Source organism: Amycolatopsis sp. NPDC051128, assembly GCF_040682715.1.
In the GTDB taxonomy this organism is placed as follows: Bacteria; Actinomycetota; Actinomycetes; order Mycobacteriales; family Pseudonocardiaceae; genus Amycolatopsis.
In genome coordinates, this window is record NZ_JBFBBN010000022.1 from 56,449 (window position 1) to 112,652 (window position 56,204).

Genomic DNA, 56,204 nt, shown 5'->3' on the forward strand with positions numbered 1-56,204 from the left:
GACGGGCCCCGTTTCGCTACGCCATTAGCGGGACGAATCGACGCGGTTTTGCTACAGAGAGTCGAAGTGCGCCGTCCGATCCCGCCAGACCGGGGCATACCACCCCAACCGGACATCGCAGAACTGTCGGTGGCCGCTGCCATGATGGGCCGCATGCGAACAGTGGTCCACGGCGACGTCCACGTCCACTATGGACAGATCTACGTGCACAGCGAGGCCGGTGAGCCGTTCGAGGGCGACCTGAGCGCCTGCTTCGCCGGGCAGCGCAACGGGCTCTGCGGCGCCGCCGTGCGCGGGCACCTCTTCCTCATCACCGGGCTGCACACCGGCGAAGTCGGCTTCACCGCCGAGGTGCACGAGACCGAACCGCCGGACGCCGGCGGGGAGGACGTCGTCGAGGCGTCCTTCCGCGCCGATGGCGCGGCGAGGCTGGTCACCTGGGGCGGCGAGGACTGGTGGGACCTCGAGCTGGCGCCGGGCGACTACCGCGTCCGCTACAGCGGCACCGGGATGGACGCGGGCCGCGAGCGCGACACCCGGCCCGGCGACGAGCCCCGGCAGGACACCTACCTGCTGCAGTTCTGGCCCGCGCCGCCGGCACCCGACACCGTCGTCCGCGAAAGCAGCGCGATCGCCGCGTACTGGCACGGGCTCACCAGCCGAACAGACCGCCCATGATCCGGGCGCAGCGGGCCGTCATCGCCGCCGCGTCCTCGTCCGGACGGTCGATCCACCAGCTGATCAGCGAGTCGACCACGCCGGTCCAGACCTGTGCCACGGCCTCGATGTCCACCGGGTCGGCCAGGCCGCGCGACGTCAGCAGCTGTGTCGCGCCGAGCAGGGCGAAGGTGTCCAGGCGGCGCCGGTAGTCCGCGGCCGCGGCGGCGATGTCGCCCCTGGCCGGCACCGTCGTGTCGCGCAGCAGCCGCCACGCGTAGCGGTCGTGGTCGAAGGTCGTGAAGATCGCCGCGAGGACCTTCAGCGGCATCTGGTCGGGCTCGCCACCGGCCGCCATGGTCGTCGCGACGCCTTCGGTGAGCCGGTCGCCCGCCCGGTGCAGGCAGGCGAGATAGAGCCCGTCCTTGGAGCCGAAGTACTGGTACAGCAACGGCTTCGTGACCCCGACCCGGCGCGCGATCTCGGCCATCGACGCCCCGGAGTACCCGGCGCGGCCGAACTCCTCGGTGCCGGCCACGACGAGCTGCGCCTCGCGCTCTTCGCGGGGCATCCCCTTGGTCCCGACCGCCCTTGACTCCGTCACGCCCCAGAGCCTACCGTCGGTTAAGTGACCCGAGAGTAAGTTACCAGGTGGTCAGATCGAGGAGGCGACGTGGCCGAGTTCCTGGCGCACCTGCGCGACCCCGTGCTGTTCGCGATTCCGGTGTTCCTGCTGTTCGTGACCATCGAAATCGTCGCGGTGCACGTGCTCGGCCACGACGACGACGTGATCGGCTACAGCCTCGCCGACACCCGCACGAGCATGCTGATGGGCACCGTCTCGGTCGGGGTCAACGCGCTGTTCCGGCTGGTCATGCTGGTCGCGTTCGCCGCGCTGTTCGAGCTCGCGCCGGTGAAGTTCGACCCGCACGACTGGTGGACGTGGGTGCTCATGCTGCTCGGCCAAGAGCTGGTGTTCTACGCCTACCACCGCGCCAGCCACCGCGTGCGGCTGCTGTGGGCCGGGCACCAGGTGCACCACTCCAGCGAGCACTACAACTTCTCGACGGCGCTGCGCCAGAAGTGGACGCCCTACTTCCAGCTGCCGTTCTGGTCGGTGCTGGCGCTGTGCGGGATCCCGCCGTGGATGATCCTGACCGGCCTGTCGATCGACCTCGTCTACCAGTTCTTCGTGCACACCGAAAAGGTCGGCAAGCTGCCGCGCTGGTTCGAATACGTCTTCAACACCCCGTCGCACCACCGGGTCCACCACGGCAGCGACGCCGAATACCTCGACGCGAACTACGGCGGCATCCTGATCATTTGGGACCGGATGTTCGGCAGCTTCGTCCCGGAAGGCAAGCGGCCGACCTACGGGCTGACGAAGAACATCGGCACCCACAACCTGCTCGAGGTCGGCTTCCACGAGTACGGCTCGATCCTGCGCGACCTGCGCGGCGCCCGGACGTGGCGCGAGCGCGCGGGGTACGTGTTCGGCCCGCCGGGCTGGCGGCCCGAACACGTACCCGCCTGACCTACGCCGTTTCCTGCAGCGCGTTCTCGGGCCGGATCGCCGCCGGGAGGCTGTCCAGCGGCGGCCGCTGCGGGGACGACAGGTCGGTCAGGACCAGTTCGCGCTCGACGCCGTCCGCGGAGGCGCCGCGCTGGAACTGAGCGAGCATCGTGGCCGGCGGGATCGCCGTGACCAGGCGGCCGTGGCGTTCCAGGCGGTCGAAGAGCGTCTGCATGATCTGCCCGGACATCCGGCCCAGTGCCTGCGTGCTCTGGTGCCGGTGCACGCGGTGGCCGAGGTCGACCTGCGCCAGCGCGTCGAGGCCGCGCAGCTCCAGCAGGTCGATGAGGTGCCCGATCTCGACGCCGTAGTTCACGACGAACGGGATGCTCTCCAGCACCTCGCGGCGCCCCGCGTACTCGCCGGCCAAGGGCTGGACGAAGCCGGACAGCTCCGGCCAGAACATGTTGAGCAGCGGCCGCGCGACGAGTTCGGTGACCCGGCCGCCGCCTTCCGGCTCGCTGCCCGCCGCGCCGTTCAGCGGGCGGTGGTAGAAGCCCTTCACGTAGGCCACCGACGGGTCGGAGAGCAGCGGGCCGAGCAGCCCGGTCACGTAGTCCGTGGTGAAGTCGTAGAGGTCGCCGTCGACGAAGACGACGAGGTCGCCGGTCGTCGCCGCGACACCCTTCCACAGCGCTTCGCCCTTGCCCGCCAGTCCTTCGAGGGCGGGGAAGACGGCGTCCTGCGCGACGACATCCGCCCCCGCGGCCGCGGCGACCTCGGCGGTGGCGTCGGTCGAGTGGCTGTCGACGACGAGGATCTCGTCGACCAGGCGCCCCTGCAGCTCTTCGCGGATCGCGGTCACGATCGCGCCGACCGTGGCTTCCTCGTTCCGGGCCGGGATGACGACGGAGACCGTGGTGCCGCGCTTGGCCGCGACGAGGTCTTCGATGGTCCAGTCGCCGGCTTTGCTGCTGCGCCGGGCGAGCCAGGTGCCGACCTCCGGCGATACCTGCAGCCGCGCGTGACTCTTGCGCATGCTTTCCCCTTCCCTCGTTCGGCGTATCCCTCCGACCGAGGTTCGAGGTGCCGCGTTTCGGCAACGACTTCGCTGTGCTACCGGAGTGTTACGGGTTCGGGCCGCGGGCACCGATCCCGTTAACCGGACAGGACCACGGGCCGGGTCTCAAGCGCCCCAATGTGGCGTTCGGTGCGTCCAGCGCACCCAATGTGGCGTTCGGTGCATCCAACGCACCCAATGTGGCGTTCGGTGCATCCAACGCACCCAATGCCACATTGGGGCGCATGCCGGCCGGCGGCTAAGCGTCCTCTTCTTCGAGCATCTCCGGCGTCACCGCGGACTCGGTGTCCGGGATCTTCAGGTCCTTGGCCCGCTTGTCCGCCATCGCGAGCAGCCGGCGGATGCGGCCCGCGACCGCGTCCTTCGTCATCTGCGGTTCCGACAGCTGGCCCAGCTCCTCCAGCGACGCCTGCCGGTTGGACAGCCGGAGCTTGCCCGCCGCCAGCAGGTGGTCCGGGGCCGTCTCGCCGAGGATCTCCAGCGCGCGCTCCACCCGGGCCGCCGCCGCGACCGCCGCGCGGGCCGACCGGCGCAGGTTCGCGTCGTCGAAGTTCGCCAGGCGGTTCGCCGTCGCGCGGACCTCTCGGCGCATCCGGCGTTCTTCCCACTGCAGCACGCTCGTGTGCGCGCCGAGGCGGGTCAGCAGCGCGCCGATCGCGTCGCCGTCGCGGACCACCACCCGGTCGGCGCCGCGGACCTCGCGGGACTTCGCCTGGATGCCCATCCGGCGGGCCGCGCCGACGAGCGCCAGCGCCGCCTCCGGGCCGGGGCAGGTCACCTCGAGCGACGACGAGCGGCCCGGTTCCGTCAGGGACCCGTGCGCGAGGAACGCGCCCCGCCACGCGGCTTCCGCGTCGGCCACGCCGCCGGACACCACGGCCGCGGGCAGCCCGCGCACCGGGCGGCCGCGCTGGTCGATCAGCCCGGTCTGCCGGGCCAGGCCCTCACCGTCCTTCACCACGCGCACCACGTAGCGGGTGCCCTTGCGCAGCCCGCCGGTGGCGGTGATGACGTGGACGTCCGAGTGGTGGCCGTACAGCTCGTGGATCTCCTTGCGCAGCCGTCGCGCGACCGAGCCCGTGTCCAGCTCCGCCTCCACGACCACCCGGCCGGCCACGATGTGCAGCCCGCCGGCGAAGCGAAGCAGCGACGCGACCTCCGCCCGGCGCGGCCCGATCTTCGTGATCTCCAGCCGGCTCAGCTCGTCCTTCACCGCGGCGGTCATCGCCATTACTGCCCCTCCCTGCCTTTCGCTCCTCCCCCGAGCTCCCCGCCCCTGCCGAGACCGAGAGCCTCCCGCATGCATCGCGCGAGCGCATCAGGATCATGCCGTCCCGCTACTTCCGGGTCGCCCACCGCCCCCAGGTGCGCGCGCCCGCCGAGCCGTTCCGCCGCGCGCCGGAGATTCGCCGGGTCGGGGACGGAATCGCGGTCCGCGATCACCGCGTCGACCCGCAGATCGGGCGCGTGCTCGAGGAGTACGTCCAGGTGCCGCTCCGGGGAGAAGCCCGCGGTTTCCCCCGGCTGGGGGACAAGGTTGAGCACGAGCACCTTCGTCGCGGCCGTCCGCACGAGCGCGTCGTGCAGCCCCGGCACCAGCAGGTGCGGCAGCACACTCGTGAACCACGAGCCGGGGCCGAGGAACACGACGTCGGCGGCCAGCACCGCGTCGACCGCCTCCGCGCACGCCTGCGGCGGCCGCCCCGAGCGGCCCGGGGTGTGCAGGCTCACCCGCCGCACCTGCCCGGGCGTCGAGGCCACCGCGACCTGACCGCGGATCGTGCGCAGCGCCGCCGGGTCCTCGCTGTCGAGGCCGCTGACCTCGCCTTCGATGTCCAGCGGCTCCGGCGACATCGGCAGCACGCGGCCCGAGACGCCCATCAGGCGGCAGGCCTCGTCGAGCGCGGCGACCGGGTCGCCGAGCACCTCGAACAGCCCGGCCAGCAGCAGGTTCCCCACCGCGTGCCCGGCCAGCGCGCCGTCACCGCCGAACCGGTGCTGGAAGACCTCGGCCCACAGCGTGCCGCCGTCCTCCGCGGCGAAGGCGGCGAACGCCTGCCGGAGGTCGCCGGGTGGCAGCAGCCCGAGTTCGCGCCGCAGCCTGCCGGACGATCCGCCGTCGTCGGCCACGGTCACGATCGCGGTGACGTCGGGGGTGACCCGCCGCACGGCGGACAGCGTGGCGTGCAGCCCGTGGCCGCCGCCGAGGGCGACCGCGCGCACGTTATTCACGACCAAGGTCGCGGTGCACCACCTTCACGGCCATTCCGTCCTCTTTGGACAGGCGCTGGGCGAGCTCCACGGACAGCGCCACGCTGCGGTGCTTGCCGCCGGTGCAGCCCACCGCCAGGGTCAGGTACCGCTTGCCCTCGCGCTTGTAGCCGGCCCCGATCAGCCGCAGCAGCTGGTGGTAGCGGTCGAGGAACTCCTCGGCCCCCTCCTGCGAGAGGACGTAGTTGCGGACCTCCCCGTCGAGCCCGGTGTGCTCGCGCAGCTCCGGGATCCAGAACGGGTTCGGCAGGAAGCGGACGTCCATCACCAGGTCGGCGTCCATCGGCAGACCGTACTTGTAGCCGAAGGACAGCACGGTGACCCGGGTCTGGGTGCTCGCCTCGGAGCCGAACGCGTCCTCGATCTTGGCGCGCAGGTCGTGCACCGACAGCGACGACGTGTCGAGCACCAGGTCGGCCTCTTCGCGCAGCGGCTCCAGCAGCGTCCGCTCCGCCGTGATGCCGTCGGCGAGCCGGCCGTCGCCCTGCATCGGGTGGCCCCGGCGCACGGCCTCGAAGCGCCGCACCAGCACGGCGTCGGTCGCCTCCAGGAACAGCACGCGCGGCTTGTAGCCCCGCGCGTCCAGGTCCTTGATCACGGAGGCGAGGTCGTCGGTGAACGCGCGTGAGCGCACGTCCATCACCACCGCCACCTTCGTGATCGCGCCACGCGCCTGCGCGCCCAGCTCCACCATGGTGGCGATCAGCTCCGGCGGCAGGTTGTCCACGACGAACCAGCCCAGATCCTCCAGGCACTTCGCCGCGGTGCTGCGGCCGGCCCCGGACAACCCGGACACCACCGCGACCTCCATGCCGGATCCGCGGATTTCCTCTTGCGCACTCACTGTCGTTCCCTACTCCCCTGCTCTGTGCCGTTGCTCGCACCGGACTCCCCGGCCAGCGCGGCGACCACGGCCTCCGCCGTGCGCCTGCCGAAGCCGGGCACCGCCTCGATCTCTTCGATCCTGGCCTGCTTGAGCTTCTTCACCGAGCCGAAATGCTTGATCAGCGCGGTGCGGCGAGCCTGCCCCAGCCCGGGCACACTGTCCAATTCGGACTTCTGCAACCGCTTGGAGCGCTTCTCGCGGTGGTAGGCGATGGCGAACCGGTGGGCCTCGTCGCGCAGCCGCTGCAGCAGGTAGAGGCCCTCCGACGTGCGGGGCAGGATCACCGGATCCGGGTCGGCGGGCAGCCACACCTCTTCGAGCCGCTTGGCCAGCCCCACCACGGAGATGTCGGTGATGCCGAGCTCGGCCAGCACGTCCGCGGCCGCGGTGGCCTGCGGGCCCGCGCCGTCGACCACCAGCAGGTTCGGCGGGTAGGCGAACTTCTTCGGCCGCCCGGTCTCCGGGTCCAGCCCCGGCTTCGAGGAATCCGCCTCCTCGGCGGTTTCCTTCAGGTAGCGGTAGAACCGCCTTCGCACGACCTCGGCGATCGAGGCGACGTCACCCTCCGTGGCCGCCTCGCGCAGCGCGAAGCGGCGGTACTCGGACTTGCGCGCGAGCCCGTCCTCGAAGACCACGAGCGACGCCACGACGTCGCTGCCCTGGATGTGGCTGATGTCGACGCACTCGATGCGCAGCGGCGCGGTGTCGAGGCCGAGGAATTCCTGCAGCTCGGTGAGCGCCGCGGAACGCGCCGTCAAGTCACCAGCCCGCCGCAGCTTGTGCTGGGTGAACGCCTCCCCCGCGTTGCGCTGCACCGTCTCCGCGAGGGCCTTCTTGTCGCCGCGCTGCGGCACCCGCAGCTGCACCCTCGACCCGCGCAGCCCGGTCAGCCACTCGGCGAGCGCGTCCGCGTCCGCGGGCAGCTCGGGCACCAGGATCTCGCGCGGAACCACCGGCCCCGCGTCGACGTCGTCGCGGGCGTCCAGCTCGGCCTCGTCGCCGTAGAACTGGGTGAGGAAGTGGTCGACCAGCGCCGGGACGTCCATCTCCTCGGCCTTGTCGATCACCCAGCCGCGCTGGCCGCGGACCCGGCCGCCGCGCACGTGGAAGACCTGGACCGCGGCTTCGAGGTCGTCGTGCGCGAACGCGACGACGTCGGCGTCCGTGCCGTCGCCGAACACCACGGCCTGCTTCTCCATCGCCCGCCGCAGCGCGCCGAGGTCGTCGCGCAGCCGGGCGGCGCGCTCGAACTCCAGCTCCGCCGACGCGGCGGCCATCTCGTTCTCCAGGCGCCGGATCATCGCGTCGGTCTTGCCGGCCAGAAAATCGCAGAAGTCCTCGACGATCGCGCGGTGCTCGTCGGCCGAGACCCGGCTCACGCACGGCGCCGAGCACTTGTCGATGTAGCCGAGCAGGCAGGGCCTGCCGATCTGGCCGTGCCGCCGGAACACCCCGGCCGAGCAGGTGCGCGCCGGGAACACCCGCAGCAGCAGGTCGAGCGTCTCGCGGATGGCCCACGCGTGCGCGTACGGGCCGAAGTACCGGACGCCCTTCTTGCGCGCGCCGCGGTAGACGTGCAGGCGCGGGAACTCCTCGCTCAGCGTCACCGCGAGCATCGGGTAGCTCTTGTCGTCCCGGTAGCGGACGTTGAACCGCGGGTCGAACTCCTTGATCCAGTTGTACTCGAGCTGGAGGGCCTCGACCTCGGTGCTCACGACCGTCCACTCGACGCTCGCGGCCGTGGTGACCATCTGCCGGGTGCGCGGGTGCAGGCCGGCGAGGTCGGCGAAGTACGAGTTCAGCCTCCCGCGCAGGCTTTTCGCCTTGCCGACGTAGATGACCCGCTTGGTCGCGTCGCGGAACTTGTACACGCCAGGGGCATCCGGGATGCTCCCCGGCGAGGGACGGTAGGTGGTCGGGTCAGCCACGTCCCCAGCCTATGGCCCGCCACCGACAGTTCTCGGTGGCCCCCCGCTGTCCGATCCGCCGGAAGTCGGGTCTTCGTTCCGCTTCCGACTTTGGTCGGTGTCCGTATCTGTGAACCGGTGGTTACTTTCCGACCGGCCGATCCGGTCCCCTCCGAAAGGATCACCACCTTGAGCTCTCTCCGTCTTCTCGGCGCCGCCTCGGCGGCCGCCGTCGCGCTGACCCTCGCCGGTGGCGCGGTCGCCACCGCGGGCGTGCAGCCGAACATCGTCGGCGGCACCACCGCGTCCGCGGTCTCCTGGGGCGCCCAGGTGTACGTCAACACGCCCGGCCGCGACTACCAGGGCTTCAACTGCTCCGGCACGGTCGTCGCCGCGCGCTGGGTGCTGACCGCGGTGCACTGCCTCGACCAGGACGGCTCGGGCATGTACGTCCGGGTCGGCAGCAACACGCTGCTGTCGGGCACGAAGATCGCCGTCGACCGCGAGTACGAGTCCCCGAACGGCGACATCGCGCTGCTGCACCTGGCGTCGGCGACCAGCACCTCGCCGATCTCGCTGGGGAGCTCGGACCCGGCCACCGGCAGCACCAACCAGATCTACGGCTGGGGCCGCACCACCCCGACCGGCCCGCCGGCGTCGTCGCTGAAGACGGCGAACGTCCAGGTGACCGGCCGGTCCACGGACGCCTACGGCGGCCGCGCGATCCAGAGCGTCGGCGTCAACGGCTCGGCGTGGAAGGGCGACTCGGGCGGGCCGCAGGTGTCGGGTGGGGTGCAGGTCGGCGTCGCGTCGACGGTCCAGAACCAGAGCGGGTCGAACACGCGCGGCACGAACAACTACGCGAGCGTGGCGGCCAGCCGGTCCTGGATCCGGACGACCGCCGGCGTCTGAGGTCGCTTCTCCGGGGCGGCGCGGTCACCCGCGCCGCCCCGTTCCTGTCGGTGCTTTGTGGGATGCTCGCGGGCATGCGGATCGCCACCTGGAACGTGAACTCCATCGTCCCCCGCCTGCCGCGGGTGCTGGACTGGCTGGAGAAGACCGCACCGGACGTGCTGTGCCTGCAGGAGCTGAAGAACACGACCGAGGCGTTCCCGGCAGGCGAGATCCGGGCGCTGGGGTACGAGGTCGCCGCGCACGGGCTGGGCCAGTGGAACGGCGTGGGGATCGTGTCCCGCGTGGGGCTGGCCGACGTCGTGCGCGGGCTGCCGGACGAGCCGCGGTTCGGCGGGGCCTCGGAAGCCCGCGCGATCGGAGCCACGTGCGGCGGCGTCCGGGTGTGGTCGGTGTACGTGCCGAACGGGCGCGAGCCCGGCAACCCGCACTACGCGTACAAGCTCGAGTGGCTGGAGTCGCTGCGGTCGCTGGCGGAGTCGGAGCTGAAGTCCGACGGGCCGTTCGCGGTGCTGGGCGACTTCAACGTCGCCCCGACCGACGCCGACGTCTGGGACATCGCGTTGTTCGCGGAGTCGACGCACGTGACGGAGCCGGAGCGGGCGGCGCTGGCCCGCCTGCGCGACCTGGGCCTGTCGGACGTCTTCCCGCGGCCGCTGAAGTACGACCACCCGTTCACGTACTGGGACTACCGCGCGGGCAATTTCCCGAACAACAGGGGCATGCGGATCGACCTGGTGTACGGCAACACGACCTTCACGGACGCGGTGACGGATTCCTATGTGGACCGTGAGGCCCGGAAGGGCAAGGGCCCGTCCGACCACGCGCCGATCGTCGTCGACCTGGACCTCTGACCCGCTCAGCCGCCGGTGGCCGCGCGGTGCAGCTTCCGCAAGGCCCGCACCGCCTCCACCGCGCGGTCCCGGTCGACGGCCTGCACCGCCATCACCGCGTGGTACTCGTCGTCGGGCAGCTCCAGCCGTGCCCACGACGCGCCGTCGGGAAAGCTCACCGACAGCACGTCGCTCCACGCGAACCGCCGGGTCATCAGCACGTTCCGGACCTCGATGCCGTCCTCGTCGGCCCGCACCCTGGCGATCGCGAACAGCATCACCCCCGCCGCCAGCAGGATCCCGATGCCGACCATCGCCGCCTGGTCGGAACGCTGGAAGCGGACGCCGGTGTCGCCGTTGCGCAGCAGCACCGCCACCACCACGAACACCGCCAGCAGCGCCACCGCCAGCACGCTGCACATGATCAGCGCACGGCGTGGGCGGACCACCAGGACAGTACTCACGTTCACACGAATCCCCGCTCGGTCCACGGCTGGCGCAGGCTCCGCAGCACGTGCGCCGAATCGAGGGCCGCGACCGTCGCCTCGTAGCCCTTGTCCTCCTTCGAGCCCGGCCGCCCCGACCGGTCGACCGCCTGCTCCTGCGTGTCGCACGTCAGGACGCCGTTGCCGACCGGGGTGCTCTCGTCGAGCGCCACCCGGGTCAGGCCCGCCGTCACCGCGTCGCAGACGTACTCGAAGTGCGGGGTGCCGCCGCGGACCACCACGCCGAGCGCGACGACCGCGTCGTGGTTGCGGGCCAGCGCCTGCGCCACCACCGGGAGCTCGATCGCGCCGGCCACCCGGACGACGGTCGGCTCCTCTTCCAGCTCCGCCGCCTTGGCCGCGGCCAGCGCGCGCTCCAGCAGGACGTCGGTGATGTCCGCGTTCCACCGGGTGGCCACGATGCCGAGCTTCAGCGCCTTGCAACCGGACAGGTCCAGCTGGACGTCCGGCCGGCCTTCACCGCTCACAGTGCTCCTCCGTCGGGGTGCTCGGTCCCGGCGCCGACCTGGTCGTAGTGCTCCAGCTGGGCCAGGTCGTGGCCCATCCGGTCGCGCTTGGTCCGCAGGTAGCGCAGGTTCTCCGGGTTCGGCGAGATCGGCAGCGGCACCCGCCCGGTGACGCGCAGGCCGTAGCCCTCGAGGCCGATCCGCTTGGCCGGGTTGTTCGACAGCAGCCGCATGGTGCGGACACCGAGGTCGCAGAGGATCTGCGCGCCGGTGCCGTAGTCGCGGGCGTCGGCCGGGACGCCGAGCGCCAGGTTGGCGTCGACGGTGTCCGCGCCGTCGTCCTGCAGCTGGTAGGCCTGCAGCTTGTGCAGCAGGCCGATGCCGCGGCCTTCGTGGCCGCGGATGTAGAGCACGACGCCGCGCCCCTCGGTGGCCACCGCTTCCAGCGCCGCCTCCAGCTGCGGGCCGCAGTCGCAGCGCAGGGAGCCGAAGACGTCGCCGGTGAGGCACTCGGAGTGGACGCGGACGAGGATGTCCTGGCCGTCGCCGATCTCGCCGTAGACGAACGCGACGTGCTCGATGCCGTCCAGGAGCGAGTCGTAGCCGACCGCGCGGAACGTGCCCGCGGCCAGCGGGATGCGCGCCTCGGCGACCCGCTCGACCTGCTTCTCGGTGCGGCGGCGGTAGGCGATCAGGTCGGCGATGGTGATGATGGCGAGGTCGTGGTCGGCGGCGAACACCTCGAGCTCGTCGCGGCGCGCCATGTCGCCTTCGTCCTTCTGCGACACGATCTCGCACAGCACGCCGGCCGGAGCGAGCCCGGCCATCCGGGCCAGGTCGACCGACGCCTCGGTGTGCCCGGGACGGCGCAGCACGCCGCCCTCCTTCGCGCGCAGCGGCACGACGTGCCCGGGACGGCGGAAGTCCTTCGCGGTGGACTTCGGGTCGGCCAGCAGCCGGATCGTGTGCGCGCGGTCGGCGGCGGAGATGCCGGTGCTGATGCCGGCGGCGGCGTCGACCGTGACGCTGTACGCGGTGCCCCGCGCGTCCTGGTTGGTGTGGTACATCGGCGGCAGGTCCAGCCGGTCGGCCTCGGCTTCGGTCAGCGCCACGCAGACGTAGCCCGAGGTGTAGCGCACCATGAACGCCAGCAGCTCCGGCGTCGCCTTCTCGGCGGCGAAGATGAGGTCACCCTCGTTCTCGCGGTCCTCGTCGTCGACCACGACGACGGGGCGGCCCGCCGCGATGTCCGCGATCGCCCGCTCGATGGCGTCGGCGTCGAAGACCGCTCCGGCGCCGCACGGGGTCCAGCCTGCTTCGGGCTCTGCCGCACTCGTCTCACTCATGACCGCTCCTCCGCGCCGCCGTCCCCATTGTTGCCTCGCCCGCGCAGGTGCGGCGTGGCGAGTTTCTCCACGTACTTCGCGACCACGTCGACCTCGAGGTTGACCAGGTCGCCGGGCTCGCGGCGGCCGAGGGTCGTCGCTTCCAGGGTGGTCGGGATCAGGGCCACCGCGAACTCCTCGGCGGTGATCGCCGCGACGGTCAGGGAGACGCCGTCGACCGCGATGGAGCCCTTCTCGACCACGTACCGGGCCAGGTGCTCCGGCAGCGCGAACGTCGTGACGCCCTTCGCGTCGCGGGCCAGGAAGACGCCGGTGCCGTCCACGTGGCCCTGCATGATGTGCCCGCCGAGGCGGCCGCCCGCGGGCGTCGCGCGCTCGAGGTTGACCGCGTCGCCGACGGCGACCTTCGCCAGGCTGGACCGCCGCAGCGTCTCGTGGACGACGTCGACGGTGAACTCGCCGCCGCCCACCTCGACGACGGTCAGGCACACCCCGCTGACCGCGATCGAGTCGCCGTGCCCGGCGTCGCCGGTGACCAGCGGGCCGCGGACCCGCAGCCGGGCCGCGTCGGTCAGCTGCTCGACCGCGGTGATCTCGCCGATCTCCTCGACTATGCCGGTGAACACGTCCGCTGCCTCCTCGTAGCCGGTCCTTCCATCCAACACCCGCCGCGGCCCGGTGGCTTCTCCGGTGCCGCTGCGAGATCAGCCGGCCCGGCCGCGGACCGCCTGCTCGCGCAGCGCGGCGATCGCCTTGCCCGGGTCTTCGGCGCCGTAGACGGCGGATCCGGCGACGAAACAGTCGACGCCCGCTTCGGCGGCCTGCTCGATGGTCTCGGCGTTGATCCCGCCGTCGATCTCGACGACCAGCTTCAGGTGCCCGGTGTCGACCAGCCGCCGCGCGGCGCGGACCTTCGCCAGGACGTCCGGCATGAACGACTGCCCGCCGAAGCCCGGCTCGACCGACATCACCAGCAGCGTGTCGTAGTGCTTGAGCGCGTCGAGCCACGGCTCGAGCGCGGTGCCCGGCTTGATCGAGAGACCGGCCTTCGCGCCCGCGGCGCGCAGGTTCTTCGCCAGCGCGACCGGGTCCTTCGCGGCCTCGGCGTGCACGGTGACGTTGTAGGCGCCGGCCTCGGCGTACCCGATCGCCCAGCGGTCGGGGTCGTCGATCATCAGGTGACAGTCGATCGGCACGTCGGTGGTCTTCAGCAGCGCCTGGACGACGGGCAGGCCCAGGGTCAGGTTGGGCACGAAGTGCGCGTCCATGACGTCGACGTGGACCCAGTCGGCGCGGGTATCCCCGCCGCCGGCCACCGCGGCGATCTCCTCGCCGAGCCGGGCGAAGTCCGCCGCGAGAATGCTGGGTGCGATCAATGGTCGGTCTGCCACGTCCCGAGTGTAGGAGGACGGCGCTAACGCCGACTAACCGGTTGTGACCAGGATCTGGCTCCGGAGAGGGAGGTCACGGGCCGCCTGGACCCCATAACCTCGGCCGCATGTCCGATTTCGCGAGATCCTTGCTGCGCCCCGGTGGCTACCGCAGCGTCCCCTACGCCGTGCTGGGCGCGGTGCCGGCCTTCCCGGTGGCGCCCTTCGCCGTGCCGTGGGCCCTGCTGAGTCCCGCGGGGTGGCCGCGGCTCCTGCTCGCCGTGCTGACCCTCGCGGTGCTGCTCGGACTGCTCGGACTGCTCGGACCGGTGCGGCGGATAGGCGTCGCTGTCGCGAACGGCCTGCTCGGCACGGACCTGCCCGCGCCCGGCCGCGCGCGCCCCGCTTGGCCGGACCGGCTGCGGTCCGGGGCCTGGCTCGTCCTGCACAGCGGGTTCGGCGGGCTGCTGCTCGGCGTCGACGGCCTCCTCGTTCTCGGCGTCCTCATGCCGGCGATGTGGCTGAACGGCGACCAGGGACAGTTCGCGTTCTTCGGCGCGACCGCCGCCGCCGGGCCGTGGACGCTGCCGGTCGCCCTAATCATGCTGGTGGCCGCGCTGCTGGTCACCGCCGCCGCCACCCGCGGCTTCCGGGCGGGCGCGATCGCGCTGCTCGGGCCGTCCGCGGCCGAACGCGCGGCGCTGGCCGAACGGCGGGCGGCGATGCTGGCCCAGCGCAACCGGCTGGCCCGCGAGCTGCACGACTCGATCGGGCACACACTCACGACGTCGACGATCCAGGCGGCGGCCGCGGCCGACCTGGTCGAAGCGGATCCCGCCCAGGTCCGGCGGGCACTCGGCACGATCGAAGAAGCCTCGCGCACCGCACTCGAAGACCTCGACCACGTGCTCGGCCTGCTCCGCGAAGAACCGGCGGCGAAGGAGCCGACGCGCACGCTGACCGAGGTCGACGTCCTCGCCGTGCGCGCCCGCGAAGCCGGGCTCGACGTCCGCCTGGCCGTCACCGGGCCGGTGGCCGCGCTGCCCGCCACGGTGTCGCGCGAGGGTTACCGGATCGTCCAGGAAGGCCTCACCAACGCGCTGCGGCACGCCGGCCCCGGCGCGGTGGACGTCCGGGTCGTCGCGGGGCCGGAGCGGCTGGAGATCGCCGTCGTCAACGCGCTGCCCGGCGACCGGCCGCGGACCGGGCGGCGCGGGCTGACCGGGCTGACCGAGCGCGTCGAAGCCCTGCGCGGCGAGCTCGACGCCGGTCCGGACGGCGAGCGGTGGCGGCTGAGCGCGACGATCCCGCTGCGGACGGGCACATGAGCCCGACGGTGCTGCTCGCCGACGACGAGCCGCTGGTCCGCACCGGGCTGCGGGCGCTGCTGGAACAGCAGGGCCTGCCGGTGGTCGGCGAGGCCGCCGACGGCGGCGAAGTGCTCGCCGAGGTCCGGCGGAGCCGGCCGGACGTCGTGCTGATGGACGTCCGGATGCCCGGCACCGACGGCATCGAGGCCACCCGGCAGCTGGTGGCGGCGCTCGCGGAACCACCGAAGATCCTCGTCGTCACGACGTTCGACAACGACGACTACGTGCACGAAGCCCTGCTGGCCGGGGCCAGCGGGTTCCTGCTGAAGCGGGCGCGCAAGGAGGAGATCGCGCACGCCGTGCGGACCGTCGCGGCCGGAGAGTCGCTGCTGTTCCCGGCGGCGATCCGGCGGCTGGTCAGCGCCCGGCCGCCGGGCGGGAAGCACGCGCGGGCGGCGAAGACGCTCACCCGGCGCGAAGCCGAGGTGCTCCGGCTGATCGCCACCGGACTGTCCAACCAGGACATCGCGGCGGCGCTGGTGATCAGCCTCGAGACGGTCAAGTCGCACGTGGGCAACATCTTCACCAAGCTCGGCGCCGGCAACCGCAGCCAGGCCGTCGTGATCGCCTACGAAGCCGGGGTGGTCCGGCCCGGGCACGTCGACGGCCGATGACCGGCGTGGTGGGGTATACCCCAGGAAGATCCGGCGGTCTGCCCCATCCCGCCGGGTGTCCCGGTTCCCCTAGCGTGGGGATATCGAGACAACAGGGGGTTCATTCATGCGAAAGTCCTTACGCGGCAGGCGGGTCGTCGCCGTCGGCACACTCGTCGCGTTGCTCGCGGCCACCACGGCGGCACCCGCGCTCGCCGCCACCGGCCCCGTCCAGGCCGGCCTGGACGTGCTGACCGCCCAGGACGGCGTGCCGGGCGGCGAAGCCGTGATCCAGGACGGCGGCCGGACGCGGGTGGTACGCAGCGGCACCGGCGACGTCGTCACCGGGAAACCGTTCCCGCGCAACGGTTCCTTCCGGGCGGGCAGCGTCACGAAGACGTTCGTCGCGACTGTGATCCTGCAGCTCGTCGGCGAAGGCCGGGTGAAACTGGACGCGCCGGTCGAGCGGTACCTGCCCGGGCTCCTGCCGGACCGGCGGATCACCGTGCGGCAGCTGCTCCAGCACACGAGCGGGCTCTACAACTACACCGCCGACCTGGCACTGATCGATCCGGAGACGCTGCGCCACCGCGGCGCGGAGCCGGCCGAGCTGGTGGCGATGGCGCTGAAGCACCCCGCGCTGTTCCCGCCCGGCACACACTGGTCGTACTCCAACACCAACTACATCGTCGCCGGGATGATCGTCGAGAAGGTGACCGGGCACGACCTGAGCGGCGAGATCGCCCGCCGGATCACCCGGCCGCTGGGCCTGCGCGACACCTACCTGCCCCGTCGCGGCGACGAACGGCTCCCGGAGCCGCACGCCGTCGGCTACTCGCCGATCGGCGGAAACCTGGTGGACTTCAGCGACTTCGACGCCACGATCGCGGGCGCGGCGGGCGGGCTGGTCACGACGCCGTCCGAACTGAACCGGTTCTACGGCGCCCTCCTCGGCGGGCGGCTGCTGCGCCCGGCCGAGCTGGCGGAGATGAAACGCACGGTCCCGGCCGAGCTCGGTGTCCCCGGGGCAGGCTACGGTCTCGGGCTCGGCAGCATCCCGCTGTCGTGCGGCGGGGTGGTCTGGGGCCACGGTGGATCGATCCCCGGCTTCACGACGATGTCCGGGGCGGCCGCGCACGACCACGGGGTGACGCTCGTGGCGAACCAGGACCCGCTGCCGAAGAGCGCTTCCCAGCACGTGGCGGCCGCCTTCGACGCGGCGGTGTGCTCAGGGCAGTAGGTCCAGAGCCTCGGTCCACGGCCGGCCGATGTCCAGGCGGTGCAGCGTCACCCCGGCGCCCGCGAGGGTGTCGAGGTGACGCCGCCACGCCGGGTGGTGCACCCGGGTGTCCTGGATCTGGTAGGCCACGACGAGGGTGATCCCCGGCGCGCCGAGCACGTCGCCGAGCACGGTCAGCGCCTGGTTGTCCGCGATGCCGAGCGCGAGCTTGGCGACCGAGTTGGCCGACGCCGGGGCGAAGAGGAACACCTCCGGGTCGGGGTGCGGGCGCGGCTCACCCGGCAGCCGGGACACGCTGCGGACCGGCAGGTCGGTGCACGCGGCGACGTCGTCGAGCCCGCCGGTCGCCTCGAGCCAGCGCATCGCCGCGGGCGTCAGCGTGATCGCCGGCCGCCAGCCGCGGGCCGCGGCGGGTTTCGCCAGCTCGGCGGCGAACCGGACGTCCAGCCCGCCGCACGAGCTGGCGACCAGCCCGAGGTCTCTCACGGTTTACCCATCACGGTTTACCCATCATGGTTTACGCAGCACGCCGCAGAACATCGCGTCGGTGCCGTGGCGGTGCGGCCAAAGCTGCACGTACGGCCCGTCACCGAGCTGCGGCACGCCCGGGAAGAACTCGCGCGCGTCCAGCACCTCGGCCTTCAGCCGCCGCGCCGTCTCGGTCAGCACGCCTTCGGTCTCCGCCAGGTGCGGCGAGCAGACGACGTAGGTGAGCGCGCCGCCCGGCCGCAGCAGGCCGTAGGCCGCGTTGATCAGCTCGCCCTGCAACTTGGTGAGGTCCGCGACGTCGGACGGCTGGCGGCGCCAGCGCGCCTCCGGCCGCCGCCGCAGCGCGCCGAGCCCGCTGCACGGCGCGTCGACCAGGATCCGGTCGTAGCCCGGCTCCAGCCCGCTTTCGCGCCCGTCGGCGATGTGCACCTTCACCGGCAGGCCGATCGTGGCCTTCTCGACGAGCTTCGCACGGTGCGGCGCCTTCTCGACGGCGTCGACGGTCGCCCCGCTCAGCGCGGCCAGCGCGCCGAGCATCGTGGCCTTGCCGCCGGGACCAGCGCACAGGTCGAGCCAGCGCTCGTCGGCGCCGTCCACGGGCACCTTCGTCGCGGCGATCGCGCAGAGCTGGCTGCCCTCGTCCTGGACCGCCGCCAGCCGTTCGCGGACGGGCTCGACGTCGGCCGGGTCGCCGGCGCCGGCGGGCAGCCGGACACCGTACGGCGAGTACGGCGCCGGATCGCCGCCGGTGATCGCGGCGAGCTCGTCGGCGGTGATCTCACCGGGCCGGGCCACCAGGTGCACCTCGGGGCGCGCGTCGTCGGCTTCCAGCGCGGCCTTCAGCTCCGCGCCCTTGTCCCCCAGCGCTTCGGCGAACGACCGCGCGATCCAGCGCGGGTGCGCGGTGCGCAGCGCGTAGGCCCCGATCGGGTCGGTGCCCTCGTCGGGCGCCAGCTCGTCCAGCCAGGTCTGTTCGTCCTTTTCGGACACCTTGCGCAGGACCGCGTTGGCGAACCCCGTGGCCCACGAACCGCCTTCCGCGCGGACAAGGTCCACAGTGGACGTCACGGCGGCGTGCTCCGGGATCCGTGTGCGCAGCAGCTGGTAGACGCCGAGGCGCAGCGCGTCGAGCACCGCGGGGTCGGTCTTGGACAGCGGCCGCTCGGCGCACGACTCGATGATGGCGTCGAGCAGGCCCTGCGCCCGCGACGTGCCGTACGTCAGCTCAGTGGCCAGCGCCGCGTCGCGGCCGCTGATCCGCCGTTCGCGCAGCAGGTCCGGCAGGACCAGGTTGGCGTAGGCGTCCTTCGTCCGCACGGCCGCCAGGACGTCGAACGCGGCCTGCCGGGCCGGGTCCACCTCCGGCGGGCGGCGCGGGCCTTCCTTGCGCGGCGCCGGGCGGCCCCGCTGCGGCCGTGACGGGCGTCGTTCCCTGTTGTCGTTCACCGGAGGCGCTCTCCCTGGTCGATCCTTGTTCCGCGCGCCCAGTCGGTGGCCGCCATCCGTTTCTTGCCGGGTGCCTGGACCTCGCCGAGCCGCAACGGCTTCGTCGCCGTCCCGACCAGCACCCGTTTGCGTTCGATCACGAGCTCGCCCGGCGGCGGGCCGGGTTCGTCGAGCACCGTGACCGGGCCGAGCTTCAGCCGTTCCCCGCGGAACTCCGCCCACCCGCCCGGCTCCGGGGTGACCGACCGGATCTGCCGGTCGACCGCCGAGGCCGGGTCGGCGAAGGACACCCGCGCGTCCTCGACCGTCACCTTCGGCGCGTAGCTGACGCCCTCGGCGGGCTGCTCCCGCGCGCGCAGGCTGCCGTCGGCCAGACCGTCCATGGTGGACAGCAGCAGCTTGGCCCCGGACTCCGCGAGCCGCCCGAGCAGCTCACCCGCCGTGTCGGTGCCCCCGATCGTCTCGGTCACGACGCCGTAGACCGGGCCCGCGTCCAGTTCCTTGACGATCCGGAAGGTCGACGCGCCGGTGATCTCGTCCCCGGCCCGGATCGCGGCCTGCACCGGCGCGGCGCCCCGCCACGCCGGCAGCAGCGAAAAGTGCAGGTTCACCCAGCCCAGCCGCGGGATGTCGAGGGCTGCCTGCGGCAGCAACGCCCCGTAGGCGACGACCGGGCAGGCATCCGGGGCGAGCTCGGTGAGCCGGGCGAGGAAGGCCGGGTCACCAGCGCGCGCGGGCGTCAGGACCTCGATGCCGTGCTCGTCGGCGAGGGCACCGACGGGCGAGCGGACGACCCGGCGGCCACGCCCGGCCTGCGCGTCCGGACGGGTGACGACGGCGACGACCTCGTGCCGGCCGGAATCGAGCAGGGCACGCAGGGCGGGGACCGCCGGGTCGGGGGTGCCGGCGAAGACGAGCTTCATCGGCCCACCCCCGGCGGGAGCAGGGAGGATTCACATGGCTGGAACATCGAGGCTGAGTCTAGAAGGCCACCCTCACCGGGGCGCGCCAGCGCCCCGGCTTAGCCGCCGTAGTCCACAGCCCGGCCGTGATGTGGACAACCGACCCCCGGCGGCGGCCGATCCCGGCTTCTCGTCGGGCACCGCCGATACGCTGGATGCGGGGTCGTCCCCCCGGAGAGGGTGGGGGAGTTTCCGGCGAAGTCTCTTGGCGAGGGGTGGCTGCGAGGGGTTTCTTGGTCGAGTGGTGAGGCCGCCCGGATGCGGCGGAAAGCGACTTTGCCGGAGATCGTGGGGGCCGCGTTGGGCCGCTACCAGCCGGCCGGCCACACCACCTGGGCCGCGCCCTGGCCGCGGCGGACCGGTTCCGCCGCCGCCAGCCAGCGGCCGTCGCGCAGGCGCTCCACTCCCGTCGCCGCGCCGATCTCCGCCGGCGCCGTCGAGAAGCCCTGGCCGCGGGCCTTGAGGTCCGCCGTCTCGGGCTGGTCGAGGAACGCCTGCTCCACCTGGGCGGCCGCCGAGTTCCGCTGGGACGCGCGCGGCGCCGCGATGGCGTCCTCCAGCGACAGCCCGCGGTCGATCCGGCCGGTCAGCACCTGCAGCACGGTCGTGATGATCGACGCGCCGCCCGGCGAGCCGGCGGCGAAGAACGGCTTGCCGTCCTTCAGCACGATCGTCGGCGCCATCGACGAGCGCGGCCGCTTGCCGGGGCCCGGCAGGTTCGGGTCGGGCACGCCCGGCGTCACCGGGGTGAAGGAGAAGTCGGTCAGCTCGTTGTTGAGCAGGAAGCCGCGGCCCGGGACGACGATGCCGCTGCCGCCCTCCTGCTCGATGGTCAGCGTGTAGGCGACGACGTTGCCCCACTTGTCGGCGACCGTGAGGTGGGTGGTGTTCTCCCCCTCGTACGGCGTCGGCGCGGCGGCGGCCCCCGCGGCGCACGGCGCGGGGTGCCTCGGGTCGGCCGGGGCGACCGGGCTGGTCGCGGCCTTGTCCTTCGAGATCAGGCAGGCCCGCGAGTCGGCGAAGCGCTGGCTGATCAGCTCGCGGGCGGGGACGTCGACGAACGCCGGGTCGCCGATCCAGCGGTTGCGGTCGGCGAAGGCGAAGCGGGTCGACTCGAGGAAGTACTGCAGGTAGTCGGCCTTGCTCGCGTGCTTGAGGTCGAAGTTCTCGAGGATGTTGAGCGCTTCGGCGACCGTGAGCCCACCCGACGACGGCGCCGGCATGCCGTAGACGTCCAGGCCGCGGTAGGTCGCGTGCGTCGGACGCCGTTCGATCACGTCGTAGCCGGCGAGGTCGGCGGTGGTGAGCTTGCCGGGCCGCACGTTCAGCGTCGAGGCCGGGTCGACCGGCGGCTTCTGCACGGTCTTGGCGACGTCCGCGCCGATCGGGCCGGTGTAGAGCGCGTCGACGCCGTCGCGTTCGAGCTGCGCGTACGTCGCGGCCAGGTCGGGGTTCTTGAAGACCGTCCCGGGCGACGGCGGCGCGCCGCCGGGCAGGTACAGCGACCGCGTCGACGGGAACGCGGAGAACCGCGCGGCGTTGTTCGCGATCTGCGTCTGGAACGTCTGGTCGACGACGAAGCCGTTCCGCGCGAGGTTCTCGGCGGGCTTCAGCGACTTCGCGAGCGACCGCGTCCCCCACTTGCGCAGGGCCTCCGCCCACGTCGCGGGCGTGCCGGGCACGCCGACGCCCAGGCCGCTGGTGACCGCGTCCGCGAACGGGATCGGCTTGCCGTTCTCGACGAACAGGTTCTCGTCGGACGTCTTCGGGGCGGTCTCGCGGCCGTCCAGGGTGTGCACCCGGTGGGTCTTCGCGTCGTAGTACACGAAGAACCCGCCGCCGCCGACCCCGGCGGAGAAAGGATCGGTGACGCCGAGCGCGGCGGCGACGGCGACGGCCGCGTCGACGGCGTTCCCGCCGTCGCGCAGGACCTTCGTGCCGATCGCGGTGGCATCGGCGTCGATGCTGGCCACGGCACCCCCGAACCCGACGGCGACCGGGGACTTCGGCGTTGGCGTGGCGGCGGTGGCGGGCGCGGCCACACCGGTGGTGAGCGCGACGACGGCGGCCAGGACGAGCGTGGTGCGGCTCCAGTGCGCGGGCATGCGGGCGAGTCTGCCCCTTGCGCCGGGCGGCTTCAAGACGCAACCCGCCCGATGACCCCCCACGCGGACAGCGCGGCCGAGCGTGACCTGTGTTACAGCCAGGTCACCCGCGGCGGCCGGCTTGTCCGGTTTCCCGCCAAAAGGTTCACTTGCGGATAACCGGCACTCTCGCGAAGTTCCTTATCGTCATGACCTTGACGATCAAGACTTCGGGCGACGCGCGCAGCCTGCCAGCCGAGGCGCTGGAAGTCCTGCGTCGACGAGCCGTGGCGGCGGTCGAGGCCGGTGTCTCCCGTGCCGAGGTGGCGCGCGCGTTCGGGGTGTCGCGCAAGACGGTGGGCGCCTGGGTGCAGGCCTACCGCGCGACCGGTGACGAGGCGTTCCGGCCGAAGCCGCGCGGCCGCCGCCCGGGTGAGCAGCTGGCCCTGTCCCCGCCTCGCCAGGCGGCGACGCTCGAGGCGATCATCGCCGGATCGCCGGAGACGCACGGCCTCCCCCACCGGCTGTGGAACCGCCAGGCCGTCGCCGAACTCGTCAACCACCGGTACCGGATCCTCCTCAGCCCCACGACGGTGTCGCAGTACCTGCACCGCTGGGGCCTCATCGACGACCGGGCGCTCACACCGGAGCAGGCGCGACGCCGGCTCCCGCCGCTGGTCCCGTTCCAGCGGCCCGCTTCCGCGGGTACCGGGCCGTGGCTGCCGCACGCCGAGCCGCTGTGGCTCGGCTGGACCCGTCCGCACGCCCCGCCGGACACCGGCCCGCTCACCGCGGGGCACAACCTGCTGACCGGGTTCCGCGACCACTTCGGCGACGTGCACGTGCTGTTCGCCGTCACCAACCGCGGGGTGCTCCACTTCCGGGCGCGGCGCGGGCCGTTCGACGCCGCGGACGTCACCGGCTTCCTGGCCGAGCTGTCCGGCCGGGCCGGCCGCGGGCTGAACGTCGTCGTCGGGCCGTGGCCTGCCGCGGCGCGCGGGCTCCTGCGGTCGGTTCCGGCCGGTCTCCCCGTCCGGTTCATCCTGCCGCCAGGTCGAGGTTGACGACCGGCCCGCCGTCCTGGCGGGGGTGGGGTGACGGCCAGGCCGGGAAGAGCCGGTCGACCGCGGCGACGGCGCACTCGGGGCAGATCCGCACGTGCGGTCTCCGGTGCTCGGCGATCTGGTCCATGACCAGCTCGGTGTACCGGCCCTGGCTGCACAGCGAGATCGTGCTGCCCGGCAGGACCGTGTGCACGCGGCCCGGGTAGAGGTCGGTGGTGCCCCAGTACAGGTTCGGCATTCCGGTACTCCTCGGTTCGATCCGGCGCATTCCCGATCCCCCGGCCCGCGTTTCCGATACGGGTCTTCCGAGCATAGGGCACGGAAATCCGGGAGTCGACAAACAATGCGACTCACAGATACTTCACCGTCGACGAAAACGCCGGCGAGGACGACGTAACGCGGCATTAATGGAACGAACCGGGAATGTTGCCGGAGCCGCCGGAAACTGTGGCATCCTCCGGTCCATGCGCACACCCCGGGCCGGCCGCTGGGCCGCGATCACGTTCGCCGCGGGCCTGTCCGCCGCCGCGTGCACCACCACGCCGGACGCCCCCACGGCGTCGGCGACGGCCACCGCGACCGCGCCGCCAATGCCCGCGCCCGCGGCCAGACGTGACGCGCAGGGCGCGACTTCGTTCGCCTCGCATTGGCTGGACCTGGTGGACTACGGCTACCGCACGCTCGACGCCGGCCCGCTGCGCGACCTGGCCGCGCCGAGCTGCCAGGCCTGCGCCCGGCTGACCGAGCAGCTCGACCGGGACAAGGCCGCCGGGGCGAGCTACCGCGGTGGCCGGATCCATTTCCGCAGCGCCGTGCCCGAAGGGCCGCCGGAGAAACAAACCGTGACCGCGCTGTTCGACCAGGACGAATTGACGGTGCTCGACCGCGCGGGCGCCACGACCGAAACCGTGCCCGCCAATCGCACCATTTTCGTGTTCGCACTGGACTGGGCCGGTACCGCGTGGCGGACGACGGCGATCAAGCTCGGCGTCGAAAAGCCGTGACCGCGTCCGTCACAGGAACCGGACGGTGATCCGGTCGTCCGGCGCGCCCGGCCAGGTCCGCACCAGGCCGGTTTCCCGGGCGGGCCAGCGGCGGACGAGCACGTCGACCGGCCGCGCGAGCTGGTCGGCCAGCCGCCGCAGGAAGTCCGCCGCCGCCGCGGCGTCGAAAGGGGCCGTCCGGACGTCGAAGTACAGCGAACCCCGGTTGCACACCGCCACGAGGACGTCGAGCCCGGCCGGCGTCCGGTGCCACACCAGCCGGACGACCTCGGCCGCCCGCGACCGCGCCGGACCGGTCCCCTGCTGAACGTCGAACACGCCGGGCCCGGGCAGCAGGTCCCAGCGCGCGAGATACCCACTGACGGTCCTCGGGCTGAGCGTGATCCGGAACTCCCGGTTGACCAGCTCCGCGACCGCCTGCCGCGTCCACACCCGGTACGGGAGCCCGGCCTCCTCCGGGGTCCGCCCGGTGACGGCCTCGAGCGTGGCGGCCTGCTGTCCCGGCGACAGCGCCAGCTGCTCGCCGGGGCGACGGCCGCGGGTGCGCGGCCGGAACGCGTCCTCGCCGAGGTCACGGTAGGAAGTCACCCAGTTCCCGACCGTCTTGCGGGAGACGCCGAACAGGCGGGCCACCTCGCTGCGCGACAGGCCGGATTCCACCGCGGCGACCGTCCGGCGGCGCAGTTCCTCCAACGCGGCCTCGGGCAGCCTTCGCGCGTCGCGCCGGACCATCTCTTCCCCTGACAGCACGGCGTTCACCGGATCCCCAGCGGGATCCGGACCGTCGCCTGGTCCACTTCGGACATCCGGACGATCACGGCGAGCTCCCACTGCCCCGGCATGCCGATCGAGGCGCCGGCGACGTAGTGGCCGAGCCCGGCGTACTCGACGCGGACCGGCAGCGGGCCGACGGCGCGGTCGGGCAGCCGCAGCTCGGCCCGCAGCTCGGCCACCTCGCGCGGCTGGGACCGCGCGTCGAGCACCGAAAGGTGCATGGTGTTCGGCCCGATCCGCCCCGGCGAGATGTCGACCGCCAGCTGCCCGCGCCCGGCCGGGCCACCGGCGTCGAAGGGCAGCACCGTGGTCACCGGGCCGGTGTAGGCCGGGATCTTCGGCGCGGCCGCCTCCCGCGCGACCTGGGCCTGGGCGGGTTCCACGCTGACCAGTGCCGCGGTGAACCCGAGCACGACGACGGCGACGGCGGCTTCGAACCCGACCGCCCGCCGGAAGCTCCGCACCTCCGGCTCCGGCGGGCCGTATCGGGCCCACCGTCGTCGCTCCGCCGTCGTCGCGGGCTCGCCATAGGACCGGCGCACCCACCGCCGCGCGACGCCGCCGAGCGCGACGAGCACGGCGACCAGCGCCAGCTTGCCGACGAGGATGGTGCCGTACGTCGTCCCGAGCAGCGCCGACGGCGTGCCGACCTGGCGCCAGGCTTCGAACGTGCCGGTGACCACGAGGACGGCGACGCACACCGCCGCGACGCGGGAGAACCGGGGCACGGCCTCCCGCGGTCCCGTGACGTCGCCGGTGCGCCGGAGCAGCACCAGCAGCGCGACCAGCCCGCCGATCCAGACGCTCATCGCCGTCAGGTGCACGGTGTCGGCGGCCAGCGCGAAACCGACGTGGTCCCCGGCGGCGCTGTGGTTGGCGAGGCTCCAGGTCGACGCGAGCACGATCCCGGCCGTGAGCACGGTGACGCCGTGCCACCGCGGGTTCCGCGGCACGCGCGGCCCCTTCGCGAGCCAGACCGCCACCGCCGCCAGCAGCACCAGCCGCACCGCCAGCACCACTCCCATCCGGCTGCCGAGCGTCGAGCCGAGCAACGCGAAGTCGCCCACCGCGGACAGCGGCCGCCCGGCGGCATACGGCCCGTACCCGGCGAGCCCGAGCACGGTCGCCGAGACCAGCACCGCCCAGCCGAGCCACAGCAGCCGCCGGTCGCCGGTCCGGGGCTCGCCGCCCGGCGAGCGCAGCGCGGCCAGGAACGCCGCGCCGAGCAGGACGGCGAGCCCCGCGTACCCGAGCCAGCGCACCACGCCGTACGCCGTCGCGGTCAGGCCGTCGCCCCCGTCGGACGATGCCGGGGCGGTGGCACCGTCCGGCGCCGGCGTCGGCTGCCCGACGCTGAAGCTGAACGCGCCCTGCACCGGGTGCGAGTCCGCGGACACCACCCGGTAGGTCACCGTGTGGGTGCCGGTCGCCAGCGTGTCCGGCACGGTCACCGAGATCACCTCGCGGCGCTCGTCCGGGTGCACCGGCCGCGGCAGGCCCTCGACGGCGTCGCCGCGCGGGCCGAGCAGCCTGACCTCCGCCAGCCCGACGTCCACGGGTTCGTTGAACCGCAGGGAAACCTGGTGGGGCGAGGTGCCGACGACCTGCCAGTTGCCCGGGGTGGTGTCCAGCAGCACGGCGTGCGCCGACGCGGTACCCGGGAACAGCACCAGCATGAGGAGCGCGAGGACCGTAACCGTGGCGGCGGCCGCCGGCCGCCGGGTCGTTGCTGCGAACACGGGGTTCCTTTCGCTGGCGGAGGGGACGGGCAGGAAGGCGGTGGCCCGGCCGAGGACCGGTCGGCCGGGTCACCGCCCGTTTCAGACCCCGACCTTCGGCTTGTGCGCCACCGGGGAAGGCTTGGGCGGGTCCTGCTTCGCCCGCCGTCGCGACTGCCACGCCCAGCCGCACGCGGCGATCGCGAGCGCGAGCCCGCCGCCGCCGAGCGCCCGCGCGGTCGAGTCGGTCGCGGCGGCCGCCGGCTCGGCGGCGGCGGGTGCGGCCGCGGCGGCCAGCGTCAGCTTCGGCGCCGGATGCTCGGGCTCGGCGCCGCTGCCGTCCGGCACGTCGATCCAGCGCACCACCGAACCGTCGGAGTAGGTCTGGAGGGCCTTGAACACCAGCTGTCCGGTGTCCTTCGGCAGCGGGCCGAGCGAGACGAGGAACTGCTGGAACTGGCCGGGCTGGATCTGCCCGCCCTGCCACACGATCGAGGTGACGGCCTCGGTCACCTGCCCGTCGTCGGTCTGCACCGGCTGGGGCAGCTTGGACCGCTGCGGAGTGGCCGTCCAGCCGGGCACCGGCTGCACCGAAACCGACGCGAGCGGGTGGTCGGCGGGCAGCACCACTTCCAGTTTCACCGTCGACGCGCCGGGCTTTTCGTTGGGCACGTTGAAGGCGACGCGGGTGTAGCCGCCGGGGGTGGCGGTGTTCGGGGTGACCGTGACGTGCGCGAAGGCGGCCGGCTGGACGAGGAACACCGCGGCGGCGGCGAGCAGCGAACCGGCGGCGACCCGCCGGGCGGTGCGGGAAACGGACATGTCGGCTCCAGGGTTCAGTTGTGCTGCTGCGGGGAATCGAGGACACCCGGCAGTCCGGGCAACGGGACGGTCGCGGGGTGGACGTCGGCGATCGTGACCATGCCGGTCATCCCGGACGCCACTTCGGAGTGCGAGAAGACGTGGCAGTGGATCATCCACTTCCCGGTGCGGACCGGGACCCAGATCAGGTCGTAGGTCTGGCCGATGCCGACGGTCACGGTGTCCATCTGCTGCGGCATCGCGAGCGGACGGCCGTCCTGGGCGACCACGGTGAAGTACCCGCCGTGGATGTGGATCGCGTGGAACATCTCCGGCCCGGTGCCGATCAGCCGGATGTGCACCCGCTCGCCGACCTTGGCGGCGAGCGGGGTCGTCGCCGGGTAGCTCTTGGCGTTGAAGACGAACCCGAGCGCGCCGTCGCCGGTCATGATCCGGAAGTCGCGTTCGGCCGGGATGTCCCCGAGGGTCGGCACGACCTCGAGGGCGCCGTAGAGGCCGCGGCCTTCCTGGTCGCCGTCCTCGTGCGAGTGGTACCAGTGCGTGCCGGTCGACACCGCCGTCCACTCGTAGGTGAAACTCTGGCCGGGCTCGATGTCGTGCTGGGTCAGCATCGGCACGCCGTCCTGGTCGTTCGGCAGCTCCATGCCGTGCCAGTGCACCGCCGTCGGTTTCGCCATGTCGTTCTTGACGACGATCCGCACCTTGTCGCCCTGGTTGACCCGGATGACCGGGCCGGGCAGGTGGCCGTTGAACGCCAGCGCCTGCTTCGTGCGGCCGGGTTCGGTCTCCCAGGTCAGCGGGGCGGCGGTCAGGTGGAACTCCTTGACCCCGTCCTTGAGTTCCCAGGCCGCGAGCGTGGTGCCGTCGCCGAGGTCGGCCTCGGCCTGCGACTGCTGGCCGAACGCCGTCCCCAGCGGACGCTGCAGCAGCTGCGTGACCGCGGCCTGCTCGACGTTCACCGGTTCCGGCGCGCTCACCGCAGAGCGCACCGGGCCGACGGCCGCGGCCGCGGTCAGCCCGACGGCCGAGCCGATGACGACGTAACGCAGGGTGCGGCCGCGCGGGAGCCGGAACCACCGGGTCGCGCCCGGCCGTGGTGGAAAAGGCATCGAATTCCCTTCTGGAGGACGGAAAGCGGCAGGGAAGGGCCGGGGACGGCGCGGCGCGCCGCCCCCGGACCTCCTCGGGTTCCGGCTACTTGCACACGGTCGCGAAGGCGACCGGGTTACGCTGCCGGCAGGTCAACTGGTCGTTGACCGCGTTGCTCGGCGCCTGCTTCGCCCAGCCCTCGTAGGCGAGCGGGATCGGGAGCACACCCATGCCGCCCATCCCCGCGTACCCGGTGACCTGGTCGTCGGTCGCCGTGTTCGGGCCGGCGGTCAGCACCATCCGGCCGACCACCGCGGCGTCGGACGGGTTGCCGTCGCCGTTCGGGTCCGGGTCCACCACGGACATCGCGTTCGAGAACTTGCTGGAGACGTAGGCGTAGTAGCCGCCGCCCTTCTTGGCCCCGTAGTTGATGCCGTGACAGCCGGAGTCGCAGGGCAGCCACTTGACGATCTTGTCCGTCTTCGGGTCGATCACCGTGATGTTGTTGGTCAGCGTGTTCGCCACCAGCACCGCGGAGTTGTCCGGCGCCACGGGGATCTGGATGTCCAGACCACCCCAGTCCCCGGACGGGCCCTTGACGGGGTCGTAGTTGGCCCACAGGTCGATCTTCTTGTAGTGCTGCTTCGCCCCGCCGTCGGCGACGCAGGCGTCGGCCTTCAGCGAGATGCACGAAACCGTCGCACCGGAGAAGTCGGCCTCGTACGCCTTCGAGCCGTCCGGCGTCATGCCCGAGGCGATCGGCAGTTCGCCGGTCTGCTCGTGCCGGATCTGCCCGCTCGGGATGTCGACGACCGTGGCGTTGTACAGGTTGACGTTGGGCGTGATCATCGTCGATCCGTCCCCGGTCATCCAGTGGGCGTGCGGGTGCGCGACCTTTTCACCCGGTAGCTCGACCGGGATGCGCCGGTCGATCTTCGTGGCATCGGGCGAGAGCTCCATCACCGCCCCGCCGCCGTTGAGCGCGACGTGCAGCTGCCCGGTGTCGGTCCGGCTCATCACGTGTGACGGGTCCGGGCCGACTTCGATCTGCCTGATGAACGCACCGCTGGCCCGGTCGAAGACGTCCAGCTTGTTGCTGAACCATTCGGTCTGGTAGATGACCTTCTCGTCCTTGTCGGTCCACATGTTGTGCGGGTTGTTCATGTTGACCTGGGGCAGCGCGACCTTCCTTTCCACTTCCCAGTTCTGCACGTTCACCCGGGTCGCGGTCCCCGGCTTGGTCTTGTTCGCCGTCATCTCCATCTCGGTGTCGACCCACACCTCGCCGATGCCGGGCACCGCCGGTTTCTTGTTGGCGGCCGGGAGTTTCTTCGGCACGCCCTGGTGTTCCTTGAGGTACAGGCTGAGCAGCGGGATGAGCTGCGGGTTGCCCGCCTCGTCGTAGGTCAGGATCGGCGCCGGCGGGTAGTCCGACGGGTTCCACTCCGTTTCCTGCGTGCCGCTGTAGGTCTGCCAGTTGCCCGGCGCGGTGATGTTGAAGAACTTCGTCACCAGCTGCGTGATGATGTCCGCGTTGGACGGCACCACCAGGTTGCGGCTGTTGACGTGCAGCTTCTTGCCGAAGTCCAGGCCCGGGGTGAGCGGGTCGTCGACCACGACCGCGCCGAGCATGTACGGGTGGATCTTGCACTGGAAGGCGTACAGGCCGGGCTCGGTGAGCTGGACGGTCTGGTTGCCCACCCAGGCCCCGCCCTGGTCGTACGGGAAGCCCTTCGCCCCGTCCGGCCAGATCAGGCTGGTCGCGGTGTGCGCGGACGCCGCCGCGGGCTGGTTCACCCCGAAGTTCACCGTGACCGGCAGCGTGATGTCGTTGCTGGCCCACTTCTTCAGCTCGTCGAGCAGGCCCATCAGGTCCGCGCCCACCGGCAGCTTGTCCAGCGACACCGGCACGTTCGCCGGTTGCGCCGCGACCTGCTGCTGGAACTGGTCGAGCAGGTTGTTCGCCCGCGCGGCCCGTGCGTCACCCGCGGGCAGGACCTGGCCCACCGCGCTGCGCAACGCGCCGATGTTGAGCAGCTGGGCCGGATCGACGCCGAGGTTGCCGACCTGCGGGGTGTTGCTCCCACTGGGCAGCAGCTTGCTGAGCTGCGATACGGCCCCGCCGAGCAGGTTGTTCGCGCTTTGGCCGTCCAGCGCGCCGTTGCCGAGCAGCGGCAGCTTGGACAGGTCGAGCGACGGCAGCAGGCCGAGCACCTTGCCCAGGTTGAGCCGCGGCAGCTCCGCCACGGCCAGGGACTTGGTGCCGAACAGGTTGAGGTTGCTGTTGTACCAGGACCCGTTGTCGTCGGTGAGCCGGAAGCTGACCGGCAGCGGACCGACGCCGATGGGAGACCCGCCCGGCCCGGTGGTGGTCGGGGCGGGCGTGCCGCTCGACGGCGGCGCCGTCGTCCCCGGTGGCGCCGTCGTGGTGGGCGGCGCGGTGGTGGTCGGCGGAGCGGTGGTGGTCGGTGGCGCCGTCGTGGTCGGGGGCGCCGTCGTGGTCGGTGGCGCTGTCGTGGTGGTGGGCGGAGTGCCGCCGACGTGCACCGCCATGAACATGTCGGGGTGGAACCGGCAGGTGATGTTCACCGTGCCGGCGGTGGGGAAGGTGTGCGAGAACGACGCGCCCGGCGGCATGTCGGGCGAGTTGATCTCGCCCCCGCCGGACTGCACCACGCTGTGCACGGTGCCGTCGGTTTCGGTGTTGGTCCAGGTGACGGTGTCGCCGACGGCGATCGAGATGTCGGCGGGGTTGAAGCTGAGATTCTGCTGCTGAACGTTGGTCGTGGCTGCCGACGCCGGAGCCGGCCCGGTGAACACGACACCGAGGGTGCTCAGGGCCACGGTCGTGACCAGCACCAAGGCGCGTGAGGCTCGGCGGCGGCGCCAGAGCCCGCCGGAGGAGAACCTGCGCAACGGATGCGATGGACGCATCGTTTTCCCTTCTCTTCGCAGGGCAGCGCGGGCCACCCGGGGTCCCGGTCGGGCGGGTGCCCTGGTGGCTCGGTGCTGCACGGTTCTTCTAATGGGTTGATTCCGCTGGCTGCGCGAACACCGCGCCCGAGTCCGGCCACTCGGGTGGGGACGATCGCGGAGCACGGACCACGTCGGCGGGGCCCCGGCCGCGAAACGGCCGTTCCGGTGTTCCCCGTCCGTGCGGCTGATGCGCCATCTGGTCCTCATCGATCGACCGAACGCCGTGGACGTGGAGCCACAATTAGGGCGGCGGCACGTGTACAGCGCTTCTCGACGCTGTTAACTGTGGATTACCAACACCCCGAATCGGGTTCTTTTCGGAGTGAAAGACGTAATTTTCCGCATGGGCAGAAGAATGACCGGTAATGCAAATAGGTGCCACCCGGAAGAACATTCGATTCCATCGAAACGATCATCATTCCCGCTGATCGCGGACTTTCGATCGAACGACCGGACATCCCGTCCGACTGGCACCTATTTGCCCCGGAAGCGAATTACCGCCCACCTCGCAACGGCTGCGCGAACTAGCCCACTCGGCCGAGCGCACCCCTGCGCCGAACAGGGCCTTGAACAGCGAATATCCACTGCCGACCCGGACCCGCGGCGGTCGTTTCGGGAATGTTAACGCCCACACATCGACCCAGGCGGCCCCATTCGGCGGCCTCTGGTCAGAACGACCGGAGGCGTGCCACTATTGGCCACCAGGCGCCGGCGAGGCCGCGCCTTTCGTCTTCCAAGATTCCCACATCCGCGTGCCGCGCACCTGAGAAGACTCCAAGAAAGCGAGCTGCAGCCATGATCGTTTCCTGTCGAAGGAGTCGGCCATGACCACAGAAACGGCGAAGCCGAAACCGCCGGAGGAAAAGCCGCCGCCCGGGAACAGGACGTTCCGGCTGGCGCAGCGCACCTGGTGGCTGCCCTGGGTGCTCGGGGCCGCCACGGTGGCGGTCGCGGTGGTCATCGCCACCGACGTGTTCACCCCGGACGAGCCCGCCGGGTGGGACCAGGTCCGGCTGCCCGTCGCCGAGCATCAGGTCGTCTACACCGTGACCGGGGCGGGAAAGTCCCCCGAGATCAAGTACGTGATCGACGGGGTGAACGGCACCGAGACCGTCGTGAACGGGGATCTGCCGTGGCGCAAGGAGTTCACCCTCAAGGTGGGCCCCGGCCTCGGCGTCGTCCAGGTGCTGGCCGCGAACAACGAAACCGCGGAGTCGATCGGCTGCACGGTCAGCGTCGACGGCAACGTGGTGCACCAGGCGTCCTCTCGCGGGGCCGGCACCCAGGTTTCCTGTTCCTCCGTGATCCGCCCGGCCTCGAGGTAGCCGCGATGGAAACCCATGCCGTGCCTCGTGTTCTCGCGGCCACCGCGGTGGCCGCCGCCTTGGCCGCCGTCACCGCGACACCGGCGGAAGCGGCCGGGTCGCTGGTGCTCGACAGCTGCGCGGTGACCGTCCAGGGCGAACCGGGTCAGGCGGTGTCGCTCAAGCCCGCCGCGGTGACCCCGCAGATCCTGGCCGCGCTGGCCCCGCTGGATCCGCTCAACGTGCTGCGCCCGGCGTTCTCCGGAGTCTGGCAGGCCCTTCCGCCGATCGCGCTCGGCTCGATCGGCGCCACCGACGGCCTGATCCCCGGCAGCGCCGTCGGCGACGCCGTCCTCGGCGACCTGCGCAAGATCTCGTTGCTGGCACCGGTGATCGACGCGCTTTCGCCGTCGGTACGGGCGTTGCTCGGCGCGAACTGCGGGGTCACGACCAAGCCCGGCGCCCCCGCACCCGCCCCGGCGTCCCGGCCGCCGTCCGGCACCCGGCCACCGTCCGGTGGCACCGCCCCACCCCCGGGTGCCCCCGCGGACCCCGGTGCTTCCCGCGCTCCGGAGGCCACCGGGACCACCGTCACCAGCCCCGGCCTGCCCGGCGCGGTGCTCGGCTCGCAGTTCCCGGGGTCGACCGGCGTTCCCGGACCCGGCATCCCGCCGGACCGGGTCGCCTACGACTACGGACCCGCCGCGGTGCCCCAGGTCCCGGCGGTCGACGCACGGATGCAGGGCCTCGGCGGGCAGTCGACCGGCTCGGCCCAGGCGCTGCCGGCCGCGTCCGGCGGCGGCATCAGCCGCTCGACCCTGCTCGCCGGCCTGCTGCTGGCCCTCGTCGGCACGCAGTGGTTCCGCCGCTGGGCGTTGCGGCGCTCCGGCAAGACCGGCTGACGGCGGGCCGATCCCGCGCCGGGCGGTCCACCGCCACGGCGGAGCGCACGGCGCCGACCGCACACCCACGGCCCCGGCCGGCGCAACCGGCCACCACACCAGGAGGAGCGTGGATGGGACTCACCCGGATCGCCACGGTCGCCGCCCACTTCGGCCGCGACCTCGCGTTCGACCGGACCCGCATCGCGGCGCTGGTCGAGGAAGCCCGCCAGGCGGGCGCCGCGCTGCTGGTGCTGCCGGACGGCGCGCTCGGCGGCTCCCTCGCCGACTTCGGCCGGGCCGACCCCGACCACCTGCCGCCGGCGCTCGCCCCGGACGGACCCGAAGTCCACGCCGTCGCGACACTCGCCGCGAACCTGGTCGTGTGCTTCGGCTACACCGAAGCGGGCGAGAACGGCGCCCGGTACACCGCGGCGGCGTGCGTTTCCGGCGACGGCGTGCTCGGCAGGCACCGCAAGGTGCACCTGTCCGCGGCCGAGGCCCTCCTGCACCGGCCGGGCCGCGGGTTCGCCGCGTTCGACACCCCGGTGGGCCGGCTGGGCATGCTGCTCGACTACGACAAGGCGTTCCCCGAGTCCGCCCGAGGCCTCGCCGCCGACGGCGCGGGGATCGTCGCGTGCCTGTCGTCGTGGGCGACCAGCAGCCGGACGCCGACCCTCACGCGGGATCGCCAAGCCCGGCTGTTCGACGTCTACGACTGCGTGCGCGCGGTCGAGAACCAGGTGGTGTTCGTCTCCGCGAACCAGGCCGGCGTCATGCACGGCACCCGGTTCCTCGGCCAGGCGAAGATCGTCGGCCCGAGCGGTGACACCCGCGCGCGGACCGGCTCCCGGGCCGCGCTCGTCGTCGCCGAACTGGACGTGGAGGCGGAACTCGCCGCGGCCCGCCGCACCCGCGACCACCTCGGCGAGCTGCACATGGCGGAGGCGATCCCGCTGGCCAGGGCCGCCGCGAATTCCGGGCGGGGCATGACGGATTAGCCGCCGTCCGGCGAACCGGATTCATTACGAATTCCTGTCGCATTGGTGCTGACCGACAACGGGTCCTGCTACCGCTCACGGCTCTGGCGCGACACGCTGCGCGAGGGGTCATCGCGCACGAACGCACCCGGCCTTACCGGCCCCGAACCAACGGCAAACCACCCGCCGGCCGCGTCCCCAACCTCACCGGGCAATACAGCTAGATCAGTTCCATCGGGTCCAGCTGGATGCGGATCGGCTCGGTCGCCTTGCGCGCGTCGCGGCGGGCCGCCGCGGCGTGGATCGACGCCGCCAGCGCCTTCCCCTCCGGGCGGGACACGCGGACCAGCGCCCGCTCGCGCTCCGCGTTGCCCTCCTCGTCCAGCTCGCCGATCGGCACCGGGCCCAGGACTTCCCCGGACGGCGGCAGGCGCAGGTCGGCCAGGAGGGCGGCCACCGCGTCCGGGCTGCCCTCCACGCTCGCCATCCGCATCGCCGGGGGAAAGCCCAGCTCCTGGCGTTCGGCCAGCTCCTGGCCCGCGTGCCAGGCCGGGTCCCAGCGGACCAGTGCCTGGACCACCGCCAGCCCCGCCTCGGCTCCGACGATCACGCGGCCTCCCGCGGCCGCCGGGCGGACCAGGGCCGCCGCCGCCATCCAGCGGCGCAGCGCTTCCTCTCCCGCCCGCAGGTCCTGGCGGCCCAGCAGCGCCCAGCCGTCGAGCAGCAGCGCCGCGCCGTAGCCGCCGTCCGCGACCGGCTCCGCGCCCGGCGTGCACACGATCAGCGCCGGTTTGCCCGGCACCGACGACAGCACCTCCGCGGCCCCGGACGTCCGGACCGGGACGCCGGGGAACGCGCGGCCCAGCTCCTCCGCCGTCCGCTTCGCGCCGACGATCACCGCGCGCAGCCGCACCGAACCGCACGCCGTGCAGCGGAACGCCGTCTCCGGGACGCCGCACCAGTGGCACGCGGGCGGTTTCGGCTGCCCGTCGACCGAGCCGCCGGGCAGGGACAGCGGCCCGGCGCACCGGCGGCAGCGCGCGGGCGTGCGGCAGTTCCCGCAGGCCAGGCCCGGCACGTACCCGCGCCGCGGCACCTGCACCAGCGCCGGGAGGCCCGCCGCGAACGCCTGCCGCGCGGCTTCGAACGCCACCGCGGGCAGGCGCGCCACCCGGGCCGCCTCGTCGCGGGCGACGTCGAAGTCCTCCCCGACCGGGGTGACGCGCGGGGCCGCGGCCCGCAGCGCGGCGCGGTCGGCCAGCACCGGGACGGCCCAGCCGGACTCGACGAGCAGCTGGGCCTCCGCCGTCCGGGCGAACCCGCCGACCAGCAGTGACGACTTCGCCGCGTGCGCGCGGTCCATCAGCACGTCCCGGACGTGCGGGTAGGGCGCGTGCTGGTCGAGGTGGAGGTCGTCGCCGTCGTCCCAGACGACGAACAGGCCGGGGTCGTGGACCGGCGCGAACATCGCCGCCCGCGTCCCGACCACCACCCGCACGGCGCCGCGCAGCACGGCCAGCCAGCGGCGGTACCGCTCGGCGGGCCCGAGCCCGGCGATCAGCGCCACCACGGCCTCCTCGCCGACCAGCGCCGCGCAGGCGTCGCGCACCCGGTCCAGGTCGCGGTGGTCCGGCACCACGAGCACGGCGCCGCGGCCGGAAGCCGCCACCGTCGCCGCGGCCTCGGCCAGCCGGCGCGGCCAGTCCTCGCCCGGCAGGGCCTGCCAGACGGCGTTCGCGGGCTTGCCATCGGCGAGGGCCTCCAGGAACGCCGGGCCGCGCTGGTAGCGCGCCCAGGCCGTGGTGTCCGGCGCGGCCGGAAGAGCCGCGGGCGGCAGCGGCGGCTCGCCCTCGGTCTTGGCATGGCGCGGCGGGATCGCGAGCCGCAGGACGTCGGACAGCGTGCCGCCGTAGCGGTCGGCGACCGCCCGGCACAGCGTGTGCAGCGACGGCGTCAGCACCGGTTCGGCGGAGGTGACGCGGTCGAGGAACAAGAGCGGCTTGTCGTGATCAGTGGTCTCGGCACGCTCGACGAGGTAGCCGTCCACCAGCTGCCCGGCGAACCGGACGCGGACCCGGCAGCCCGGCACCGCGGTCTCGTGCAGCTTCTCCGGCACGCGGTAGTCGAAGGTGCGGTCAAGGTGGGCCAGCGGGATGTCGACGACGATCCGCGCGACCGGCCGCTCGGGCGCGGGCTGCTGGGCCCCCTTCGCCTTCTGCCCCGGCTTCGGCACCTTCGACGGCTTCCGGGCACGCGACGGCGCCGCCTTCGGCGAAGGCGGTTCCTCCGGGAGGTCCCAGAGGGCGGCGGGCTCGGAGCTACTCACGCCGAGATCTCTACCAGACCCCTCCGACAGCCCCGACGCCAGAAGCCGTGAATGTCGCATTGAGGGACTTGAAGTCTCTCAATGCGACATTCACGGCTTTACGACTCAGGCGCCTGCCGCGGCCTTCAGCGCCTCGGCGCGGGCCGTGCTCTCCCAGGGGAGGTTCAGCTCGGGACGGCCGAAGTGGCCGTACGCCGCCGTCGGGGCGTAGATCGGGCGCAGCAGGTCGAGGTCGCGGATGATCGCGGCCGGCCGCAGGTCGAAGACCTCGGAGATGGCCTGCTGGATCTTCGCCGGGTCCACCGTCTCGGTGCCGAACGTCTCGACGAACAGGCCGACCGGGGCCGCCTTGCCGATCGCGTAGGCGACCTGGACCTCGGTGCGCGAGGCCAGGCCCGCCGCGACGATGTTCTTCGCCACCCAGCGCATCGCGTACGCCGCCGAGCGGTCCACCTTGGACGGGTCCTTGCCGGAGAACGCGCCGCCGCCGTGACGGGCCATGCCGCCGTAGGTGTCGACGATGATCTTGCGTCCGGTCAGCCCGGCGTCCCCCATCGGGCCGCCGATGACGAACCGGCCGGTCGGGTTGATCAGCAGCCGCGCGCCCGACGTGTCGATGCCCAGGCCTTCGAGCTCGGGGCCGACGACGTGCTCCTTGACGTCGACGCTGAGCATCCGGTCCAGGTCGATCCCGTCGGCGTGCTGCGACGACACCACGATGGTGTCGAGGCGCACCGGCTGGTCGCCGGCGTACTCGATGGTCACCTGGGTCTTGCCGTCCGGGCGCAGGTACGGCAGCACGCCGTCCTTGCGGACCGCGGTCAGCCGCTTCGACAGCCGGTGGGCCAGCGCGATCGGCAGCGGCATCAGCTCGGGGGTGTCCGAGCAGGCGTAGCCGAACATCAGGCCCTGGTCGCCGGCACCCTGGCGGTTGATCTCGTCCTCGTCCGACTCGACCCGCGACTCGTACGCGGTGTCGACGCCCTGGGCGATGTCGGGCGACTGCGAGCCGATCGCGACGTTGACGCCGCAGGAGTTGCCGTCGAAGCCCTTGGCGGAGGAGTCGTACCCGATCTTCAGGATGACGTCGCGGACGATGGTGGGGATGTCGGCGTACGCCTCCGTGGTCACCTCACCGGCCACGTGGACCTGGCCGGTGGTGATCAGGGTCTCGACCGCGACGCGGCTGCGCGGGTCCTTCGACAGCAGCCCGTCGAGGATCGAGTCGCTGATGGCGTCGCAAATCTTGTCGGGGTGCCCTTCGGTCACCGACTCCGAGGTGAACAATCTGCTGCTGGACGCGGTCACGGTGGCCGTCACTTCCTCACCCTAAGATGTCGGATGCCGGAACTTAGGCACCCCTTACTCTTCGCTGCAAGCGTACTGACTATCGCTCCAGGGGCCGTCAACGCTTCATGAAGCTCACAACAGCGTCCCACAGAGTGGACGCCAGTTCAGCTTTCGCGCCGAGAGGGATGGGGATTTCCGTGCCGTCGGCCCCCAGCAGCCAGCCCGAATTGTCCTCGGTGCCGAACGCCTTGCCGTCCCCGACCGCGTTGACGACCAGCAGGTCCGCGCCCTTGCGCTTGAGCTTGACGCGGGCGTGGTCGAGGACGCCGCCGCGCTCGTCGCCGGTCTCCGCGGCGAACCCGACGACGACCTGGCCCGGCCGCCGGTCGCGCACCAGTTCGGCGAGGATGTCGGCGTTGCGGTCGAGGGTGATCACCGGGTCCGGCTGGTCGTCGGACTTCTTGATCTTGTGGTCGGCCCGGTTCGCCGGCCGGAAGTCGGCGACGGCGGCGGCCATCACGACGACGTCAGCGGACGCGGCGGCCGAGTGCACCGCCTGCCGCAGTTCCTCGGCGGTCGACACGTGCGTCACGGAAGCGCCCGCCGGGTCCGGCAGCGCGACCGTGTGGGCGGTGACCAGGGTGACCTCGGCGCCGCGCTGGGCGGCGACGCGGGCCAGCGCGTAGCCCTGCTTGCCGGACGAGCGATTGCCCAGGTAGCGGACCGGGTCGAGCGGCTCGCGCGTGCCACCCGCCGAGACGACCACGCGGACGCCTTCGAGGTCGCGGGGGAGGGCGTCCGGCCGGGCCAGCAGCAGCCGGGCGAGGTCGACGATCTCGGCCGGGTTCGCGAGGCGTCCCTTGCCGGTGTCGGCCCCGGTCAGCCGGCCGGAGTCGGGCTCGGTGACGATCGAGCCGCGCGAGCGCAGCAGGGCGACGTTGTCGCGGGTCGCGGGGTGCTCCCACATCTCCGTGTGCATCGCCGGGAAGAAGGCGACCGGGCACCGGGCGGTGAGCAGGGTGTTCGTCAGCAGGTCGTCCGCCAGGCCGTGGGCGGCCTTCGCGAGGAGGTTCGCGGTGGCCGGGACGACCAGGACGAGGTCGGCTTCCTTGCCGACGCGGACGTGCTGCACCTCGGGCACCTCGGTGAACACACCCGTGTGCACCGGGTGCCCGGAGAGGGCTTCGAAGGTCGCCGCGCCGACGAAGTTCAGCGCGGCTTCGGTGGGGACCACGCGGACGTCGTGACCGGACTCGGTCAGCCCGCGCAGGACCTCACAGGCCTTGTAGGCGGCGATCCCGCCGCCTACGCCCAGGACAACGCGGGGTTTACTCACCCTCGGTGTGCTCGAGCAGGCCGCCGTGGATCTCGCGCAGCGCGATCGAAAGCGGCTTCTCGCGGGGGCCCGGCTCGACCAGCGGGCCGACGTACTCCAGCAGGCCCTCGCCCAGCTGGGCGTAGTAGTCGTTGATCTGGCGGGCACGCTTGGCCGAGTAGATCACCAGCGCGTACTTCGAGCTGACCTTCTCGAGGAGGTCGTCGATCGGCGGGTTGGTGATGCCCTCGAGCTCTTCGTGCAGGGTCGCCTGAGTCGTCACTCGTGGTGCTCCGAATCGTCTGGATGACCGGCGGCAAACTGCTCGCCGGTAATCAAGCTTAGCAAGTGCTCAGCGGCGTCCCGCACGTCGGCGTTGACGACGCGGTGGTCGAACTCGCCGGCGGCGGCCAGCTCACGCTCCGCTTCCGCCAGCCGGGCCTTCACCGCGGCCTCGTTCTCGGTGCCGCGCCCGGTGAGCCTGCCCACCAGTTCGTCCCAGGACGGCGGCATCAGCATCACCAGCCGGGCCTCGGGCATCGCCGCGCGGACCTGGCGGGCGCCCTGCAGTTCGATCTCCAGGACGGCCGGGCGACCCTCGGCGAGCGCCTTCTCGACCGGCTCGCGGGGGGTGCCGTAGCGGTTGCCCGCGAACTCGGCCCACTCCAGCAGCCTGCCGCCGTCGACCATGGCGTCGAACTCCGCCCGGTCGACGAAGTGGTAGTGCGCCCCGTCGACTTCGCCGGGACGCGGCTTGCGCGTGGTGACCGAGACGCTGAAGTAGATCTCGGGCTCCAGCTTCCGCAGCTCGCCCACCACGCTCGACTTCCCGACTCCCGAAGGCCCCGATACGACGGTGAGCCGGTGCCGGGAGAGGTCTCCCGTCACCGGCTCACTGCCGCGGTCGGTGCCCCGGCTCACCGGGGAGTCCTGACCGACGCCGTTCACTCGCCGCTGAACTCGGCCAGCAGCGCCTTGCGCTGCCGGTCGCCGAGGCCGCGCAGGCGTCGGCTGGGGGCGATCTCCAGTCGTTCCATGGTCTGCTGGGCGCGGACCTTGCCGACGCCCGGCAGGGCCTCGAGCAGAGCCGAAACCTTCATCTTGCCGAGAACTTCGTTCTCCTCGGCCTGCTTCAGCACGTCGACCAGAGTGGTACCGCCCCGCTTCAGCCGCTCCTTCAGCTCAGCACGGATGCGGCGGGCGGCGGCGGCCTTCTCCAGCGCCGCAGCGCGCTGTTCCTCTGTCAGCTGGGGAAGTGCCACGTTTTCCTCCGGTAGTTCTCAAAACTGGGTGGGTGACGCGACGGTACCCACCCGTGAGCACCGGCCACAATGCGGGGGTGGCTGGTGGGGGCCGATTCCGGGTCCTGCTATTGGCCGTTTTCCTGCGGGTCAGCCAGCACTTCGGCGATGCGTTCGACCGCTTGGCGCAAAGCGGGTTGCTCCGGACCGTGGCGCAGGATGTCCCGGGACGACGCCGGGAGCACGCCTGGCAGCCCTGGACCGAACACCCGCCGCAAATCGGCCACAGTGGCTCCCTGGGCCCCGAAACCGGGGGCGAGGACCGGACCGTTCAACCGCGAGAGATCGAGTTCCCCCGGCGCGATGGTGGCGCCGACGACGACACCCACATCGCCGAACGGTGCCGCATCGTCGTTGAATGCCGCCGCGGAATCGACGATCGCCTGTGCCACGGTGCGCCCGTCGGGCAGCCGGGCGTTCTGCACGGCGGCCGCTTCCGGGTTCGACGTCCGGGCGAGCACGAAGACGCCGCGCCCCGCCGAGCGGGCCGTGGTGACGCATTCGGCCAAAGAGCCGAACCCCAGGTACGGCGAGACGGTGATCGCGTCGGCCGCGATCGCCGCGCCGTCGGCCACGTACGCGGCCGTGTACGCCGCCATCGTGGAGCCGATGTCGCCGCGCTTGACGTCCAGCAGCACGAGCGCGCCCGCGTCGCGCGCGGTTTCGACGACCCGCTCGAGCACCCGGACGCCGGCCGCGCCGAACGCTTCGAAGAACGCCGACTGCGGCTTCACGATCGCCGTGCGCGCCGCCAGGACCTCCGTGGCGGACAGCGCGAACCGTTCCAGGCCCGAGACGTCCACCGGGAGCCCCCAGGCCTCGATCAGGCCCGGGTGGGGGTCGATCCCGGCGCACAGCGGGCCCCGGGCCGCGACGGCCTTCGCCAGCCGCGCCCCGAACCGCTCCGACGCCGAAGACACCGACGACGCCGCGCTCACGACCGCGCCTTCAGCGCCGCCTGGAGCTCCTGGAGGGACTTGACCCCGATGTCGCCCCGGATCAGCGCCTCGATGCCGTGCACGGCCGCCGCGGCGCCCTGCACGGTCGTCACACACGGGATGTCGCGCGAGACCGCGGCGGTGCGGATTTCGTAGCCGTCGACGCGCGGACCGCTGTTCCCGTAAGGGGTGTTGATCACCATGTCGACCCCGCCGTTCAGGATGACGTCCACGATGTTCGGCTCGGCGTCGGTCGACCCTTCGTAGTGCTTGCGCACCACCGAGCAGGCGATCCCGTTGCGCCGCAGCACTTCCGCGGTACCTGAGGTGGCGAGGATTTCGAACCCGAGGTCCGCGAGCCGCTTCACCGGGAAGACCAGTGAGCGCTTGTCGCGGTTGGCCACCGAGACGAACACGCGCCCGGACGTCGGGAGCGAGCCGTATGCGGCGCTCTGCGACTTGGCGAACGCCTTGCCGAAGTCGACGTCGACGCCCATCACCTCACCGGTGGACTTCATTTCCGGGCCCAGCAACGAATCCACGCCGTGCCCTTCGGGGGTGCGGAAGCGGTGGAAGGGCAGCACGGCCTCCTTCACCGCCACCGGTGAGTCGGCGGGCATCCGTCCGCCGTCGCCTTCGGCCGGGAGGACGCCGTCGGCGCGCAGGTCCTTGATCGTGGAGCCGGTCATGATCAGCGCGGCGGCTTTGGCCAGCGGCACCGCGGTCGCCTTCGACACGAACGGCACGGTCCGCGACGCCCGCGGGTTGGCCTCCAGGACGTACAGGACGTCGTCCTTGAGCGCGTACTGGACATTCAGGAGCCCGCGGACGCCGACGCCGCGCGCGATCGACTCGGTGGAGCGGCGGACGGTCTCCAGGTCGGTGTGCCCGAGCGTGATCGGCGGCAGCGCGCACGAGGAGTCGCCGGAGTGGATGCCGGCCTCTTCGATGTGCTCCATGACCCCGCCGAGGTAGAGCTCCTCGCCGTCGAACAGCGCGTCGACGTCGATCTCGATGGCGTCGTCGAGGAACCGGTCCACCAGCACCGGGTGCTCGGGGGTGATCTCGGTGGCGCGGCTGATGTAGCCGGCGAGGGTCTCCTCGTCGTAGACGATCTCCATGCCGCGTCCGCCGAGCACGTACGACGGCCGGACCAGCACCGGGTAGCCGATCTCGTCGGCGATCCGCTTCGCCCCCTCGAACGACGTCGCCGTGCCGTAGCGCGGCGCGGGCAGCCCGGCGTCGGTCAGGACCTCACCGAACGCGCCGCGGTCCTCGGCCAGGTGGATCGCCTCCGGCGGCGTCCCGACCACCGGGACACCGGCGTCGGCCAGTCGCTTCGCCAGCCCCAGCGGGGTCTGGCCGCCGAGCTGGACGATGACGCCGGCGACCGTGCCGGACGCCTGTTCGGAGTGCACCACCTCGAGGACGTCCTCGAACGACAGCGGCTCGAAGTACAGCCGGTCGGAGGTGTCGTAGTCGGTGGACACGGTCTCCGGGTTGCAGTTGACCATGACGGCCTCGAACCCGGCCTCCCGCAACGCGATCGCCGCGTGCACGCAGGAGTAGTCGAACTCGATGCCCTGCCCGATCCGGTTCGGCCCGGAGCCGAGGATGAGCACCTTCGGCTTCTCGCTCTGCGCGGCCACTTCGGTCTCCGCGTCCGGGTCGGACTCGTAGGCCGAGTAGTGGTACGGCGTCTTGGCGGCGAACTCGGCCGCGCAGGTGTCGACGGTCTTGAAGACCGGCCGCACGCCGAGGCGGTGGCGCAGGGTGCGGACGCCGTCCTCGCCGGCCAGTTCCGGCCGCAACGCGGCGATCTGCCGGTCGGACAGGCCGGTGCGCTTGGCGCGGCGCAGCAGGTCGCCGTCGAGCACCGGGGCGTCGCGGACCTCGGCGCCGACCTCGGCGATGTAGGCGATCTGGTCGATGAACCACGGGTCGATGCCGGAGGCCTCGTGCACCTGCTCGACGGTGGCGCCCAGCCGCAGCGCACGCTCCACCTCATACAGCCGGCCCTCGCGCGGCGTGCGCAGGGCGTCCAAAGTGGACTCCATGGTCGCGCCGTCGGGGTCCGGCAGCGTCCAGAACCCGGTCGCCTTGGTCTCGATCGACCGCATCACCTTGCCGAGCGCCTCGGGGAAGCTGCGGCCGAACGACATCGCCTCGCCGACGCTCTTCATCGTCGTGGTCAGCGTCGGGTCCGCACCGGGGAACTTCTCGAAGGCGAACCGCGGCATCTTCACCACGACGTAGTCCAAAGTGGGCTCGAACGCCGCCGGGGTCTCGCCGGTGATGTCGTTGCGGATCTCGTCGAGGGTGTAGCCGATGGCGAGTTTCGCGGCGATCTTGGCGATCGGGAAGCCGGTGGCCTTCGACGCCAGCGCGGAACTGCGGGACACGCGCGGGTTCATCTCGATGACGACCATCCGGCCGTCGGCCGGGTTGATCGCGAACTGGATGTTGCAGCCGCCGGTGTCGACACCGACCTCCCGCAGCACCGCGATGCCGACGTCACGCATCACCTGGTACTCACGGTCGGTAAGCGTCATCGTGGGGGCGACGGTGACCGAGTCGCCGGTGTGCACGCCCATCGCGTCGATGTTCTCGATCGAGCAGACGACCACGACGTTGTCGTGCTTGTCACGCATCAGCTCGAGCTCGTACTCCTTCCAGCCGAGCACGCTCTCCTCGATGAGCACCTCGGTGACCGGCGACTCGGTGAGCCCGGTGGAAGCCAGCCGCTCCAGGTCCGCGGACGTGTGCGCCATGCCGGAGCCGAGCCCGCCCATGGTGAACGACGGCCGGATCACGACCGGCAGCCCGAGCTCCGCGACGGTCGCACGGACCTCGTCCATGTCGTGACACACCCGGCTGCGCGGGACCTCGGCGCCGATGGTGCGGACGATGTCCTTGAACTTCTGCCGGTCCTCGCCGCGCTGGATGGCGTCGATGTCGGCACCGATCAGCTCGACACCGTACTTGTCGAGCACGCCGCGCTCGTGCAACGCCACCGCGCAGTTCAGCGCGGTCTGCCCGCCCAGGGTCGCCAGCAGCGCGTCCGGACGCTCGGCGGCGATGACCTTCTCGACGAAGTCCGGCGTCACCGGCTCGATGTAGGTCGCGTCAGCGAACTCCGGATCGGTCATGATCGTCGCCGGGTTCGAGTTCACCAGCGACACACGCAGACCTTCGCTGCGCAGCACCCGGCAGGCCTGGGTACCGGAGTAGTCGAACTCCGCGGCCTGCCCGATCACGATCGGCCCGGAGCCGATCACCAGCACGTGCTGGATATCCGTCCTCTTCGGCATCAGGCCTTCTTCTCCATCAGCGAAACAAAATCGTCGAACAGGGGCGCCGCGTCGTGCGGACCGGCCGCGGCTTCGGGGTGGTATTGCACCGAGAACGCGGGGACGTCGAGGGCGCGCACGCCCTCGACCGTGTCGTCGTTCGGGCAATAGTGGCTGATCTGCGCCGCGCCGAACGGCGACTCGAAGCGCTGGCCGGGCTCGCCTTCGAGGGCGAAGCCGTGGTTCTGCGCGGTGATCGCGACGCGCCTGGTCGCCACGTCGATCACCGGGATGTTGATACCGCGATGGCCGTAACGCATCTTGTACGTCCCCAGCCCCAGCGCGCGACCAAGAACCTGGTTACCGAAGCAGATCCCGAACAACGGAATCTCGCGGCCGAGGATCTGCTTGGTCAGCTCGGTCGCGTGCGTCGTGGTGGCCGGGTCACCCGGGCCGTTGGACAGGAACACACCATCCGGCTCGATCGCCAGGAGTTCGTCCAGCGACGACGTCGAAGGCAGCACATGCACCTCGATACCGCGCTGAATCATCTGCCGCGGAGTGTTGGACTTGATGCCCAAGTCCAGCGCGACAACACGGAAGCGTGTCTCACCCGAAGGCGAGACGACGTACGGCTTCGACGTCGTCACCTGGCCGGCCAGGTCGGCGCCCTCCATCTTGGGGCTGGCCAGCACCTCGGCGACCATGTCCTCGACGCTGCCCAGCGCGTCGCCGGAAAACACCCCCGACCGCATCGCACCACGCTCGCGCAGATGCCGCGTCAACGTCCGGGTGTCGACCTCGGCGATGCCGACGATCCCCTGGCGCGCCAGTTCGTCGTCGAGCGAGCGCTTCGAGCGCCAGTTGGACGGCGTGCGCGCGGGATCGCGCACCACGTAGCCGTTGACCCAGATCCTCGAGGACTCGTCATCCTCGTCATTCCAGCCGGTGTTGCCGATCTGCGGCGCGGTCTGCACCACGATCTGCCCGTGGTAGGACGGATCGGTCAACGTCTCCTGGTACCCGGTCATGCCGGTGCAGAACACCGCCTCGCCGAGGGTTCGCCCCTGCGCGCCGTATGCCGCGCCGCGGAACACCCGGCCGTCTTCGAGTACCAGTGCGGCCTGAGCGCGCGCGTTCACTGGGCACCTCCCTTGATCTTCAGCTGTTCGGTCCATTGTGGATAGTCAGTGAGGTCGTCGCCCCGGAAACCGGTGTCGAGATCGACGTCGCCGAGCCGCCAGGTGAACACCAGCAGCGCGTCGGTGCCCATCACCTTCCCGGCGATCTTCGTGTCGCGCCGGACGCCGGTGACCGCGGCGCGCGGGATCCAGAAGTCCGGCGCGCCACCGCGTTCGACCGCGATTCCGCCGGCGTGCAGCCGCCAGACCGCGCCGGTGCGCAGTCCCGCGCCGCGCGTGACGATCCGGTCCTGCCAGTTCCCGGCGGTCGTCGTGCCGACGTAGACGCCGGTGGACTCCAGCAGCGCCTCTCCGGGCTCGGCCGGGATGGCGGGGAACGGCGGCACCCGGGCACTCTGCGAGCGGGACTTGCGCCGCCAGCCCACGTACATGCCCCACAGGCAGAGCAGGAAGAAGGCGACGATCGCCAGCACCAGCCAGAAGCGCTCCATCAGCAGATCTTCCCGTCCCGCGCGGTGATCCGCCCGCGCAGCAGCGTCGCGGTCACCACGCCGGGCAGCCGCATTCCCTCGTACGGGGTGTTGGCCGCGATGCTGGCCAGCTCCGCGCCCCGGACCGTCCACTCGGCGTCGGGGTCGACCAGCGTCAGGTTCGCCGGCTCGCCGACCGCGATCGGGCGACCCTGGTCGGCCAGGTTGCCGATCTCGGCGGGCCGTTCGCTCATGACGCGGGCGACGCCGCGCCAGTCGAGCAGCCCGGTGCGGACCATCGTCTCCGTCACGATCGACAGCGCGGTCTGCAGCCCGAGCATGCCCGGCCGGGCCGCGCTCCACTCGGTGTCCTTGTCCTGCACGGCGTGCGGGGCGTGATCGGTGGCGACGCAGTCGATGACGCCCTCGGCCAGCGCCGTGCGCAGCTTCTCCGCGTCGGACTCGGTGCGCAGCGGCGGGTTCACCTTGTTCACCGGGTCGTAGGTGGCCAGGCGCTCGTCGGTGAGCAGCAGGTGGTGCGGGGTGACCTCGGCCGACACCTTCGTGCCACGGTCCTTCGCCCAGCGCAGCACGTCCGCGGTGCCCGAAGTGGAGACGTGGCAGACGTGCAACCGTGCCTTCGCGTGCAGGGCCAGGAGGCAGTCGCGGGCCACGATGGACTCTTCGGCGGCAGCGGGCCAGCCGGTGTAGCCGAGCCGGGCCGCGCGCTCGCCCTCGTGGGCCTGGGCGCCGACGGTCAGCCGCGGCTCCTCGGCGTGCTGCGCGATGACGACGTCGAGGGCGGTCGAATACTCCAGCGCGCGGCGCATCAGCAGCGGGTCCGCGACGCAGAGGCCGTCGTCGGAGAACACCTTGACCCGCGCCTGCGAAGCCGCCATCGTGCCCAGCTCGGCGAGCTTCTCGCCCTTGAGCCCGACGGTGACCGCGCCGACCGGGTGGACGTCGACCAGGCCGACCTCCTGCCCGCGCCGCCACACGTGCTCGACGATCACGGCGTTGTCCGCGACCGGGTCGGTGTTGGCCATGGCGAACACCGCGGTGTAGCCGCCGAGCGCCGCCGCGGCCGAGCCGGAGTCGATCGTCTCGGTGTCCTCGCGGCCGGGTTCGCGCAGGTGGACGTGCAGGTCGACGAAGCCGGGGAGGAGGACCTGGCCGCCGGCCTCGACGACTTCGGCGTCTTCCGGGACGTCGACGGCGCCGATCGCGGTGATCACCCCGTCCTCGATCAGGACGTCGACCGGGTCGCCTTCGCCGTAGGGGCGGGCGCCCTGGATCACGGTGCTCACGCGGCGGCTCCTTCGCTGGCCAGGAGGTGGTAGAGGACCGCCATGCGCACGTGGACGCCGTTGCGGACCTGTTCGGTGATGGCCGAGGCCGGGGAATCGGCGACCGCCGAAGCGATCTCCATCCCGCGCAGCATCGGGCCGGGGTGCAGGACGACCGCGTGGTCCGGCAGCAGCTTCAGCCGCCGTTCGGAGAGGCCGTACGCGATCGAGTACTCACGCGCGCTCGGGAAGAAGCTCTGCCCTGGGCCCCCGCCAGTCATGCGTTCCGCCTGGACCCGCAGCATCATCACGGCGTCGACCGCGGGCAACTCGGCGTCCAGGTCGTGCGAGACGGTAACCGGCAGGCTCTCGACACCGTAAGGCAGCAACGTCGGTGGCGCGACGAGCACGACTTCGGCGCCCAGGGCCGAGAGCAGGTGGATGTTCGAGCGGGCGACCCGGCTGTGCAGGACGTCCCCGACGATGGCGATCCGCCGGTCCTTCAACGAACCCAGGCGTTCCCGCAACGTCGCCGCGTCGAGCAGCGCCTGCGTGGGGTGCTCGTGGGTGCCGTCGCCGGCGTTGACCACCGAGGTGCCGGGCTCGGCGAGCCACTCCGAGAGCCGCTGGGCGGCGCCGCTCGCCGGGTGCCGGACGATCACGCAGTCGGCACCGGCCGCGGCCAGCGTCAGCGCCGTGTCCCGCAGGGACTCCCCCTTGTTCACCGAGGAACTCGACGCGGAGACGTTGATCACGTCCGCGCTCATCCACTTCCCGGCGATCTCGAACGACACCCGGGTGCGGGTCGAGTTCTCGTAGAACAGGGTGATCACCGTGCGGCCGCGCAACGTCGGCAGCTTCTTGACCTCCCGGCCGAGCAGGGTGTGCTTCAGCTCGTCGGCGGTGTCCAGCACGGCGGTGGCCAGCGCCGGGTCCAGCCCGTCGGTGGCGAGCAGGTGCTTCACGAGTCCTCTCCAGTGGCTTCGGTGACTTCCGGGGCTTCCGGGACTTCCGGGGCCCGCAGCAGCACCGCGTCGCGGCCGTCGATCTCGGCCAGCAGGACGGACACGCCCTCGGTGCGGGCGGTCGGCACGTTCTTGCCCACGTAGTCGGCGCGGATCGGCAGCTCGCGGTGACCGCGGTCGACCAGCACCGCCAGCTGCACCGCGCGGGGGCGGCCGTGGTCACGGAGGGCATCGAGCGCGGCCCGGATGGTCCGGCCGGAGAAGAGCACGTCGTCGACCAGGATCACCACCCGGTCGTCGATGCCGTCCGGAGGCAGCTGCGTCTGTTCGAGCGCGCGCGGCGGACGGCGGCGGAGATCGTCCCGGTAGAGGGTGACGTCGAGAGCGCCGGCCGGCGGCCGGACTCCGGAGAACTCGCCGATCTTGTCGGCCAGGCGGACGGCCAGCGGCGTGCCGCGAGAGGGGATGCCGAGCAACACGGGCGGGGTAGTGCGTTCCGCACCGTTCGCGGTTTTTTCGATGACCTGATGGGCCATTCGGGCGATCGTACGCGCGACATCGCCGGCCGACAGGAGCTCGCGCTCCCCAGCCGAACCAGCCGCGCCACGCGGACGTGACGACACTTCGGACTCCTTCCCCGCCTCTCCGGACGGGTCCTTAAAGGACGTCTGTTCCCCTGCTGGTCGGGGCTTTCCCGCCGACAGTAGCAGGCACTTTGCTCAGTCTTACGGGTGGTGTGGCGTGGTTCGCGGCAAGCTCCTGCTTGACCTGGTGACAACAATGCGTAACCATTACTCTGAGTATTCGACTCACAGAGTCCCCTGGACCGGTCACCCCGACCGGGAAGGGGGTGAAGAACGGAGAACGACCAGATGGGCGATTACGCCAAGGCGCTCGGGGCCAAGCTCCGCGGGATCCGCCAGCAGCAGGGTCTGTCCCTGCACGGGGTCGAGCAGAAGTCCGGTGGGCGCTGGAAGGCCGTCGTCGTCGGCTCGTACGAGCGTGGCGACCGTGCCGTCACCGTCCAGAAGCTGGCCGAGCTGGCCGACTTCTACGGTGTGCCGGTGGTCGAGCTGCTGCCCGAGGGCCGGGTCCCCTCCGGCGCCGAGCCCGCCACCAAGATCGTGATCAACCTGGAGCGCCTGCAGCAGCTGCCGGCGGAGAAGGTGGGCCCGCTGGCCCGCTACGCCGCGACCATCCAGAGCCAGCGCGGCGACTACAACGGCAAGGTGCTCTCGATCCGGACCGAGGACCTGCGGTCGCTGGCGATCATCTACGACATGACCCCGGGCGAGCTGACCGAGCAGCTCATCGACTGGGGTGTTCTTCCGCCCGAGGCGCGCCCGTCCAAGGAGGACTGATCGTAGGTGCGCGAAACCGACGCAGTGAGCGTTCCCCGGTGGGGCACCGGAGACGCTCACTGACTCGTCGGGGGGCTCGCGGCACCTAGAGGACGGCGCGGAGGCGGTCGGCGATCGTGCCGATCCGGCCCAGCACGCCGTTGACGAACCGCGGCGAGTCGTCCGTGGACAGTTCCTTCGCCAGGCCGACGGCCTCGTCGATCGCGACCGGGTCCGGCACGTCCTCGGCCCAGAGCAGCTCGTAGACCCCGACCCGCAGCACCGCGAGGTCGACCTTCGGCATCCGCTCCAGGGTCCAGCCCTGCGCGTGCTCGGCCAGCAGCTCGTCGATCTGCGGCCGGCGGGCGGTGACGCCCTCGACCAGGCTGATCGTGTAGTCCCCGATCGGGTCGACCTCGGTGGCGCCGACACGGTCGGCCAGCAGCGTCACCGCGTCGGCGTCCCGCTGCGAGGCCTCGTAGAGCATCTCCACCGCACGGCGGCGGGCCTGCCGGCGGCTGATCGAGCCGCCGCGGTTCGGGTGGGACTTCGAAGTCGGCATCAGCTGGAGACGCGGCCCAGGTAGCGGCCGTCGCGGGTGTCGACCTTGATCTTCTCGCCGGTGGACAGGAACAGCGGGACCTGGATCTCCGCGCCGGTCTCCAGCGTCGCCGGCTTCGTGCCACCGGTGGAGCGGTCGCCCTGCAGGCCGGGGTCGGTGTGCTGGATGACGATCTCGACCGACGTCGGGAGCTCGACGTAGAGCGGCTCGTTCTCGTGCACCGCGACCTGGACCTCGGTGTTCTCCAGCATGTAGTTGGCGTTGTCGCCGACGACCTCGGCCGGGACCGTGATCTGGTCGTAGGTGTCGCCGTCCATGAAGACGAAGTCGGCGCCGTCCTTGTACAGGTAGGTCATGTTCCGGCGGTCCACCGTGGCCGTCTCGACCTTCGTGCCCGCGTTGAACGTCTTGTCGACCACCTTGCCGGTGAGCACGTGCTTGAGCGTCGTGCGCACGAAGGCGCCGCCCTTGCCCGGCTTGACGTGCTGGAACGCGGTGACGGTCCACAGCTGGCCCTCGAGGTTGAGGACGAGCCCGTTCTTCAGGTCGTTGGTCGTGGCCACGAGCTTGGAGTCTCCTGTGTCGATCTCGGGTTCGCGGCCGCCGTCAGACGACCACGAGGTTCTTGGTGCTCAGGGTGAGGAGTTCGGGCTCCCCAGCCCGCACGACGAGCGTGTCCTCGATGCGCACGCCACCGCGCCCCGCGAGATAGACGCCGGGCTCGACGGTGACCGCCATACCGGCGGCCAGTGTACCGACGCCCGTCGCGGCCAGGCTCGGTGCCTCGTGGATCTGCAGGCCGACGCCGTGCCCGAGGCCGTGCGCGAAGTGCTCGCCGTGCCCCGCGTCCACGATCACCTTCCGCGCGGCGGCGTCCACTTCGGACACCTCGGCACCCGGCGCGACGGCCCGGGTGCCGGCCGCCTGGGCGGTGCGCACGAGGTCGTACACCTCCCGCTGCCAGTCCGCGGGCTCGCCGAGGACGAAGGTGCGGGTCATGTCGGAGTGGTAGCCGTCGACGGTCGCGCCGAAGTCCAGCTTGACGAAGTCACCGCGCTTGAGCTCGGCGTGCGTCGGCCGGTGGTGCGGGATGGCCGAGTGCGCGCCGGCGGCGATGATCGAGGCGAAGCTCGGCCCGGACGAGCCGTGCTCCAGCATCCGGTTCTCCAGGTCACGGGCCACTTCCAGCTCGGTCCGCCCGGGCCGCAGCCCGCCGGCGGCGACCAGGTCGTCCAGCGCCCGGTCCGCCGCGGCGCACGCCTGCCGCAGCGCCTCGACCTCGGCCTCGTCCTTCACCAGCCGCAGCCGCTCCACCAGCCCGGGGGCCCGGGTGAGGGCCGCTTCCTTGCTGAGGGTCTCGTACTCCTCGACGCTGACGTGCTGGCTCTCGAACCCGACCCGCCCGTAGGTCTTCGCGTCCTTCGCGGCTGTCGCGACCAGGGCGGCGGCGCTGGCCCGGTCGACGATCTTCGCCAGATCGGGCACCTCGGCGGCCGACTGCGTGGTGTAGCGGCCGTCGGTGCAGAAGAGGGTCTTGTCGTCGCCGCCGGCGTGCAGCAGCACCGCGGCGTTCGAGCCGGTGAACCCGGTCAGGTAGCGGATGTTCAGCAGATCGGTGACCAGCAGCGCGTCGACGCCGGCTTCGGTCAGAAGCCCGCGCAGCGCCGCACGACGTCGTCCATAGGTCTCAGACACCCGTCCACCCTAGTGCGAGCCGGACGGAGGACAAGGTCCGCCGGCGCGCCGCGCGATCGCGGCGGCGCGGGGCGAAAACACGGTCGCCTAGACTCCGCGGGATGAGTGCCTGGGTGATTCGCGGGCTCGGGATGGCGGTGCTGCACGGCGCCGCCATCACCCTCCTCGCCAAGTACGCCGTCTACCACCCCACCGACCAGACCCTGGTCGTCTCGCTCGCGCTCGCCGTGCTCGTCGGGGCCGCCGCCCTCTGGAGCGCCCTCGACGCCTGGCGCGGCTTGCCCGACCGCGGCCGTGTCTGGTTCATCTCCGCGCTGGTCGCCGGGCCCGTCGCCGGGATCCTCTACGTCATCGGGCGCGCCGTCTTCGTCGACCAGACCGGCGTCTCGGAACTCGGCGGCGCGCTGACCGGCGGAGCCGCCTTCTCCGCCCTGCTCGTCCTCATTCCCGCCGGGCTCGGGCTCTTCGTCGGCGGGCGCATCGGCCGCGCTCAGCCGCCCAGCGAAGAACCCCGCGGGTAGCCGTCCCACTGCGCCGCGGTGACGGCGCGGGCCGACGAGCCGTTGTTCCCCACAACACCGCCGTCGGGCACCCGCCACAACCGGCCGTCGTCCAGCAGCAGCCCGAACCCCCGGTCCGGCGTCTGCACCGCCTCCGCACCGGACCGCAGCCGCGCCGTCACCGGCAACACCGCCACCTCGGGCGGCGCCTTCTCCAGCAGCTCACCCGCCAGCGTCATCGCGACCGCGCGCCGGTCGATCCGCACCCGCCCGCCGGCCCGCACCAGGTCCATCGTCCGCTCCGGCGACGGCATCGTGACCCCGTCGAACGTCGCCGCCACCCGGCCGGGCTCCGCGCAGGCCCGGGCGCCGAGCAGGTCCAGCCCGAAGTGACGCAGCTCGGTCGGCGCGCCGGCCCCGCCGATCACGGTGGCGCGCACGACGTCGAACGGCACCCGGTCGCACGGATCGGCCGACGACAGCGGCGCGTGGCCGTCCGCCCGGCGCACCAGCCCCGGCCCTTCCTTCCACGGCCCGGGGATCACGACCGGCTGGAAGGGGTGCTCGGTGAAGTCCGCCGTCCAGAACGTCAGGGTCGTCCCCGCGTCGGTCTCGTGCGCGACGACGAACGCGTCGAGCGCCCCGACCCACATCAGGTCGGCGCTGAACCCGTCGACGACCGAGCGGGCCCGCGGCGCCGACGTCGACGTCACCGGCACGAACCCGCCCACGTCCAGTGCCTGCACCCCGGACCCGAACGCCGGATCGCGCGACCGCAGCACGAACTGCCCCGCGCCGTTCCAGCCCGCGGCACGGGCGGTGGTGTCGGTGAACATCAGGTAGAACCAGCCGTCGAGGTACACCACCGAGGGCTGGCCCGCGCCGTAGACGTTCGCGCGGTGCACGTCGTGCGACGGCCCGAGGATCGGCCGCCCGCCCGCCGCGCGGGTCCAGTGCACGCCGTCCGGGCTGGTCGCGAGCCCGATGGCATTCCCCAGCGCGTGGTCACCGGCGGCGCCGGTGTAGTACAGGTAGTAGGTCGAGCCGACCCGCAGCACCGACGGATCGCAGGTGTGCATGCCGTCGAACTGCCCGGGCGCGCCGGAGAACACGGCCGCCGGCATCCCGCCGCCGGGCGCGGTGAACGGGCCGTCCATCGACTGCGCCTGCGCGTAGAGGATGTCGTCGCCGGCCGGCCCGGCACCACCGTACTGGCTGCACCACCACATCCGGGTCTGCCCGCGGTCGAGCATCACGGAAGGCCCGTAGTTGTAGACGGCGTCCGCCCCACCGGCGGCGATCACACCACCGCTCTGCCGGGGGTCACCCGAAGCGAGCTTGACATCAACGGGCCGCGGCGGCGCGGCGGTCTCCCCGCCGGCGATGGCGGGCCGCTCCCCCGCCGCCTGCGGCTGGGCGTAACCCTCGGTGCAGCCCGCGACCAGGAGCGCCGCCAGGACACTGGCGGACAAGGCACGAGCGGGTCGCCGACCCCCACGACGAAACGGGCGCACGACATCGGAGTGTAGCCAGACCCGGCCAGTCGGAGTAACGGCGTGCCCGGTCGACGGTCCCTCGATCGCGCTCGGCTGGGCAGCCGCAGGCCGCGATCCGGACGGCCGGGTCCGGCCTCAGTACGTTGTGTCACAGGGCCCGACGACCCGGGATGGCCGGGTCACACCTGGGCCGGTGGCCCTTCCACCGCGACCAGCTCGACAACCGGGCACACCGCGTCACACCTGAGCCAGCGGCCCTTCCGCAGCGGCCGGCTCGGCGACCCGGGGATGGCCGCGTCACGCCTGAGCCGGTGGCCCTTCCACCGCGACCAGCTCGACCTCGAACCCGGCTTCGTTCTCGAGGTAGGCCGCGTAGTGGGCGTCCCCGCCCGCGTGGGGGTAGCGGTCGGCGAACAGCGGCCGCCAGCCGTGCCCGCTCGCCCGGGCCGCCAGGTCGTCGACCCCTGCTCGGGTGCCCACGTGCAGCGCCAGGTGGTTCAGGCCCGGCCGCGTGCGCTCGTGGTCCGCCGCGCTCAGTGCCGGCGAGGCCTCGACCACGAGGTAGGTTCCGCCGAGCCGCCAGCTGACCCCCGCGGGCCAGCGCTGGAACTCCCGCCAGCCGAGCTCGCCAAGCAGCCAGCCCCAGCTCCGCTCGGCCTCGGCCAGATCCGGCACCCACAGTTCGACGTGGTGCGGCCGCCCGTGGCGGGCGGGCAGCGCGACCAGCACGCGGTGCAGGTCGCCGTAGTGGACGCCGCTGCCGACGTCGAGGAACCCCAGCCGCCCGGCGATCTTGCGGCTCGCCGCGTTCCGCTCGTGGACCAGCGCCCAGATCGCCGGGAGCCCGAGCGCGCCGAGCCCGTGGTCCAGCAGCGCGCGGGCGGCCTCGGTCGCCAGGCCCTGCCCGGCGTGCGCGCTCGCGACGTAGTAGCCCAGCTCGGGCACGCCGCCCGGCAGCTCCCACGACGGCCGCAGGTGCGCCACGCCGACGACCTCACCGTCGCGCTCGATCACCCAGTGGCCCTGGCCGGCCGGCCCGCGGTAGTCCAGCCGCCGGTCGACCATCGCGTTCGCCGCGGCCGGGTCGGCGAAGTCGGCCGCGAAGAACCGGCTCATCTCCGGGTCGGAGAACACCTTCACGACGTCCTCGCGGTCGGCCTCGGCCAGCTGCCGCAGCCGCAGCCGCGCCGTGGTCAGCGCCGGCAGCGTCATCCCGGGTGCGCGGCGAGCCAGCGCAGCGCGAGCGGGTAGCCGTCCACGCCGAGGCCCGCGATCACGGCCGTCGCGATGTCCGACAGCACGCTGTGGTGCCGGAACGCCTCCCGCTTGTGCACGTTCGAGATGTGCAGCTCGATCAGCGGCGCGGTGAGCTGCGCCGCGGCGTCGCGCACCGCGATCGAGTAGTGCGTCCACGCGCCGGCGTTGAGGACCACCGGGTGACCGCCGTCGGCGGCTTCGTGCAGCCAGCCGACCAGCTCGCCTTCGTGGTCGGTCTGCCGGACCTCGACCTCGATCCCCAGCTCGGCGCCGGTTTTGACGCACAGCGCCGCGAGGTCGTCGTGGGTGGTCGAGCCGTAGACCGACGGTTCGCGCTTGCCGAGCCGCCCCAGGTTCGGGCCGTTGAACACGAACGCCTTCACAGCAGCACGCTCCCGCCGTTCGCCGGGGAGCCGGCCGCGATCGCCGAGTACGCGGCCGCGAGCAGCACCGGGTCCGGGCCCTCGAGCCGGCCGGGCTTGCCGAGGCCGTCGAGGACGACGAACC

At 72.2% G+C, this 56,204-nt stretch carries 55 protein-coding genes (1 of these 55 running past the window's edge); 14 read left to right on the forward strand and 41 right to left on the reverse strand.

Annotation, left to right across the window (positions count from 1 at the left end; translation table 11 throughout):
* Nucleotides 1–153: 153 nt before the first annotated feature.
* Complete coding sequence (locus AB0M82_RS22825) at nt 154–678, forward strand: hypothetical protein (RefSeq protein WP_364725060.1); 525 nt, start codon at nt 154–156, stop codon at nt 676–678.
* Here AB0M82_RS22825 and AB0M82_RS22830 read toward each other — a convergent pair.
* On the reverse strand, nt 653–1,261 hold the full coding sequence (locus AB0M82_RS22830) for a TetR/AcrR family transcriptional regulator (protein WP_364725063.1): 609 nt from the start codon (nt 1,259–1,261) through the stop codon (nt 653–655). The two genes, AB0M82_RS22825 and AB0M82_RS22830, sit on opposite strands and share 26 nt — an antisense overlap.
* 69 nt (nt 1,262–1,330) lie before the next feature.
* Between AB0M82_RS22830 and AB0M82_RS22835 the strand changes: the two genes are divergently transcribed.
* Nucleotides 1,331–2,191, forward strand: a complete 861-nt coding sequence (locus tag AB0M82_RS22835; protein WP_364725066.1) for a sterol desaturase family protein — start codon at nt 1,331–1,333, stop codon at nt 2,189–2,191.
* 1 nt (nt 2,192) lies between these two features.
* On the opposite strand, the gene AB0M82_RS22840 is transcribed toward AB0M82_RS22835, so the two are convergent.
* The 5 genes from AB0M82_RS22840 to uvrC form a co-directional block, all read right to left on the reverse strand.
* Nucleotides 2,193–3,209: a glucosyl-3-phosphoglycerate synthase gene (locus AB0M82_RS22840; protein ID WP_364725069.1), complete on the reverse strand. Its 1,017-nt coding sequence runs from the start codon at nt 3,207–3,209 to the stop codon at nt 2,193–2,195.
* A 280-nt stretch (nt 3,210–3,489) separates the two neighbouring features.
* Nucleotides 3,490–4,482 carry a DNA-binding protein WhiA gene (whiA, locus tag AB0M82_RS22845; RefSeq protein ID WP_364725072.1) on the reverse strand — a complete coding sequence of 331 codons (993 nt, stop codon included), beginning with the start codon at nt 4,480–4,482 and terminating at the stop codon, nt 3,490–3,492.
* On the reverse strand, nt 4,482–5,474 hold the full coding sequence (gene yvcK / locus AB0M82_RS22850; protein ID WP_364725075.1) for a uridine diphosphate-N-acetylglucosamine-binding protein YvcK: 993 nt from the start codon (nt 5,472–5,474) through the stop codon (nt 4,482–4,484). Before yvcK ends, whiA begins: the two co-directional genes overlap by 1 nt.
* Before the next feature lies 1 nt (nt 5,475).
* Complete coding sequence (gene rapZ, locus AB0M82_RS22855) at nt 5,476–6,333, reverse strand: RNase adapter RapZ (protein ID WP_003101350.1); 858 nt, start codon at nt 6,331–6,333, stop codon at nt 5,476–5,478.
* A gap of 29 nt (nt 6,334–6,362) precedes the next feature.
* A complete protein-coding gene (uvrC, locus tag AB0M82_RS22860; protein WP_364725078.1) occupies nt 6,363–8,336 on the reverse strand; it encodes an excinuclease ABC subunit UvrC in 1,974 nt (657 codons plus the stop codon).
* Nucleotides 8,337–8,504: 168 nt separating this feature from the next.
* Between uvrC and AB0M82_RS22865 the strand changes: the two genes are divergently transcribed.
* Nucleotides 8,505–9,227, forward strand: a complete 723-nt coding sequence (locus AB0M82_RS22865) for a trypsin-like serine protease (protein WP_364725080.1) — start codon at nt 8,505–8,507, stop codon at nt 9,225–9,227.
* A 74-nt stretch (nt 9,228–9,301) separates the two neighbouring features.
* Nucleotides 9,302–10,081: an exodeoxyribonuclease III gene (locus tag AB0M82_RS22870; protein WP_364725083.1), complete on the forward strand. Its 780-nt coding sequence runs from the start codon at nt 9,302–9,304 to the stop codon at nt 10,079–10,081.
* Nucleotides 10,082–10,086: 5 nt separating this feature from the next.
* Here AB0M82_RS22870 and AB0M82_RS22875 read toward each other — a convergent pair whose 3' ends face one another.
* The 5 genes from AB0M82_RS22875 to rpe form a co-directional block, all read right to left on the reverse strand.
* Nucleotides 10,087–10,530, reverse strand: a complete 444-nt coding sequence (locus tag AB0M82_RS22875; protein ID WP_364725086.1) for a PH domain-containing protein — start codon at nt 10,528–10,530, stop codon at nt 10,087–10,089.
* A complete protein-coding gene (ribH, locus tag AB0M82_RS22880) occupies nt 10,527–11,033 on the reverse strand; it encodes a 6,7-dimethyl-8-ribityllumazine synthase (RefSeq protein WP_364725089.1) in 507 nt (168 codons plus the stop codon). The genes AB0M82_RS22875 and ribH overlap by 4 nt, the downstream gene beginning before the upstream one ends.
* Entirely contained in the window at nt 11,030–12,358 is a 1,329-nt protein-coding gene (locus AB0M82_RS22885; protein WP_364725092.1) for a bifunctional 3,4-dihydroxy-2-butanone-4-phosphate synthase/GTP cyclohydrolase II, read from the reverse strand. Before AB0M82_RS22885 ends, ribH begins: the two co-directional genes overlap by 4 nt.
* Entirely contained in the window at nt 12,355–12,984 is a 630-nt protein-coding gene (locus AB0M82_RS22890) for a riboflavin synthase (protein ID WP_364725094.1), read from the reverse strand. The genes AB0M82_RS22885 and AB0M82_RS22890 overlap by 4 nt, the downstream gene beginning before the upstream one ends.
* 78 nt (nt 12,985–13,062) lie before the next feature.
* On the reverse strand, nt 13,063–13,734 hold the full coding sequence (rpe, locus tag AB0M82_RS22895; protein WP_364725270.1) for a ribulose-phosphate 3-epimerase: 672 nt from the start codon (nt 13,732–13,734) through the stop codon (nt 13,063–13,065).
* A 122-nt stretch (nt 13,735–13,856) separates the two neighbouring features.
* Here rpe and AB0M82_RS22900 point away from each other — a divergent pair, with 122 nt between their 5' ends.
* From AB0M82_RS22900 to AB0M82_RS22910, 3 genes are all read left to right on the forward strand, one after another.
* Nucleotides 13,857–15,056: a histidine kinase gene (locus tag AB0M82_RS22900; RefSeq protein WP_364725097.1), complete on the forward strand. Its 1,200-nt coding sequence runs from the start codon at nt 13,857–13,859 to the stop codon at nt 15,054–15,056.
* Nucleotides 15,053–15,712 (forward strand): response regulator transcription factor, encoded by a 660-nt coding sequence (locus AB0M82_RS22905; protein ID WP_364725100.1) that lies wholly within the window; start codon nt 15,053–15,055, stop codon nt 15,710–15,712. Before AB0M82_RS22900 ends, AB0M82_RS22905 begins: the two co-directional genes overlap by 4 nt.
* Nucleotides 15,713–15,818: 106 nt before the next feature.
* Nucleotides 15,819–16,931, forward strand: coding sequence for a serine hydrolase domain-containing protein (locus tag AB0M82_RS22910; RefSeq protein ID WP_364725103.1), 1,113 nt, complete (start codon nt 15,819–15,821; stop codon nt 16,929–16,931).
* Here AB0M82_RS22910 and AB0M82_RS22915 read toward each other — a convergent pair.
* The 4 genes from AB0M82_RS22915 to ggt form a co-directional block, all read right to left on the reverse strand.
* A complete protein-coding gene (locus AB0M82_RS22915) occupies nt 16,920–17,417 on the reverse strand; it encodes a flavoprotein (protein WP_364725106.1) in 498 nt (165 codons plus the stop codon). The two genes, AB0M82_RS22910 and AB0M82_RS22915, sit on opposite strands and share 12 nt — an antisense overlap.
* A 24-nt stretch (nt 17,418–17,441) precedes the next feature.
* Complete coding sequence (locus AB0M82_RS22920) at nt 17,442–18,866, reverse strand: transcription antitermination factor NusB (protein WP_364725109.1); 1,425 nt, start codon at nt 18,864–18,866, stop codon at nt 17,442–17,444.
* On the reverse strand, nt 18,863–19,789 hold the full coding sequence (gene fmt / locus AB0M82_RS22925; protein ID WP_364725112.1) for a methionyl-tRNA formyltransferase: 927 nt from the start codon (nt 19,787–19,789) through the stop codon (nt 18,863–18,865). Before fmt ends, AB0M82_RS22920 begins: the two co-directional genes overlap by 4 nt.
* Before the next feature lie 347 nt (nt 19,790–20,136).
* The gene (gene ggt / locus AB0M82_RS22930) at nt 20,137–21,933 is read right to left on the reverse strand and encodes a gamma-glutamyltransferase (RefSeq protein WP_364725115.1); all 1,797 of its coding nucleotides are present in this window, start codon (nt 21,931–21,933) and stop codon (nt 20,137–20,139) included.
* A 188-nt stretch (nt 21,934–22,121) separates the two neighbouring features.
* Between ggt and AB0M82_RS22935 the strand changes: the two genes are divergently transcribed.
* The gene (locus AB0M82_RS22935) at nt 22,122–22,976 is read left to right on the forward strand and encodes a helix-turn-helix domain-containing protein (RefSeq protein ID WP_364725117.1); all 855 of its coding nucleotides are present in this window, start codon (nt 22,122–22,124) and stop codon (nt 22,974–22,976) included.
* On the opposite strand, the gene AB0M82_RS22940 is transcribed toward AB0M82_RS22935, so the two are convergent.
* Nucleotides 22,951–23,214, reverse strand: coding sequence for a hypothetical protein (locus tag AB0M82_RS22940; protein WP_364725119.1), 264 nt, complete (start codon nt 23,212–23,214; stop codon nt 22,951–22,953). The two genes, AB0M82_RS22935 and AB0M82_RS22940, sit on opposite strands and share 26 nt — an antisense overlap.
* A gap of 226 nt (nt 23,215–23,440) precedes the next feature.
* Between AB0M82_RS22940 and AB0M82_RS22945 the strand changes: the two genes are divergently transcribed.
* Nucleotides 23,441–23,980, forward strand: a complete 540-nt coding sequence (locus tag AB0M82_RS22945; RefSeq protein ID WP_364725122.1) for a DUF6318 family protein — start codon at nt 23,441–23,443, stop codon at nt 23,978–23,980.
* A 9-nt stretch (nt 23,981–23,989) separates the two neighbouring features.
* Here AB0M82_RS22945 and AB0M82_RS22950 read toward each other — a convergent pair whose 3' ends face one another.
* The 5 genes from AB0M82_RS22950 to AB0M82_RS22970 all read right to left on the reverse strand — a co-directional run bounded on the left by AB0M82_RS22950 (nt 23,990) and on the right by AB0M82_RS22970 (nt 31,317).
* Nucleotides 23,990–24,730, reverse strand: a complete 741-nt coding sequence (locus tag AB0M82_RS22950; RefSeq protein ID WP_364725125.1) for a helix-turn-helix domain-containing protein — start codon at nt 24,728–24,730, stop codon at nt 23,990–23,992.
* Nucleotides 24,731–24,735: 5 nt separating this feature from the next.
* The gene (locus AB0M82_RS22955; RefSeq protein ID WP_364725127.1) at nt 24,736–26,493 is read right to left on the reverse strand and encodes a copper resistance protein CopC; all 1,758 of its coding nucleotides are present in this window, start codon (nt 26,491–26,493) and stop codon (nt 24,736–24,738) included.
* 81 nt (nt 26,494–26,574) lie between these two features.
* Entirely contained in the window at nt 26,575–27,294 is a 720-nt protein-coding gene (locus AB0M82_RS22960; protein WP_364725130.1) for a YcnI family protein, read from the reverse strand.
* A 14-nt stretch (nt 27,295–27,308) separates the two neighbouring features.
* Nucleotides 27,309–28,403, reverse strand: a complete 1,095-nt coding sequence (locus AB0M82_RS22965) for a multicopper oxidase domain-containing protein (RefSeq protein ID WP_364725132.1) — start codon at nt 28,401–28,403, stop codon at nt 27,309–27,311.
* Between the two features lie 85 nt (nt 28,404–28,488).
* Entirely contained in the window at nt 28,489–31,317 is a 2,829-nt protein-coding gene (locus tag AB0M82_RS22970) for a plastocyanin/azurin family copper-binding protein (RefSeq protein ID WP_364725135.1), read from the reverse strand.
* Between the two features lie 866 nt (nt 31,318–32,183).
* Between AB0M82_RS22970 and AB0M82_RS22975 the strand changes: the two genes are divergently transcribed.
* From AB0M82_RS22975 to AB0M82_RS22985, 3 genes are all read left to right on the forward strand, one after another.
* Nucleotides 32,184–32,684 carry an MmpS family transport accessory protein gene (locus AB0M82_RS22975; protein WP_364725138.1) on the forward strand — a complete coding sequence of 167 codons (501 nt, stop codon included), beginning with the start codon at nt 32,184–32,186 and terminating at the stop codon, nt 32,682–32,684.
* Between the two features lie 5 nt (nt 32,685–32,689).
* Complete coding sequence (locus AB0M82_RS22980; RefSeq protein WP_364725141.1) at nt 32,690–33,565, forward strand: hypothetical protein; 876 nt, start codon at nt 32,690–32,692, stop codon at nt 33,563–33,565.
* A 113-nt stretch (nt 33,566–33,678) separates the two neighbouring features.
* On the forward strand, nt 33,679–34,545 hold the full coding sequence (locus AB0M82_RS22985) for a carbon-nitrogen hydrolase family protein (protein ID WP_364725143.1): 867 nt from the start codon (nt 33,679–33,681) through the stop codon (nt 34,543–34,545).
* 199 nt (nt 34,546–34,744) lie between these two features.
* Here AB0M82_RS22985 and AB0M82_RS22990 read toward each other — a convergent pair whose 3' ends face one another.
* The 13 genes from AB0M82_RS22990 to pyrR form a co-directional block, all read right to left on the reverse strand.
* Complete coding sequence (locus tag AB0M82_RS22990; protein ID WP_364725146.1) at nt 34,745–36,850, reverse strand: primosomal protein N'; 2,106 nt, start codon at nt 36,848–36,850, stop codon at nt 34,745–34,747.
* A 105-nt stretch (nt 36,851–36,955) separates the two neighbouring features.
* Nucleotides 36,956–38,158, reverse strand: a complete 1,203-nt coding sequence (gene metK, locus AB0M82_RS22995; RefSeq protein WP_364725272.1) for a methionine adenosyltransferase — start codon at nt 38,156–38,158, stop codon at nt 36,956–36,958.
* A gap of 97 nt (nt 38,159–38,255) precedes the next feature.
* Nucleotides 38,256–39,476, reverse strand: coding sequence for a bifunctional phosphopantothenoylcysteine decarboxylase/phosphopantothenate--cysteine ligase CoaBC (coaBC, locus tag AB0M82_RS23000; protein ID WP_364725149.1), 1,221 nt, complete (start codon nt 39,474–39,476; stop codon nt 38,256–38,258).
* Nucleotides 39,469–39,738, reverse strand: coding sequence for a DNA-directed RNA polymerase subunit omega (rpoZ, locus tag AB0M82_RS23005; RefSeq protein ID WP_005152353.1), 270 nt, complete (start codon nt 39,736–39,738; stop codon nt 39,469–39,471). Before rpoZ ends, coaBC begins: the two co-directional genes overlap by 8 nt.
* On the reverse strand, nt 39,735–40,376 hold the full coding sequence (gene gmk, locus AB0M82_RS23010) for a guanylate kinase (RefSeq protein ID WP_364725151.1): 642 nt from the start codon (nt 40,374–40,376) through the stop codon (nt 39,735–39,737). Before gmk ends, rpoZ begins: the two co-directional genes overlap by 4 nt.
* Nucleotides 40,377–40,399: 23 nt before the next feature.
* Entirely contained in the window at nt 40,400–40,717 is a 318-nt protein-coding gene (gene mihF, locus AB0M82_RS23015) for an integration host factor, actinobacterial type (RefSeq protein WP_003096398.1), read from the reverse strand.
* Between the two features lie 107 nt (nt 40,718–40,824).
* A complete protein-coding gene (gene pyrF, locus AB0M82_RS23020; protein WP_364725153.1) occupies nt 40,825–41,694 on the reverse strand; it encodes an orotidine-5'-phosphate decarboxylase in 870 nt (289 codons plus the stop codon).
* Nucleotides 41,691–45,005 (reverse strand): carbamoyl-phosphate synthase large subunit, encoded by a 3,315-nt coding sequence (carB, locus tag AB0M82_RS23025; RefSeq protein WP_364725155.1) that lies wholly within the window; start codon nt 45,003–45,005, stop codon nt 41,691–41,693. The genes pyrF and carB overlap by 4 nt, the downstream gene beginning before the upstream one ends.
* A complete protein-coding gene (gene carA / locus AB0M82_RS23030) occupies nt 45,005–46,126 on the reverse strand; it encodes a glutamine-hydrolyzing carbamoyl-phosphate synthase small subunit (RefSeq protein ID WP_364725158.1) in 1,122 nt (373 codons plus the stop codon). Before carA ends, carB begins: the two co-directional genes overlap by 1 nt.
* Nucleotides 46,123–46,617 carry a transporter gene (locus tag AB0M82_RS23035; protein WP_364725160.1) on the reverse strand — a complete coding sequence of 165 codons (495 nt, stop codon included), beginning with the start codon at nt 46,615–46,617 and terminating at the stop codon, nt 46,123–46,125. The genes carA and AB0M82_RS23035 overlap by 4 nt, the downstream gene beginning before the upstream one ends.
* Nucleotides 46,617–47,903: a dihydroorotase gene (locus AB0M82_RS23040; protein WP_364725162.1), complete on the reverse strand. Its 1,287-nt coding sequence runs from the start codon at nt 47,901–47,903 to the stop codon at nt 46,617–46,619. Before AB0M82_RS23040 ends, AB0M82_RS23035 begins: the two co-directional genes overlap by 1 nt.
* Nucleotides 47,900–48,847, reverse strand: a complete 948-nt coding sequence (locus AB0M82_RS23045) for an aspartate carbamoyltransferase catalytic subunit (RefSeq protein ID WP_364725165.1) — start codon at nt 48,845–48,847, stop codon at nt 47,900–47,902. Before AB0M82_RS23045 ends, AB0M82_RS23040 begins: the two co-directional genes overlap by 4 nt.
* A complete protein-coding gene (gene pyrR / locus AB0M82_RS23050) occupies nt 48,844–49,470 on the reverse strand; it encodes a bifunctional pyr operon transcriptional regulator/uracil phosphoribosyltransferase PyrR (protein ID WP_364725168.1) in 627 nt (208 codons plus the stop codon). Before pyrR ends, AB0M82_RS23045 begins: the two co-directional genes overlap by 4 nt.
* Before the next feature lie 249 nt (nt 49,471–49,719).
* Between pyrR and AB0M82_RS23055 the strand changes: the two genes are divergently transcribed.
* Entirely contained in the window at nt 49,720–50,208 is a 489-nt protein-coding gene (locus AB0M82_RS23055) for a helix-turn-helix domain-containing protein (RefSeq protein WP_003096372.1), read from the forward strand.
* An 85-nt stretch (nt 50,209–50,293) separates the two neighbouring features.
* Here AB0M82_RS23055 and nusB read toward each other — a convergent pair whose 3' ends face one another.
* The 3 genes from nusB to AB0M82_RS23070 are packed head-to-tail and all read right to left on the reverse strand — an operon-like array spanning nt 50,294 to nt 52,444.
* Entirely contained in the window at nt 50,294–50,749 is a 456-nt protein-coding gene (gene nusB / locus AB0M82_RS23060) for a transcription antitermination factor NusB (protein WP_364725171.1), read from the reverse strand.
* Entirely contained in the window at nt 50,749–51,312 is a 564-nt protein-coding gene (gene efp, locus AB0M82_RS23065) for an elongation factor P (protein ID WP_086856368.1), read from the reverse strand. The genes nusB and efp overlap by 1 nt, the downstream gene beginning before the upstream one ends.
* Nucleotides 51,313–51,355: 43 nt before the next feature.
* The gene (locus tag AB0M82_RS23070; protein ID WP_364725174.1) at nt 51,356–52,444 is read right to left on the reverse strand and encodes a Xaa-Pro peptidase family protein; all 1,089 of its coding nucleotides are present in this window, start codon (nt 52,442–52,444) and stop codon (nt 51,356–51,358) included.
* 101 nt (nt 52,445–52,545) lie between these two features.
* Here AB0M82_RS23070 and AB0M82_RS23075 point away from each other — a divergent pair, with 101 nt between their 5' ends.
* A complete protein-coding gene (locus tag AB0M82_RS23075) occupies nt 52,546–52,965 on the forward strand; it encodes a B-4DMT family transporter (protein WP_364725177.1) in 420 nt (139 codons plus the stop codon).
* Here the strand turns inward: AB0M82_RS23075 and AB0M82_RS23080 are convergent.
* From AB0M82_RS23080 to aroB, 4 genes are all read right to left on the reverse strand, one after another.
* Nucleotides 52,935–54,416 carry a beta-xylosidase gene (locus tag AB0M82_RS23080; protein ID WP_364725180.1) on the reverse strand — a complete coding sequence of 494 codons (1,482 nt, stop codon included), beginning with the start codon at nt 54,414–54,416 and terminating at the stop codon, nt 52,935–52,937. The genes AB0M82_RS23075 and AB0M82_RS23080 overlap by 31 nt on opposite strands.
* A gap of 321 nt (nt 54,417–54,737) precedes the next feature.
* Nucleotides 54,738–55,652: a GNAT family N-acetyltransferase gene (locus AB0M82_RS23085; protein ID WP_364725183.1), complete on the reverse strand. Its 915-nt coding sequence runs from the start codon at nt 55,650–55,652 to the stop codon at nt 54,738–54,740.
* Entirely contained in the window at nt 55,649–56,080 is a 432-nt protein-coding gene (aroQ, locus tag AB0M82_RS23090) for a type II 3-dehydroquinate dehydratase (protein WP_364725185.1), read from the reverse strand. The genes AB0M82_RS23085 and aroQ overlap by 4 nt, the downstream gene beginning before the upstream one ends.
* A protein-coding gene (gene aroB, locus AB0M82_RS23095) for a 3-dehydroquinate synthase (protein WP_364725188.1) crosses the window boundary here: on the reverse strand, nt 56,077–56,204 show its end. Its footprint extends 997 nt past the window's final position; 128 of the gene's 1,125 nt are visible here — the last part of the coding sequence; the start codon falls outside the window, past its right edge; its stop codon occupies nt 56,077–56,079. The genes aroQ and aroB overlap by 4 nt, the downstream gene beginning before the upstream one ends.

Excerpts from the sequence above, each read along its gene's own strand:
- nusB (WP_364725171.1), bottom strand. The coding sequence starts at position 50,749 with ATGCCGACTTCGAAGTCCCACCCGAACCGCGGCGGCTCGATCAGCCGC.
- AB0M82_RS22980 (WP_364725141.1), top strand. The coding sequence starts at position 32,690 with ATGGAAACCCATGCCGTGCCTCGTGTTCTCGCGGCCACCGCGGTGGCC.
- AB0M82_RS22825 (WP_364725060.1), top strand. The coding sequence starts at position 154 with ATGCGAACAGTGGTCCACGGCGACGTCCACGTCCACTATGGACAGATC.
- AB0M82_RS22900 (WP_364725097.1), top strand. The coding sequence starts at position 13,857 with ATGTCCGATTTCGCGAGATCCTTGCTGCGCCCCGGTGGCTACCGCAGC.
- AB0M82_RS22870 (WP_364725083.1), top strand. The coding sequence starts at position 9,302 with ATGCGGATCGCCACCTGGAACGTGAACTCCATCGTCCCCCGCCTGCCG.
- whiA (WP_364725072.1), bottom strand. The coding sequence starts at position 4,482 with ATGGCGATGACCGCCGCGGTGAAGGACGAGCTGAGCCGGCTGGAGATC.
- fmt (WP_364725112.1), bottom strand. The coding sequence starts at position 19,789 with ATGAAGCTCGTCTTCGCCGGCACCCCCGACCCGGCGGTCCCCGCCCTG.
- AB0M82_RS22960 (WP_364725130.1), bottom strand. The coding sequence starts at position 27,294 with ATGTCCGTTTCCCGCACCGCCCGGCGGGTCGCCGCCGGTTCGCTGCTC.
- AB0M82_RS22935 (WP_364725117.1), top strand. The coding sequence starts at position 22,122 with ATGACCTTGACGATCAAGACTTCGGGCGACGCGCGCAGCCTGCCAGCC.
- AB0M82_RS22985 (WP_364725143.1), top strand. The coding sequence starts at position 33,679 with ATGGGACTCACCCGGATCGCCACGGTCGCCGCCCACTTCGGCCGCGAC.
- ggt (WP_364725115.1), bottom strand. The coding sequence starts at position 21,933 with ATGCCCGCGCACTGGAGCCGCACCACGCTCGTCCTGGCCGCCGTCGTC.
- AB0M82_RS23035 (WP_364725160.1), bottom strand. The coding sequence starts at position 46,617 with ATGGAGCGCTTCTGGCTGGTGCTGGCGATCGTCGCCTTCTTCCTGCTC.
- AB0M82_RS23055 (WP_003096372.1), top strand. The coding sequence starts at position 49,720 with ATGGGCGATTACGCCAAGGCGCTCGGGGCCAAGCTCCGCGGGATCCGC.
- AB0M82_RS23085 (WP_364725183.1), bottom strand. The coding sequence starts at position 55,652 with ATGACGCTGCCGGCGCTGACCACGGCGCGGCTGCGGCTGCGGCAGCTG.
- carB (WP_364725155.1), bottom strand. The coding sequence starts at position 45,005 with ATGCCGAAGAGGACGGATATCCAGCACGTGCTGGTGATCGGCTCCGGG.
- AB0M82_RS22975 (WP_364725138.1), top strand. The coding sequence starts at position 32,184 with ATGACCACAGAAACGGCGAAGCCGAAACCGCCGGAGGAAAAGCCGCCG.
- AB0M82_RS22885 (WP_364725092.1), bottom strand. The coding sequence starts at position 12,358 with ATGAGTGAGACGAGTGCGGCAGAGCCCGAAGCAGGCTGGACCCCGTGC.
- AB0M82_RS22940 (WP_364725119.1), bottom strand. The coding sequence starts at position 23,214 with ATGCCGAACCTGTACTGGGGCACCACCGACCTCTACCCGGGCCGCGTG.
- AB0M82_RS22910 (WP_364725103.1), top strand. The coding sequence starts at position 15,819 with ATGCGAAAGTCCTTACGCGGCAGGCGGGTCGTCGCCGTCGGCACACTC.
- AB0M82_RS22945 (WP_364725122.1), top strand. The coding sequence starts at position 23,441 with ATGCGCACACCCCGGGCCGGCCGCTGGGCCGCGATCACGTTCGCCGCG.
- AB0M82_RS23075 (WP_364725177.1), top strand. The coding sequence starts at position 52,546 with ATGAGTGCCTGGGTGATTCGCGGGCTCGGGATGGCGGTGCTGCACGGC.
- rapZ (WP_003101350.1), bottom strand. The coding sequence starts at position 6,333 with ATGGAGGTCGCGGTGGTGTCCGGGTTGTCCGGGGCCGGCCGCAGCACC.
- AB0M82_RS22840 (WP_364725069.1), bottom strand. The coding sequence starts at position 3,209 with ATGCGCAAGAGTCACGCGCGGCTGCAGGTATCGCCGGAGGTCGGCACC.
- AB0M82_RS22905 (WP_364725100.1), top strand. The coding sequence starts at position 15,053 with ATGAGCCCGACGGTGCTGCTCGCCGACGACGAGCCGCTGGTCCGCACC.
- AB0M82_RS22965 (WP_364725132.1), bottom strand. The coding sequence starts at position 28,403 with ATGCCTTTTCCACCACGGCCGGGCGCGACCCGGTGGTTCCGGCTCCCG.
- AB0M82_RS22970 (WP_364725135.1), bottom strand. The coding sequence starts at position 31,317 with ATGCGTCCATCGCATCCGTTGCGCAGGTTCTCCTCCGGCGGGCTCTGG.